The 57,252-nt window shown below is 54.4% G+C and carries 52 protein-coding genes and 1 tRNA gene (2 of these 53 cut by a window edge); 28 read left to right on the forward strand and 25 right to left on the reverse strand.

The window, feature by feature from the left end:
- From WNY38_RS00315 to cysE, 3 genes are all read left to right on the forward strand, one after another.
- Nucleotides 1-1,082, forward strand: partial view of a glycoside hydrolase TIM-barrel-like domain-containing protein gene (locus WNY38_RS00315; protein ID WP_342855324.1) — the 3' portion only. 2,824 nt of this gene lie to the left of the window's left edge; 1,082 of the gene's 3,906 nt are visible here — the last part of the coding sequence; its start codon lies off the left edge, out of view; the stop codon is at nt 1,080-1,082.
- Nucleotides 1,075-1,785 (forward strand): DUF2793 domain-containing protein, encoded by a 711-nt coding sequence (locus WNY38_RS00320; RefSeq protein ID WP_342855325.1) that lies wholly within the window; start codon nt 1,075-1,077, stop codon nt 1,783-1,785. The genes WNY38_RS00315 and WNY38_RS00320 overlap by 8 nt, the downstream gene beginning before the upstream one ends.
- A 168-nt stretch (nt 1,786-1,953) precedes the next feature.
- Complete coding sequence (gene cysE, locus WNY38_RS00325; protein WP_342855797.1) at nt 1,954-2,766, forward strand: serine O-acetyltransferase; 813 nt, start codon at nt 1,954-1,956, stop codon at nt 2,764-2,766.
- Between the two features lie 80 nt (nt 2,767-2,846).
- On the opposite strand, the gene WNY38_RS00330 is transcribed toward cysE, so the two are convergent.
- The 8 genes from WNY38_RS00330 to WNY38_RS00365 form a co-directional block, all read right to left on the reverse strand.
- Nucleotides 2,847-3,719 carry a hypothetical protein gene (locus tag WNY38_RS00330; RefSeq protein WP_342855326.1) on the reverse strand — a complete coding sequence of 291 codons (873 nt, stop codon included), beginning with the start codon at nt 3,717-3,719 and terminating at the stop codon, nt 2,847-2,849.
- Nucleotides 3,720-3,836: 117 nt separating this feature from the next.
- Nucleotides 3,837-5,141, reverse strand: a complete 1,305-nt coding sequence (locus WNY38_RS00335) for a pyruvate dehydrogenase complex dihydrolipoamide acetyltransferase (RefSeq protein WP_342855327.1) — start codon at nt 5,139-5,141, stop codon at nt 3,837-3,839.
- 12 nt (nt 5,142-5,153) lie between these two features.
- Complete coding sequence (locus tag WNY38_RS00340; RefSeq protein WP_342855328.1) at nt 5,154-6,521, reverse strand: pyruvate dehydrogenase complex E1 component subunit beta; 1,368 nt, start codon at nt 6,519-6,521, stop codon at nt 5,154-5,156.
- A gap of 20 nt (nt 6,522-6,541) precedes the next feature.
- A complete protein-coding gene (gene pdhA / locus WNY38_RS00345; RefSeq protein WP_342855329.1) occupies nt 6,542-7,543 on the reverse strand; it encodes a pyruvate dehydrogenase (acetyl-transferring) E1 component subunit alpha in 1,002 nt (333 codons plus the stop codon).
- Nucleotides 7,544-7,752: 209 nt separating this feature from the next.
- Nucleotides 7,753-8,085: a DUF2059 domain-containing protein gene (locus WNY38_RS00350; protein WP_342855330.1), complete on the reverse strand. Its 333-nt coding sequence runs from the start codon at nt 8,083-8,085 to the stop codon at nt 7,753-7,755.
- Between the two features lie 476 nt (nt 8,086-8,561).
- On the reverse strand, nt 8,562-8,864 hold the full coding sequence (locus WNY38_RS00355) for a septum formation initiator family protein (RefSeq protein ID WP_342855798.1): 303 nt from the start codon (nt 8,862-8,864) through the stop codon (nt 8,562-8,564).
- Nucleotides 8,865-9,107: 243 nt separating this feature from the next.
- A complete protein-coding gene (locus WNY38_RS00360; protein WP_342855331.1) occupies nt 9,108-10,001 on the reverse strand; it encodes a fructose bisphosphate aldolase in 894 nt (297 codons plus the stop codon).
- A gap of 267 nt (nt 10,002-10,268) precedes the next feature.
- Nucleotides 10,269-11,444 (reverse strand): phosphoglycerate kinase, encoded by a 1,176-nt coding sequence (locus WNY38_RS00365; protein WP_342855332.1) that lies wholly within the window; start codon nt 11,442-11,444, stop codon nt 10,269-10,271.
- Between the two features lie 184 nt (nt 11,445-11,628).
- Here WNY38_RS00365 and WNY38_RS00370 point away from each other — a divergent pair, with 184 nt between their 5' ends.
- Together WNY38_RS00370 and WNY38_RS00375 are read left to right on the forward strand one after the other, a co-directional pair.
- Entirely contained in the window at nt 11,629-12,135 is a 507-nt protein-coding gene (locus tag WNY38_RS00370) for a peptidylprolyl isomerase (RefSeq protein WP_342855333.1), read from the forward strand.
- Entirely contained in the window at nt 12,128-12,688 is a 561-nt protein-coding gene (locus tag WNY38_RS00375; protein ID WP_342855334.1) for a peptidylprolyl isomerase, read from the forward strand. The genes WNY38_RS00370 and WNY38_RS00375 overlap by 8 nt, the downstream gene beginning before the upstream one ends.
- Before the next feature lie 76 nt (nt 12,689-12,764).
- Here WNY38_RS00375 and WNY38_RS00380 read toward each other — a convergent pair whose 3' ends face one another.
- Together WNY38_RS00380 and tyrS are read right to left on the reverse strand one after the other, a co-directional pair.
- Nucleotides 12,765-13,622: a hypothetical protein gene (locus WNY38_RS00380; protein ID WP_342855335.1), complete on the reverse strand. Its 858-nt coding sequence runs from the start codon at nt 13,620-13,622 to the stop codon at nt 12,765-12,767.
- A 191-nt stretch (nt 13,623-13,813) separates the two neighbouring features.
- Complete coding sequence (tyrS, locus tag WNY38_RS00385) at nt 13,814-15,067, reverse strand: tyrosine--tRNA ligase (protein ID WP_342855336.1); 1,254 nt, start codon at nt 15,065-15,067, stop codon at nt 13,814-13,816.
- 117 nt (nt 15,068-15,184) lie between these two features.
- Here tyrS and WNY38_RS00390 point away from each other — a divergent pair, with 117 nt between their 5' ends.
- The 3 genes from WNY38_RS00390 to WNY38_RS00400 all read left to right on the forward strand — a co-directional run bounded on the left by WNY38_RS00390 (nt 15,185) and on the right by WNY38_RS00400 (nt 18,455).
- Nucleotides 15,185-16,240, forward strand: coding sequence for an anhydro-N-acetylmuramic acid kinase (locus WNY38_RS00390; RefSeq protein ID WP_342855800.1), 1,056 nt, complete (start codon nt 15,185-15,187; stop codon nt 16,238-16,240).
- A gap of 207 nt (nt 16,241-16,447) precedes the next feature.
- On the forward strand, nt 16,448-17,008 hold the full coding sequence (locus WNY38_RS00395) for a YbhB/YbcL family Raf kinase inhibitor-like protein (protein WP_342855337.1): 561 nt from the start codon (nt 16,448-16,450) through the stop codon (nt 17,006-17,008).
- 241 nt (nt 17,009-17,249) lie between these two features.
- Entirely contained in the window at nt 17,250-18,455 is a 1,206-nt protein-coding gene (locus WNY38_RS00400; protein WP_342855338.1) for a multidrug effflux MFS transporter, read from the forward strand.
- A 115-nt stretch (nt 18,456-18,570) separates the two neighbouring features.
- On the opposite strand, the gene eno is transcribed toward WNY38_RS00400, so the two are convergent.
- A complete protein-coding gene (gene eno / locus WNY38_RS00405; protein WP_342855339.1) occupies nt 18,571-19,848 on the reverse strand; it encodes a phosphopyruvate hydratase in 1,278 nt (425 codons plus the stop codon).
- A gap of 206 nt (nt 19,849-20,054) precedes the next feature.
- Here eno and WNY38_RS00410 point away from each other — a divergent pair, with 206 nt between their 5' ends.
- Complete coding sequence (locus WNY38_RS00410) at nt 20,055-21,272, forward strand: GTP-binding protein (protein WP_342855340.1); 1,218 nt, start codon at nt 20,055-20,057, stop codon at nt 21,270-21,272.
- Nucleotides 21,273-21,389: 117 nt separating this feature from the next.
- On the opposite strand, the gene WNY38_RS00415 is transcribed toward WNY38_RS00410, so the two are convergent.
- The gene (locus WNY38_RS00415; protein WP_342855341.1) at nt 21,390-21,809 is read right to left on the reverse strand and encodes a transcriptional repressor; all 420 of its coding nucleotides are present in this window, start codon (nt 21,807-21,809) and stop codon (nt 21,390-21,392) included.
- Between the two features lie 302 nt (nt 21,810-22,111).
- On the opposite strand from WNY38_RS00415, the gene WNY38_RS00420 reads away from it, so the two are divergent.
- Nucleotides 22,112-22,738: a TetR family transcriptional regulator gene (locus tag WNY38_RS00420; RefSeq protein ID WP_342855342.1), complete on the forward strand. Its 627-nt coding sequence runs from the start codon at nt 22,112-22,114 to the stop codon at nt 22,736-22,738.
- 5 nt (nt 22,739-22,743) lie between these two features.
- On the opposite strand, the gene WNY38_RS00425 is transcribed toward WNY38_RS00420, so the two are convergent.
- The 3 genes from WNY38_RS00425 to WNY38_RS00435 form a co-directional block, all read right to left on the reverse strand.
- Nucleotides 22,744-23,616: a PhzF family phenazine biosynthesis protein gene (locus tag WNY38_RS00425; RefSeq protein ID WP_342855343.1), complete on the reverse strand. Its 873-nt coding sequence runs from the start codon at nt 23,614-23,616 to the stop codon at nt 22,744-22,746.
- A 2-nt stretch (nt 23,617-23,618) separates the two neighbouring features.
- Nucleotides 23,619-24,887 (reverse strand): sodium:proton antiporter, encoded by a 1,269-nt coding sequence (locus tag WNY38_RS00430; RefSeq protein WP_342855344.1) that lies wholly within the window; start codon nt 24,885-24,887, stop codon nt 23,619-23,621.
- 83 nt (nt 24,888-24,970) lie between these two features.
- Nucleotides 24,971-25,663 (reverse strand): endonuclease/exonuclease/phosphatase family protein, encoded by a 693-nt coding sequence (locus WNY38_RS00435; protein ID WP_342855345.1) that lies wholly within the window; start codon nt 25,661-25,663, stop codon nt 24,971-24,973.
- Nucleotides 25,664-25,795: 132 nt separating this feature from the next.
- Between WNY38_RS00435 and WNY38_RS00440 the strand changes: the two genes are divergently transcribed.
- On the forward strand, nt 25,796-26,458 hold the full coding sequence (locus WNY38_RS00440) for a hypothetical protein (RefSeq protein ID WP_342855346.1): 663 nt from the start codon (nt 25,796-25,798) through the stop codon (nt 26,456-26,458).
- 30 nt (nt 26,459-26,488) lie between these two features.
- On the opposite strand, the gene WNY38_RS00445 is transcribed toward WNY38_RS00440, so the two are convergent.
- The 3 genes from WNY38_RS00445 to WNY38_RS00455 form a co-directional block, all read right to left on the reverse strand.
- Nucleotides 26,489-27,901, reverse strand: coding sequence for a YdiU family protein (locus WNY38_RS00445; protein ID WP_342855347.1), 1,413 nt, complete (start codon nt 27,899-27,901; stop codon nt 26,489-26,491).
- A 56-nt stretch (nt 27,902-27,957) separates the two neighbouring features.
- Nucleotides 27,958-28,917 carry a nucleoside hydrolase gene (locus tag WNY38_RS00450; protein WP_342855348.1) on the reverse strand — a complete coding sequence of 320 codons (960 nt, stop codon included), beginning with the start codon at nt 28,915-28,917 and terminating at the stop codon, nt 27,958-27,960.
- 66 nt (nt 28,918-28,983) lie between these two features.
- Nucleotides 28,984-29,484 (reverse strand): hypothetical protein, encoded by a 501-nt coding sequence (locus WNY38_RS00455; protein WP_342855349.1) that lies wholly within the window; start codon nt 29,482-29,484, stop codon nt 28,984-28,986.
- 157 nt (nt 29,485-29,641) lie between these two features.
- Here WNY38_RS00455 and WNY38_RS00460 point away from each other — a divergent pair, with 157 nt between their 5' ends.
- Nucleotides 29,642-30,070, forward strand: coding sequence for a SufE family protein (locus tag WNY38_RS00460; protein WP_342855350.1), 429 nt, complete (start codon nt 29,642-29,644; stop codon nt 30,068-30,070).
- Here the strand turns inward: WNY38_RS00460 and WNY38_RS00465 are convergent.
- Both WNY38_RS00465 and WNY38_RS00470 read right to left on the reverse strand, forming a co-directional pair.
- Complete coding sequence (locus WNY38_RS00465) at nt 30,067-30,711, reverse strand: DUF1638 domain-containing protein (protein WP_342855351.1); 645 nt, start codon at nt 30,709-30,711, stop codon at nt 30,067-30,069. The genes WNY38_RS00460 and WNY38_RS00465 overlap by 4 nt on opposite strands.
- A gap of 9 nt (nt 30,712-30,720) precedes the next feature.
- Nucleotides 30,721-31,416 (reverse strand): B12-binding domain-containing protein, encoded by a 696-nt coding sequence (locus WNY38_RS00470; RefSeq protein ID WP_342855352.1) that lies wholly within the window; start codon nt 31,414-31,416, stop codon nt 30,721-30,723.
- Between the two features lie 109 nt (nt 31,417-31,525).
- Between WNY38_RS00470 and WNY38_RS00475 the strand changes: the two genes are divergently transcribed.
- On the forward strand, nt 31,526-32,629 hold the full coding sequence (locus WNY38_RS00475) for a PA0069 family radical SAM protein (protein ID WP_342855801.1): 1,104 nt from the start codon (nt 31,526-31,528) through the stop codon (nt 32,627-32,629).
- Nucleotides 32,630-32,665: 36 nt separating this feature from the next.
- On the opposite strand, the gene bmt is transcribed toward WNY38_RS00475, so the two are convergent.
- From bmt to WNY38_RS00490, 3 genes are all read right to left on the reverse strand, one after another.
- Nucleotides 32,666-33,682, reverse strand: coding sequence for a betaine--homocysteine S-methyltransferase (gene bmt, locus WNY38_RS00480; RefSeq protein WP_342855353.1), 1,017 nt, complete (start codon nt 33,680-33,682; stop codon nt 32,666-32,668).
- A 183-nt stretch (nt 33,683-33,865) separates the two neighbouring features.
- On the reverse strand, nt 33,866-35,971 hold the full coding sequence (locus WNY38_RS00485) for a phosphatidylglycerol lysyltransferase domain-containing protein (protein ID WP_342855354.1): 2,106 nt from the start codon (nt 35,969-35,971) through the stop codon (nt 33,866-33,868).
- Nucleotides 35,972-36,245: 274 nt separating this feature from the next.
- Nucleotides 36,246-36,551: a DUF1476 domain-containing protein gene (locus tag WNY38_RS00490; protein ID WP_342855355.1), complete on the reverse strand. Its 306-nt coding sequence runs from the start codon at nt 36,549-36,551 to the stop codon at nt 36,246-36,248.
- Nucleotides 36,552-36,835: 284 nt separating this feature from the next.
- Here WNY38_RS00490 and purC point away from each other — a divergent pair, with 284 nt between their 5' ends.
- The 6 genes from purC (at nt 36,836) to WNY38_RS00520 (ending at nt 42,712) form a co-directional block, all read left to right on the forward strand.
- Complete coding sequence (gene purC, locus WNY38_RS00495; protein ID WP_342855356.1) at nt 36,836-37,594, forward strand: phosphoribosylaminoimidazolesuccinocarboxamide synthase; 759 nt, start codon at nt 36,836-36,838, stop codon at nt 37,592-37,594.
- 93 nt (nt 37,595-37,687) lie between these two features.
- Nucleotides 37,688-37,918: a phosphoribosylformylglycinamidine synthase subunit PurS gene (purS, locus tag WNY38_RS00500; RefSeq protein ID WP_342855357.1), complete on the forward strand. Its 231-nt coding sequence runs from the start codon at nt 37,688-37,690 to the stop codon at nt 37,916-37,918.
- Nucleotides 37,919-37,950: 32 nt separating this feature from the next.
- Nucleotides 37,951-38,619, forward strand: a complete 669-nt coding sequence (gene purQ / locus WNY38_RS00505) for a phosphoribosylformylglycinamidine synthase subunit PurQ (protein ID WP_342855358.1) — start codon at nt 37,951-37,953, stop codon at nt 38,617-38,619.
- Nucleotides 38,620-38,803: 184 nt separating this feature from the next.
- Nucleotides 38,804-40,573 (forward strand): ATP-binding protein, encoded by a 1,770-nt coding sequence (locus WNY38_RS00510; RefSeq protein ID WP_342855359.1) that lies wholly within the window; start codon nt 38,804-38,806, stop codon nt 40,571-40,573.
- A gap of 86 nt (nt 40,574-40,659) precedes the next feature.
- Nucleotides 40,660-41,997 (forward strand): sigma-54 dependent transcriptional regulator, encoded by a 1,338-nt coding sequence (locus WNY38_RS00515; protein ID WP_342855360.1) that lies wholly within the window; start codon nt 40,660-40,662, stop codon nt 41,995-41,997.
- Nucleotides 41,990-42,712: an HAD family phosphatase gene (locus tag WNY38_RS00520; protein ID WP_342855361.1), complete on the forward strand. Its 723-nt coding sequence runs from the start codon at nt 41,990-41,992 to the stop codon at nt 42,710-42,712. The genes WNY38_RS00515 and WNY38_RS00520 overlap by 8 nt, the downstream gene beginning before the upstream one ends.
- A 97-nt stretch (nt 42,713-42,809) precedes the next feature.
- On the opposite strand, the gene WNY38_RS00525 is transcribed toward WNY38_RS00520, so the two are convergent.
- Complete coding sequence (locus tag WNY38_RS00525) at nt 42,810-44,027, reverse strand: glycerophosphodiester phosphodiesterase family protein (RefSeq protein WP_342855362.1); 1,218 nt, start codon at nt 44,025-44,027, stop codon at nt 42,810-42,812.
- A 709-nt stretch (nt 44,028-44,736) separates the two neighbouring features.
- On the opposite strand from WNY38_RS00525, the gene WNY38_RS00530 reads away from it, so the two are divergent.
- The 9 genes from WNY38_RS00530 to WNY38_RS00570 all read left to right on the forward strand — a co-directional run bounded on the left by WNY38_RS00530 (nt 44,737) and on the right by WNY38_RS00570 (nt 56,964).
- On the forward strand, nt 44,737-47,880 hold the full coding sequence (locus tag WNY38_RS00530) for an Rne/Rng family ribonuclease (RefSeq protein ID WP_342855363.1): 3,144 nt from the start codon (nt 44,737-44,739) through the stop codon (nt 47,878-47,880).
- Nucleotides 47,881-48,039: 159 nt separating this feature from the next.
- Nucleotides 48,040-48,789, forward strand: a complete 750-nt coding sequence (locus WNY38_RS00535) for a cytochrome c biogenesis protein CcdA (RefSeq protein WP_342855364.1) — start codon at nt 48,040-48,042, stop codon at nt 48,787-48,789.
- Nucleotides 48,790-48,923: 134 nt separating this feature from the next.
- On the forward strand, nt 48,924-50,168 hold the full coding sequence (locus WNY38_RS00540; RefSeq protein ID WP_342855365.1) for a hypothetical protein: 1,245 nt from the start codon (nt 48,924-48,926) through the stop codon (nt 50,166-50,168).
- Nucleotides 50,165-51,526, forward strand: coding sequence for a cytochrome P450 (locus WNY38_RS00545; protein WP_342855366.1), 1,362 nt, complete (start codon nt 50,165-50,167; stop codon nt 51,524-51,526). The genes WNY38_RS00540 and WNY38_RS00545 overlap by 4 nt, the downstream gene beginning before the upstream one ends.
- A 139-nt stretch (nt 51,527-51,665) precedes the next feature.
- Entirely contained in the window at nt 51,666-52,697 is a 1,032-nt protein-coding gene (locus tag WNY38_RS00550) for a cysteine synthase A (RefSeq protein ID WP_342855367.1), read from the forward strand.
- Nucleotides 52,697-55,141 carry a DUF3772 domain-containing protein gene (locus WNY38_RS00555; protein ID WP_342855368.1) on the forward strand — a complete coding sequence of 815 codons (2,445 nt, stop codon included), beginning with the start codon at nt 52,697-52,699 and terminating at the stop codon, nt 55,139-55,141. Before WNY38_RS00550 ends, WNY38_RS00555 begins: the two co-directional genes overlap by 1 nt.
- Nucleotides 55,138-55,854: an alanyl-tRNA editing protein gene (locus WNY38_RS00560; protein ID WP_342855369.1), complete on the forward strand. Its 717-nt coding sequence runs from the start codon at nt 55,138-55,140 to the stop codon at nt 55,852-55,854. Before WNY38_RS00555 ends, WNY38_RS00560 begins: the two co-directional genes overlap by 4 nt.
- Before the next feature lie 112 nt (nt 55,855-55,966).
- Nucleotides 55,967-56,056, forward strand: a tRNA-Ser gene (locus tag WNY38_RS00565).
- Nucleotides 56,057-56,514: 458 nt separating this feature from the next.
- Nucleotides 56,515-56,964: a hypothetical protein gene (locus WNY38_RS00570; protein ID WP_342855370.1), complete on the forward strand. Its 450-nt coding sequence runs from the start codon at nt 56,515-56,517 to the stop codon at nt 56,962-56,964.
- 31 nt (nt 56,965-56,995) lie between these two features.
- Here WNY38_RS00570 and WNY38_RS00575 read toward each other — a convergent pair whose 3' ends face one another.
- On the reverse strand, nt 56,996-57,252 hold the 3' portion of the coding sequence (locus tag WNY38_RS00575) for a recombinase family protein (RefSeq protein ID WP_342855371.1). 190 nt of this gene lie beyond the right edge of the window; only the last 257 of its 447 coding nucleotides appear in the window; the start codon falls outside the window, past its right edge — the gene reads right to left on this strand; its stop codon occupies nt 56,996-56,998.

The raw sequence follows: 57,252 nt of genomic DNA on the forward strand, positions 1-57,252 counted from the left end.
ACAGCGATATTGGTAAGGCGCGCTACCGCATTGATCACGCCACGCTTGGATCATCACGCGAAGTCGAAGCCGTTCGCGTGGAAGAGGAGATCTATGAACCCTCTGACATGGTTGAGGAAATTGTAACGGCACAACCGTTTTCTGCGCCGGTTCCCGTGCTGTCTCAGTTCATGGATTTACCGCTGCTGACTGGGGATGAGATGCCTTATGCGCCGCATATCGCGGCCACTGCGCGCCCTTGGCCGGGTTCGGCGGCCGTTTATTCTTCTAGCTCCGACAGTGGATATGGACTCAATACATTGCTACCGGCTTGGGCCACAATCGGGACAACGCAAACCAGTCTGAGCGCTGCTGATCCTGCGATTTGGGATCGTGGACCTGTACTTCGGGTAAAGCTTGTGCGCGGTGAGTTAAGTTCAGCCGCCGAGATTGATGTACTCAATGGGGCAAATGTGGCCGCCATTGGTGATGGATCTGCGTCAAATTGGGAAGTGTTCCAATTTGCCAATGCAACACTTGTTGGGCCCTACACTTATGAAATTTCTCTGCGCTTGCGAGGGCAGGCGGGGACGGATGGACTCGCGGCATCGTGGCCGATCGGATCACGCTTTGTGTTGATCAATGACGCGTTGCGCCAAATTGACATTGCGCAATCTGCGCGGGGGTTGGCGCGTCACTACCGCATTGGTCCGTCGCAACGATCTTATGATGATCCAAGCTACACTTATGTTGTAGAAGCCTTTGATGGCATTGGGCTTCGGCCCTATGCGCCAGCCCATTTGCGTGCCTCCAATTCGGCTCCTGGTGACACATCTGTTACTTGGGTTCGGCGTACACGCACCGACGGCGATAGCTGGCAATCAACCGAAGTGCCTTTGGGGGAAACATCTGAAAGCTACCTTGTACAAGTTGTGCAAGGGGGCAGTGTTCTACGCGAAACCTATGTGACGATCCCGTCTTGGACGTATTCAGCGTCGCAAAAATCCGCAGATGGCCTGTCTGGCCTCTACACCATTCAAATTGCCCAGATGTCCGACAGTTTCGGAGCGGGCCTCTTCAAAAGGATTGAGATCAATGAGTGATACAACCCGCTTTTCACTGCCCCTTTTGCAGGCCGCTCAGGCGCAAAAACATGTCACCGTCAACGAAGCGTTGACGCGTCTTGACGGGTTGATGCAGCTACGGTTGCAGTCTGTGACGCTAAACACGCCTCCTTTGACGCCACAAGAGGGCGACGCCTATGCTGTCTCCAATTCTGCTGTCAATGAGTGGGCGGGCCAAGAGGGCGACATCGCACTGTATGTGAGTGGCGGTTGGGTCTTTGTCCCTGTCACGCTTGGGATGCGCGCCTACATTGCGGATCAAAACGGGTGGGCCGGTTTTGACGGTACATCATGGCAAATGGGTTTGCAGTCTTTATCTGTCAATGGTGCGGGTATGCAAATCTTGGTCAAAGAAATCGATCATACAATTGTCGCTGGAACGACATCTGCTGCGACGCTAGCCTTCCCCGGACAAGCCGTTGTTTATGGTGTGACAGGGCGCGTCTTGAGCGACATAACGGGCACGCTGACTGGATATTCCGTTGGGGTATCTGGATCTAGTAACCGCTATGGCGCAGGGCTTTCTTTGTCGTCTGGCAGTTGGATGCGTGGTCTTACAGGCACGCCATTGACCTACTATAGTGACGAAGATCTTATCTTGACCGCAGAAGGTGGAGATTTTGCCGCTGGTGATATCCGCTTGGCGATCCATTATGCGCAATTCTCGTTGCCCACAGCTTAGCGCTGAATTCTTGGGCCAAGGCGACAATAAAAACAAAGCCCTTGTGCTATTTGGCATGAGGGCTTTTCACTTTTCTAACGCCCTTATGTGATTTTTAAACGGCAAGTTTACTTGCGTTTTGGATATCTAGCCTATCTATAGTATCCTTAAGAAAAGAGGATCAGCATGATGGCCAAAACCCGCACTAAACTTTCAGAACTGGACCCCGTTTGGACGCAAATCGTAAGCGAGGCGCGCCAAGCCGTTGATGCTGAACCGCTTCTGGGTGGTCTGGTCCATGCCTGCATTTTGCATCACAGCACGTTGGAAGATGCTTTGGCCTACCGTCTGGCGCAAAAAATGGCCTCGGCAGATATGTCAGAACAGCTGTTGCGTGAACTGATTGATGAGGCTTACGCCGATGATCCCGCGCTCGGTCAATTCGCTCGGGCAGATATCGTGGCTGTGTTCGATCGTGATCCTGCTTGCCATCGTTACATCCAGCCTTTGTTGTATTTCAAAGGCTTCCAGGCCATCCAAGCTTACCGCATTGCCAATTGGCTGTGGCGGAGTGGACGCCAAGATCTGGCTTATTTCATCCAGATGCGCGTGTCGGAACAGTTCTCGATCGACATTCATCCCGCATGTAAAATTGGCCAAGGCCTGTTTTTGGATCACGCCCATTCGCTTGTATTCGGTGAAACGGCTGTGATCGGCAACAACGTCTCTATTTTGCATTCCGTGACCCTTGGCGGCACCGGCAAAGAGGACGAAGACCGTCACCCAAAAATTGGGGATGGTGTTTTGATCGGCGCAGGGGCGAGCGTTCTTGGCAATATTAAAATCGGTTCATGTTCGCGTATTGCCGCCGGATCGGTTGTGCTGAGCGAAGTGCCGGACTGCAAAACGGTTGCAGGTGTTCCGGCCAAGATCGTTGGCGAGGCAGGGTGCTCGCAGCCTTCTGTGTCGATGAACCAACTGATCGGCGCGCGCGAAAAATAGAACGCAAATTGTAGATTTATGAATAGCAAAGCCCCTGCCAGGTCACTCTGATAGGGGCTTTTTGTTCGATTTGCGCAAGTCTAATCTTCTGAACCGCTTTGGAAGAGCTTATGGAAATCACCACCACTGAGCGTTGTGTCAAAAACGCCTGTGCCAAATTCCCGATGTGAAAGCGCGCGCAGATGTGCGGTGAATTGATCAAAGGGGACCCATCTCTTTTCGCCTGACGCGGATATCAAGTAAACGCGTGAGGCTTGTTCTGGTTTGGTCAGCAGCGGCGTCAGAGTGCGTGTGTTCTCAACCACCCCAAAGTGCTCAAGGCTGTTTGGTCGACGCAGCCCTTTGGCACGCAGCAATCGCATAAGTTTTCTAAAGACACTTAAAGCGTGGAGCTTTATTTCGAACAACTCAGCATGATGAATGTCGTCTTGTTCTGCGAGGCTTTGAAGCTCGACCCCTTCTGCTTGAATTGCTGAAATCTCGGCTTTAGAGATTTCTTTAGCGTTTCGAAAGTCCTTGCGCGAGATGCCAAAGGGCACTTGATATCCGTCAATACATGCGGTGCTTTTGTCATTTTTCAGCATTAAGGCCACGGCCTTGGCCTCATGCCAACGGGCTTTCACCCATGCGTCGCCACCATAGTTGGTGACACTCTCAGGTGACAAAACAGTGTCGTCGTCTTGGGCCTTGATTGTCGCCTGTGTGAGTGATCCGATTGCCGCAACTACGTTGCGACACAACTTTATATCCTCACGCGTTGAAAATGCATTCAAACCAATGTCGTAGCCACGTTTCGTCTCATAGACCATGACGCCTCTGAGCGATTTGCCTGATATGAAATAGACGGCGCCGTAGGGGTTATTTTTGACGCCAACATCTTGATCATCAAGCGCGTCTAGAACGGCCTGTTCAGAGACTCTATTTTCTGTTTTCAGGTTAAAATAAAAGCTCACGATAGCGATCCTAGTTCTCTTCAGTTCGTTTCTTTTTGCACACAAAAGGCCACCGAAATCTAGTTTCAGCGGCCTTTTTCTTACTTATGAAATCTAAACAAATCTTGTTCAGAGTGCTTATGCAAGCATCGCAACTGGGTTCTCAAGGTTCTCAACGATGGCATTTAGCAGGTTCGCACCCACAGCACCGTCAATCACGCGGTGATCAACAGACATTGTGACAGACATCACTGTCGCCACTGTCAATTCGCCGTCTTCACCAACCACAGGCTGTTTTTTGCCTGCACCAACAGCCAAGATACCGGCATGTGGTGGGTTCACGATGGCGTCGAAATTGTCGATGCCGAACATGCCCAAGTTAGAGATCGCAAACGACCCGCCTTGGTACTCTTGAGGCGCCAATTTGCGCTCGCGTGCGCGTTTGGCCATGTCTTTCATCTGGGTGGACAAAGCGGACAAGGATTTCATATCTGCGTCTTCCAAAACAGGCGTGAATAGCCCGCCTTCGATGGCCACAGCCACCGCCACGTCAGATGATTTCATCTGCAAGACACGGTCGCCAGCCCAAACAGCATTGGCCTCAGGCACCTGCTGCAATGCGTTGGCAACGGCTTTGATGATAAAGTCATTGACCGACAATTTCACACCGCGTGCTTCCAGCTGTTTGTTGAGCTGGGAGCGGAACTTGAGCAGCGCATCAAGCTTGATGTCACGGCGCAGGTAAAAATGCGGAATGGTTTGTTTGGCCTCGGACAAGCGCGCAGCGATAACTTTGCGCATGCCGTCGAGTTTGACTTCCTCGTACACGCGACCTTCGTACATTTTTGCAACCATATCTGCAGAAGCGCCTTGTGGGGCGGCAGGTGCAGAAGCCGCAACAGATGCTGCCGCTTTTGGTGCTTCAACAGCCGGTGCGGCTGTTGCATTTTCTACGTCGGCTTTGACAATGCGACCTTTGGGGCCAGAGCCTGCAATGGTTGTCAGATCCAAGCCCTTTTGTGCCGCAATACGACGCGCCAAAGGTGAGGCAAACACGCGCTCGCCAGTGGATGCAACGGGTGCCGATGGGGCAGGGGCTGCAACTTCTGTCGCTGCGGCTTCTGGTGCAGGGGCTTCGGCTGGTGCCGCCGCCGCTGCAGGTGCCGAAGCACCTACATTTGCCATGGCAGAGGCGTCTTCGCCCTCTTCCAGCAAAATAGCGATCTGCGCGTTGACTTTAACGCCTTCGGTGCCCTCGGCGACGGTGATCTTACCGATCACACCTTCGTCGACTGCCTCGAATTCCATCGTTGCTTTGTCGGTTTCGATCTCGGCGATCACATCGCCAGAGGTCACTGTATCACCCTCTTTCACCAGCCATTTGGCCAATGTGCCTTCTTCCATTGTCGGAGAAAGCGCGGGCATGAGAAGTTCGATAGCCATGTGTCAGTCTCCTTAACGGTAGGTCACAGATTTGACCGCAGCGACGACTTCGTCGACTGTGAGCAAAGCATGTTTTTCTAGGTTTGCAGCGTAAGGCATTGGCACGTCTTTGCCTGTGCAATTGATCACTGGCGCGTCCAAGTAATCGAACGCTTCTTGCATGATCACGTTGCTGATGTAGCCGCCGACTGAGCCTTGTGGCCAGCCTTCTTCTACAGTGACGCAGCGGTTGGTTTTGCGCACAGATGCCAAAATCGTTTCGGTGTCCATAGGGCGCAAGGTCCGCAGGTTGATCACCTCTGCCGCGATGCCGTCTGCTGCCAATTTCTCAGCCGCTTCCAAAGCATAACCGACACCGATGCCAAAGGACACGATGGTGACATCGTCGCCTGCGCGCTCAATCTTGGCTTTGCCGAACGGAATGGTGAAATCATCCATGACAGGCACGTCAAAGGCTTTACCGTACATGATTTCGTTTTCGAGGAAGATCACAGGATTGTTGTCGCGGATCGCTGTTTTCATCAGGCCTTTGGCGTCAGCAGCCGAGTAAGGCATGACCACTTTCAGACCAGGCACTTGCATGTACCAAGCGGCGTAACACTGTGAGTGCTGTGCGCCAACGCGGGCAGCGGCACCATTGGCACCACGGAACACCATAGGCGCGCCCATTTGACCACCAGACATATAAAGTGTCTTGGCGGCAGAGTTGATCAGGTGATCGATCGCTTGCATGGCAAAGTTGAAGGTCATGAATTCAACGATGGGACGCAGACCGCCGAACGACGCACCAGTTGCGATGCCAGCAAAGCCGTGCTCGGTGATTGGCGTGTCGATGACGCGTTTTTCGCCAAACTCGTCCAACATCCCTTGCGAAATTTTGTAAGCGCCTTGGTATTCGGCCACTTCTTCGCCCATCAAGAACACGTCGCCGTCGCGGCGCATCTCTTCGGACATCGCATCACGGAGCGCTTCGCGAACTGTGGTGGATTTCAGCTCTGTGCCCTCAGGGTAATCTGGCTCGATAACCTGTGGGGCTGCAACAGGAGCCGCTGCAACCGCAGGGGTCGCCGCAACTGGTGCCGCTTCAACAGGCGCTGCTGCCGCAGGGGCAGAGGCGCTCAAGTTGGATGCGTCTTCGCCTTCTTCGACCATGATCGCGATGGCCTCGTTGACTTTGACGCCTTCTGTGCCTTCAGCCACGAGGATTTTCCCCATGATGCCTTCGTCCACAGCTTCGAATTCCATCGTTGCTTTGTCAGTTTCAATCTCAGCGATGATATCGCCGGATGAAATGGTGTCGCCCTCTTTGACGAGCCATTTCGCAAGTGTGCCTTCTTCCATCGTCGGAGAGAGGGCGGGCATAAGTAGTTCAATAGCCATGAGTGAATTCCTCCCTCGAATTAGGCGTAAATGTCTGTCCAAAGTTCTTCCAAAGCGGGCTCGCGGCTCTCTTTGGCAAACTCAGCTGAGGCGTTGACCACGGTTTTGATCTCTTTGTCGATGGCTTTGAGATCGTCTTCGGTGGCGTGATTGCCTGTCAGCAGCAAGGACCGGATCGCTTCAATAGGATCACGTTCTTCACGCATCTTTTGCACTTCTTCGCGTGAGCGGTACTTGGCCGGATCAGACATGGAGTGACCGCGGTAACGGTATGTTTTCACTTCCAAAATGTATGGACCTTTGCCTGCACGACAATGCGCTACAGCTTTCTCAGAGGCTTCTTTCACCGCCAGCACATCCATGCCGTCGACTTCTTCGCCTTGGATGCCGTAAGCCGCGCCACGTTCCCACAAGGATGGGGATTTGGTTGAGCGTTGAACCGATGTGCCCATAGCGTATTGGTTGTTCTCGATGACGAAAATGACCGGCAAGTCCCAAAGCTGCGCCATGTTATAGGTCTCGTAGACCTGACCTTGGTTGGCCGCGCCATCGCCGAAGTAGGCGAAGGTCACATTGTCATTGCCTTTGTATTTGTCAGAAAACGCCAGACCCGCACCAAGTGGCACTTGCGCGCCAACGATGCCGTGACCGCCATAGAAATGTTTCTCTTTCGAGAACATGTGCATGGAGCCGCCTTTGCCTTTCGAATAGCCACCTTCGCGGCCCGTCAATTCAGCCATAACGCCGTTTGGATCCATGCCACACGCGAGCATATGCCCGTGGTCGCGATATGATGTGATGCGTTTGTCGCCTTCTTTGGTCGCGGCCTCAAGCCCGACAACAACGGCTTCTTGACCGATGTAGAGGTGACAAAAGCCGCCGATAAGGCCCATGCCATACAACTGGCCAGCCTTTTCTTCAAAACGGCGGATAAGGAGCATGTCCTTGTAATACGCGAGCAATTCGTCTTTTGAAACGTTTGCTTTGCTCGTTGTACTTGCGGTGGTCTTCTTGGGCGCCATACGGCTTCCTCCTCCAAAGTCGCGGATATAGTTTAGCGTTAAACTATATTATATAGAACTCTGCCTGCAATTGCACCAAGAATTTACTATGCGCTGCGCGCAGCAGCTATGCGTCTGGCGCAAGGGTTATCTAGTGCCCTCGCGAAGCTTGGTGATTGCGGTTTTGCGCGCTGCTGGGATTTCAAATTGCACAATGTCCTCGCGTTCCATTATGGTCGCAATTTGCGCCACGTTAAAGGCTTTCCATATGACTGATTGCTCGGGGTAAGGCTTTCTATCCACTCGTCGACCACTTGACTTGCGTTGCCATCTTTATAGGTATCTGGGGAGCGTATGAGCGCATTGTGATCTCTTCCAGTGCTGGTTTTGTAAAAGGCTACGACTTCAGCAAGGTCACTCTCAGCAAGTGAGTGCGCGTATAATTGAATCGCATGGTTGTGAATGTCTTCGGCCAAGGTTTTTGGAGCGTCTCCTTGGAGTGCATAGAAAAAGGCTTCTTGATCAATCACTTTCCCGCCAAGCGGGATGAGCCCTTCACTCACCTTTGTTAGGGTCTTTTGGGAGTTAGGGTCTTTTGGGAGTTAGGGTCTTTTGGGATTTCTGGGTAAGTTCTAGTTCTATCTGCGCGGTTGGCGCGTTCAAATTGACAAGAAATGTTGCGTCTTCAATGGCTTGTTTGCTGATGTCTTTTTTCATGGGGGTCATAAAAGAATTGCGGCTGTGGCGGCAACAATAAGGCCGGTCGTGATGTAAATAACTTTGCGGGAAATGGAGGGCATCTGTGGCTCGATCAATAAAGGGCTTTAATGCCTCAAAGCTAGTCCGAGGTGGGGGCCTTTATTTGGTGCAGGTTTGTTTAAGGGCAGGGGTGATTGGGTTCGCTAAGGGTGCTCTAAAGTGTTTCGAAACAAAGCCGTGTCACAACTTGATTTCGAAGTGCGTGCAACCTCGTTTGGTTGCTTGCGCTTCAAGTTCAGCCTGTGACACAAGCCCAACTTGCAACGCTTTAGAAGCACTCTTAGCGAATGACCAACTCATCGGCGCGCACATAACCCAGAACATCTCGCGCTTGCTCGTCGAGAAGATCCAGATCCAGATACCCGTCAGACATACGCAACGTTTTGTTGCGCATAACTTCGAGATCTGCCGCAAGTATCGCACTCTTCGCTTGTAGGTCTTCAAGCTCCGCCTCAATTTGAATGCGGCGGAACAGCCCGTACTCGCCTTGCACGGATGCAAAGGTGAAGTAACCGCCAAGTGTGACGATTATGGCTGTATATATCAGAACAGCGATAGAAGGACGTTTGCGGATGGACGCCATGATAGGGGGGTTACCTGTAGTTACTGCCACGGCCACCTCTTGTGGGTGATCCGTGAGGAAGACTATGGCATAGGCGAATCGCTTTGTGAATCCCTTTTCGAATCGCGGGCATCATTTTTTTCGCCCTTAGGCGTGTGCGATTAAGTTAAGATATTCAGAGTGTTAACAAACCACCTCAGGAATTTAAAAAAGGGGCGCAGCATATCGTGCTGCCCCCCTTTGTCTCAACTATATATAGCGGATTTATCCTGCGACTGAGGCCGCGTGAATTTCTGTTGTGGCTGTGCCAAGGATGGCATCAAAGTCACTATCGGCTTGCTTGGCGTTCAGCCCTTGGATCAAGGCACGCGAGAAAGACGCGATCATGCCGGTGTTTTGCGCCAATTTGGCGTTGGCTTCTTCGCGTGAATATCCGCCTGACAAAGACACAACTTTCAAAACCCGAGGGTGATCGATCAGGGGTTTGTAGAAATTCACCTCGGTCGGCAAAGACAGTTTCAACATCACCTGTTTGCTTTCATCAAGTGCGTCCAACTCGGCCAAAATCTCAGAACGCAAAATCGCTTCGGCTTCGGCTTTGTCTGCGATGGTGATGGTCACTTCAGGCTCAAGCATTGGCATCATGCCCGCTTTGATCACCTGTTCGCCGATCTCAAACTGTTGCTTTACAACAGCTTTGATGCCCGCAGGATTGGCCGCATTTACGACAGAGCGTTCTTTGGTGCCAAATACCCCCAAAGCCGCGGCGCGTGCCAAAAGATCGTCTAGGCCAGGATTCGGTTTCATCAATTGAACACCATCAACTTCAGCTTCCAAGCCTTTGTCGATTTTCAAAAATGGTACGACGCCTTTGTCTTCGAACAGGTATTGAGGTGTTGGTTTGCCAGCGACTTGGCGATCCATTGTCATCTCAAACAAGATCGCGCCGATGACTTTGTCAGACGTGAAGGCAGGGGACTGCATGATACGCGACCGCATGGCGTGGATCATGTCGAACATTTCGTCGTCACCGTTGTATTCGTTAGGTTCGATCCCGTATTGCGCCAGTGCTTTTGGGGTAGAGCCGCCGGATTGGTCAAGGGCTGCGATAAAACCTTGGCCGTCGCGGATTTTGGCTGTCATTTCTTGGATCGACATGGATATTCCTCATTACATCGGAGTCCCATAAGCGGGACGGGTCATGGGTCTGAGGCGTGATTAACGTGGCTTTGATTTTCGTGCAATTGTGGTCGCGCTAACATTGAAAATGGTTGCGCTAACACTTGGCGCGTTGGCGCTAACATTTCGATCTTCAGGCAGTTCTCTACAAGGCCACCGTCGGTAAATTGTTAGGGAGGCGATCATGAAAAACGCCTGCACTCAACTGAGGCAGGCGTTTCTAGATCTATTGGACACAAGGGAATTCTAGCCGAGCGCGGTCACACCTGGCAGCTCTTTGCCTTCCATCCATTCAAGGAACGCGCCGCCTGCGGTCGAAATGTAAGTAAAGCTATCCGCAACACCTGCCGCATTTACTGCCGCCACAGTGTCACCACCACCAGCCACGGAAATCAGCGCGCCTGCATCTGTTTGCTTGGCAATTTCAGCCAGCATCACAAAGGTGCCAGTGCCGAAGGGCTCAAGTTCAAACACACCCAAAGGCCCGTTCATGATCAGAGTTTTGGAGGCCGCGATCACCGCATTGATCCGTTCAACCGATTGAGGACCTGCATCGAAAATCATTGCATCATCAGGGCAAGCCGTCACATCAACAGTTTCATGTTTGGTGTTCGCCGCAAATTCCCATGCAATGGTCACATCCACAGGCAGGATAATTTCACAGCCCGCTTCGTCCGCTTTCTTCAAGATGTCGCGCGCAGTATCAGCCAAGTCGTGCTCGCACAGGGACTTGCCGACATTCACACCTTGAGCAGCCAAAAACGTATTGGCCATGCCGCCGCCAATCACCAAGTGATCGACCTTGCGCACGAGGTTGCTCAGCAAATCTAACTTGGTCGACACTTTCGCACCACCAACAACCGCCACAACAGGGCGTTCTGGTTTAGACAGAGCGGTTTCCAAGGCGGACAGCTCTTGCTGCATCAAGCGGCCAGCACAAGATGGCAGGAGATGCGCGACGCCAGTGGTCGATGCATGTGCACGGTGCGCGGCAGAAAACGCGTCATTGCAAAAGATGTCACCGAGCGAGGCCAAAAACTGCGCCATGCGCGGATCGTTGTCTGTTTCCATGTTGCTAAAACGCGTGTTCTCGATCAGCACGACAGACCCTGCGGGCAAAGCGTCCAGCGCCTCGCGCGACGGTTTCTCGATGAACGTCACATCGCGGCCCAGCGTTTCAGTCACTGCAGGCAAAACATGTGACAAAGACAACTCGGCCACATATTCGCCTTTCGGGCGACCATAGTGCGCCAGCATCACAGGCACACCGCCTTTAGCAATGATTTCGTCAATCGTCGGTTTGATGCGCTCAATGCGTGACGCGTCGGTCACCCGCCCGTCTTTCATAGGCACATTGATGTCCACACGGGTGAGCACAATCTTGCCGTTTAAATCCATGTCGTCGAGCGTTTTCCAAGCCATGAGGGTATCCTTGCGCGGGGGCGTTTGATGAATTTGCCCTTGTTTGCCCGCCCATGCGTTCAAGGTCAATGGTTGCATATCGGGCAAGCTGGTGCCGTTCACACAAACTTGCCCTTTCCCTTGGCGTCTTTGCGCCTTAAGTTGCGCGCCAAACAGACCTATTTTTCAGATAAGGAACCACACCATGGCCGATATCAAAGATCCAGAAAACACAATCCTCGTTGAACTTGAGCACGGCCAAGTCGTGATCGAACTTTTGCCAGACGTTGCCCCATTGCACACAGCACGCATGAAAGAGCTTGCGCGTTCAGGTGCTTACGACGGTGTTGTCTTTCACCGCGTGATTGACGGCTTTATGGCGCAAACTGGCGATGTTCAGTTTGGCAACCAAAATAAAGATTTTGAAATCCGTCGCGCAGGCACAGGCAGCTCTGATTTGCCTGACGTTCCTGCCGAGTTTTCAAGCCTGCCACATGACCGCGGCACACTCGGTGCGGCACGCAGCCAGAACCCAGATTCTGCCAACTCACAGTTTTTCATCAACTTTTCTGACAACCACTTCCTCAACAACCAGTACACTGTCTACGGCCGTGTGATCTCTGGCATGGAAGCTGTCGACAAAGTGACACGCGGCGAGCCTGCGCAATACCCTGATTGCATGATCTCTGTGAAAGTGGCCGCTGATGTTTAAATCCGCGCTCACAGCTCTGGCTTTGCTCGCATCGGCCCCTGCCTTTGCGACAGGTCTTGAGATCACAGTCGCGGGCGAAAGCAATGGCGTGATCAAAATCGATTTGCTCGAAGACGTAGCTCCAGGTCACGTCGCGCAGATCACCAAATTGGCCAATGAGGGCGCATATGATGGCGTGGTGTTTCACCGCGTGATCGATGGCTTCATGGCGCAAACAGGTGACGTGCAATACGGTAAAACTGGCGGCGCAGACTTCAACATGTCCAGCGCGGGCATGGGCGGGTCTGAGTATCCTGATTTAAAAGCTGAATTTTCCGACGAGAACTTCGACACGGGCGTCGTTGGTATGGCACGCAGCCAGAACCCAGATTCCGCCAACTCTCAGTTCTTCATTATGTTCGCACCAGCACCACACCTCAACGGTCAATACACCGTTGTTGGCCGTGTGACTGAGGGCATGGATGTTGTGAACGCGATCAAACGCGGCACAGGTCCGAACGGGGCCGTGATTGGCGCACCGGATGTGATGTCGTCGGTCAAAGTGACGGATTGAGCCGGGCTTTGATACGAAAATGACAAAGGGCGCTTTCGAGCGCCCTTTTTTATCCGTGTTCTTTGCTGTGTCGTGCTTAAAACGCGATCCGGACCCCGGCCATAAACGCGCTGTCGTCGTCTGCGTATGACGCCGCCGTATTCAACGACCATGCTCCGCCAAGATCCACCTGTGCGCCAAGGGCCACGAGCGTATCATCGCTGTCAGACAGCGGCACGGAGATGATTTCACTCAATGTCACGCGGCCACCGACCGGATGGCGATAGGCCAGCTCCATCTCAGTGCCCGTGTCATTGGCTCCGCCATAAAACAGGCTGGCCGTTGCAATTCCCGGACCCAGATCGCGGTTCAGTTGCAGTTTCGCATTGGCCTCGGTTGTATCGCCATCCACCAGTTCAAGCGCTGCATCGAGTGACATCTCAGACAGGTCCAAGCGCTCGGCAACACCCAAAATATAGGTGTTATACTCATCCACATAATGCAGCGACAGTGCCGCCCCATCGCGCATGTAAGATCCGCCAATGGGGAGGAATTCCGTCTCGGTGAGGGCGCCATCTGTCGCGCGGCTCAGGCCCACATCACTGCGTTCTAGGGTTGCCGAGAGAAACACATCGGCCAACACAGGCTGCGCGAATAGATCATAGGCCGGGCGAGGGTTGCCCACCGCATACCGCGCGTCTTGTGCGGAGGTCCAAGTGGCCGCAGCATAGGTTTCATGCAGCCGCCCAATCGTGCCAAACGCGCCAAAGCTAAGTCCCAATCCATCACCGGACGTTGACCAAGTCCCATTGCCACCAAAGAAGAATCCTTCGGACTTTGAACTTTGATCAAGCCCATCCGTCACTCCCAAGCTGACCCAGCCCTCGCTTTCGATCCACGTCTCCGCTTGGGCCTCGCCACCAAAAGATGCGCCAAATCCCAGGCAAAGGGTCAAGCAAAGGGACGCCTGCGCGATCTGCTCTTTATGAAGATATGAGTCACACATGGTTTAAATATGCCTCTTTGATGCCGCAAAGTAAAAGGCCAAAGTATCTGACTGCGTGCACATTTCAGTGAGCATAAAAATACCGCGCCCTCATGCATAAGGGCGCGGCAGGCTGTTCGTTTTTGGACAAACGCAGTGGATTAAGCTTTAAGTGTCACCAAAGCGTGGCGTTTTTTACCGGCCGATAGTTTCAGCGGCGTGCTAATATCCGCTGCGGTGATCAAAAGCCCTGCGTCTTTGTGGTCTGCATCATTCACCTTGGCACCGTTGTCTGCAAACAGGCGTTTGGCTTCTTTGCCTGTGCCAACAAGACCTGCGCGCACGAACAATTGCACGATAGAAATGCCGTCGCCGATCTCGTCAGCGGTCAGTTCAAGTGTCGGCAAGTCATCGCCCGTGCCACCTTTTTCAAACACTTCGCGTGCCGTGGCTTCCGCTGCTTCAGCGGCGGCACGTCCATGCAACAGGGCAGTCACTTCATTGGCCAAAATGATCTTGGCCTCATTGATGTCAGAGCCTTGCAGCGCGCCAAGGCGATCACATTCTTCCACAGGAAGCTCTGTGTAGAGTTTCAAGAACCGGCCTGTGTCGGCATCAGTGGTGTTGCGCCAGAATTGCCAGAATTCATAAGAGCTGAGCATTTCATCGTTCAGCCAGATCGCGCCACCTTGGGATTTGCCCATCTTCTTGCCATCAGATGTGGTCAACAAAGGCGAGGTCAGTCCATATATTTCGTGGTCCAAAACGCGGCGTGTCAGGTCGATACCATTGATGATATTGCCCCATTGATCCGACCCGCCCATTTGCAACAGACAGCCGTAACGACGGTTGAGTTCCAAAAAGTCATAAGCCTGCAAAATCATGTAGTTAAATTCGAGGAACGACAAAGATTGTTCGCGATCAAGCCGCGATTTCACACTTTCAAACGACAGCATCCGGTTGACCGAAAAATGCTTACCGATGTCGCGCAGAAATTCAAGGTAGTTTAACCCATCCAGCCATTCCGCGTTGTTCAACATCTTCGCGCCTGTGGGCGTGTCATCATATGACAGGTATTTCGCAAAGACCTTTTGCATCCCGTTGATGTTTTCATTGATCTTTGCGTCCGTCAAAAGCGGGCGCTCGTCGGCGCGAAAGCTTGGGTCGCCCACTTTCGTGGTGCCGCCCCCCATCAAAGTGATCGGCTGGTGACCCGTTTTTTGCAACCAACGCAGCATCATGATGTTTAGCAAATGCCCTATATGTAGCGACGCCGCGGTGGCGTCATAGCCGATATAGGTTGAAACAACACCCTTGCTCAGGGCTTCATCAAGGCCTTGATAGTCTGTGCAATCGGCGAGAAAGCCGCGCTCGATCATCACTGCCATAAAGTCTGATTTGGGGTGGTATGTCATTGCTCTCATTATCCATTTGTAGGGCGTGCAATGACTGATATATCTGGCCAAACGCCAAAGGGAAAGAGTGTCATGGCCGTGAAAAACAAAGCTGCACCGATTTGGGTCGCGGGCTGCATGTCTGGAACCTCGCTTGATGGGGTCGATGTGGCGCTTGTCTTGACCGATGGCGAGACGATTTTCGAATTCGGCGACAGCTTTTTTCGTCCCTATACAAATGATGAACAAGGCCTTTTGCGTGCCAATTTAAGCCTTTGGAAAGCCTCCGATGAGGCGATTGAACTGATCGAAGCCGCCCATGTACAAGCTTTAAGTGAGTTGCAAGGCTTTGATTTTATTGGATTTCATGGGCAAACCTTTGCGCATGATCCGCGTGGGCTTGGCACATATCAAGCGGGGGATGGATCCGTTCTGGCGCAAATTTTGAATGTGGCAGTTGTTTGGGATTTTCGCTCGAATGACGTGGCAATGGGCGGGCAAGGTGCGCCGCTTGCGCCGTTTTTCCACCATGCCTGTGCGCGCCACATCAGTGCGCGCGAACCACTGGTTTTTTTAAACCTTGGCGGCGTGGGCAATCTGACTTGGGTTAATCCGGCGATCGAAAACCCCGCTGAGACGGGCGCGGTTTTGGCTTTTGATACAGGGCCTGCGAATGCGCCGATCAACGATTTGATGCAAGCGCGGTTCGGGAAATCGCATGATGAAAACGGCGATCTGGCCGCGCAAGGCGTGGTGGATATCAACTTGTTAGAAGCGTTTTCGCGCCATGCCTATTTCGCAAAAATGCCGCCTAAGTCATTAGATCGAAATGACTTTCATGACGTTTTGTCACAAGTTCAAAACTTAAGTGACCCCGATGCCGCAGCCACTTTGACCGCTATGGCCGCAGCCGCCGTGGTTCAAGGGATGGAGCATTGCCCAAGCCCGCCCATGCGGGTTTTGGTGTCCGGTGGCGGGCGCAAAAACGCGGTGATGATGGCGATGATGTCTGCCGCACTTGATTGCCCTGTCGAGCCGATTGAGGTGGTGGAATTGGATGGCGACATGTTGGAGGCGCAGGCCTTTGCCTATCTGGCCATGCGGGTCAAACGCGGTTTGCCGACAAGCTGTCCGAGCACCACAGGCGTCGCGGCCGCTGTCGGGGGCGGGCAGGTGTCGACACCTGATCTTTAACGACTTTTGGGCGTAAAGTTTAAACAGTTTAAACATTAGCACTGGTATCGTTTTACATGTTTTAAAGGCCTTGGGCCTCAAGGGGGGCGCGCCTTGTCGCTTTTTGGAGCTTGAGACGAATATCTGCGACGGAAAATCTTGACGCGCGCGTATCAGTCTTGAGTTGGCTCTTTCGCTTTGATGCGTTTTGAAAAGGATAACCTCCAGATGATCCCACCCCGAATTGAGTGTCGCTTCGCTGCGATGCTGCTCTGCATTGCCGCCACTGGTCCGGTGCTGGCCCAAGACACATTCACCCTGACAAGCCCCGCGATTGCAGATGGCGGTGATCTGCCCGCCGACATGAAATGTTCGCGCGATGGGGGCGATGGGTTGACGCCGCCGCTGGAGTGGACAAGCGTGCCCGAGGGCACCGAAAGCTTGGCTGTGATCATGCAGCATTATCCACGGGGCAGGGTCGAGGGCGTTGATGCGCCGAGCCAATATTGGCTGCTGTGGAACATCCCGCCCGAAACCACGGGCTTGCCTCATGGTAATCCTGAATCGTTAGGCGATGAAGGCGCGGATAAAGACGAGCGTTTCACCGGCTACACGCCGCCTTGTTCGCCCCCCGGTGGGCGTCACGAATATAAAATCACCGTCTATGCCCTCAGCGCATCACCCGAAACTTTGCCCGCACATGACAGTATGTCCGTGGACTGGACGGTGATGACGCAAGCGATCCAAGACGATGTGATTGCCTCTTCGTCATTTTCCTTTTGGAATTGACTTGAATTGAGCGGGGTGTGGTTGCGGGGAAATTCTTGAGTTTTTCCCCGTGGCGCTCTCATTTGTTAAGGTAAAGCCCCACCAATCTGGCGGGGCATTTGTCGTTTGGTCCATCGCTTTCAGCGCGGCAGAAAATATACCCGCCGCGGCGCGCGGCTTGGCTGGACGGGGAAACTTGCACCCTTTAGAACTCAGCGTGCATTGATCTGAGAATCGAGATCAGCGAAGTGGGATATTTTAGATGAATGTTGAGCAGCCGAAATTAGGCCGACGCGGAACGCTGTTTTTGTTGATCATTGTGGGGGCCTTTCCGCCGCTGACCATGGACCTGTATCTGCCTGCCTTGCCGCAGATGGCGGATGCCTTTGCGACCAGCCATGCCATGATCAACACCACCCTTGGGGCTTATATGGTCGCCTTTGCGGTGGGCATGTTGTTTTGGGGGCCGCTGAGCGAGAAAACGGGGCGCAAGCCGATTTTATTTGCAGCCCTTGCCATTTACATCATCGCGAGCCTTCTGTGCGCCATGGTGTCGAATATCGAAAGCCTGATTGCCTTTCGGATCATGCAGGGGCTTTCAGGGGGCGGGGTGACGGTGGTTGGCACGGCCATCGTCAAGGATCTGTTTGACGGGCGAGAGCGCGAAAAGGTTATGGCGACGGTCATGTCGTTGGTGATCATTGCACCGATGGTGGCGCCCGTGTTGGGGGCCTTCTTGCTGCAAGTGACCACGTGGCGCGCGATGTTTGTGGCGTTGGCGCTTTTTGGCTGTCTCACAGCAGGCCTTGTCGCGCTGTACAGCGAAACAATTGAGGAAAAATCTTCCGCTCCAATTTCGAAATCATGGGGCCGCTTGACCGTTGTCCTGAGAAACCCGCGATTCACGTATTTGTTGGTGTTGTTCTCGCTTGTGCCGATGTGCTTGATGGCGTTTTTGGGCACGGCGGCTTACGTTTATATCGACGATTTTGGCATGTCAGAGCAGGCGTTTAGCTATATTTTCGCGTTCAATGCGGCCTGCGCGGGCCTTGGGCCGATGCTCTATATGCGGCTGTCGGCTCATATTCGGGTGCAAACGTTCGTCTTTGGGTGCTTTGGCGTGATCATCGTGAGCGGTGTGTGCCTTGTGGTGTTTGCGGCTCAATCCCAATGGATATTTGCCGCCTGCGCCGCCATGGCGACGATGTCGGTCATCGCGCTACGTGTTCCTGGGGCAAATTTGCTTTTGGAGCAACAAACAAAAGACACAGGCTCGGCGGCGGCGCTCATTCAATGCGGCGGCACTTTGATGGGGGCCATCGGCGTGCAGCTTGTGTCTGCCAATTCGCATGATCTCATTCGCAACTACGGTCTTTTGGTGATTGCTGTTGGCATCATCTGCGCGATCATGTGGCTGGCCGTGCAGCATCGGTCGTTTGTGGCGGATAAGGTGTCTAAGCCTTTGTGATATGAATCGTCGCCAGTCAAGCAAAGTAAAAGCCCCACCAAACTGGCGGGGCTTTTGTTATTCTATCAACAAGTCCTCAGCATGGCACCAATAATGCCTGCCGCGGCTCGCGGCCTCAGGCCTTGAGGATGGATGTGCCGGCGTATTCTGCTGTGGCGCCGAGTTCTTCTTCGATGCGGATCAGCTGGTTGTATTTGGCCATACGGTCTGAGCGCGAGAGCGACCCTGTTTTGATCTGACCACAGTTTGTGGCGACAGCCAAATCGGCGATGGTCGCGTCTTCGGTTTCGCCGGAGCGGTGCGACATCACGTTGGTATAGCGGGCGCGGTGGGCCATATCGACCGCCTTGAGTGTCTCAGACAGTGTGCCTATTTGGTTAACTTTGACGAGCATGGAATTGGCCACGCCTTGTTTGATGCCATCTGCGAGGCGCACTGGGTTTGTCACGAAAAGATCATCGCCAACGAGTTGGATTTTGTCGCCGATTTTGTCTGTGAGAAGCTTCCAGCCGTCCCAATCGTCTTCGTCCATGCCGTCTTCAATCGAGATGATCGGGTAGTCGTCACACAAAGCCGCCAAGTAGTCAGCGTTTTCAGCAGAGGACAAAGATTTGCCTTCGCCTTTGAGCTCGTATTTGCCGTCAACGTAGTATTCAGAAGACGCACAATCGAGCGCAAGGTAGATGTCTTTTCCTGGAGTGTAGCCTGCTTTTTCGATGGACTTCATAATGAAATCAAGCGCTTCGCGTGCAGAGTTGATCGCAGGAGCAAAGCCGCCTTCATCACCAATACCTGTGTTGTAACCGGCTGCGGTCAGTTCTTTTTTCAGCGTGTGGAACACTTCAGCGCCCATACGGATCGCCTCTTTGATGTTCACAGCTGACACAGGCATGATCATGAATTCTTGGATGTCGATCGGGTTGTCAGCGTGTTCGCCGCCGTTGATGATGTTCATCATAGGCACGGGCAAAACGCGCGCAGAGGACCCACCGATGTAGCGGTAAAGCGGCAGCGCAGAATAGTCAGCCGCAGCTTTGGCAGTGGCCAAAGACACGCCCAAGATCGCGTTGGCGCCCAAGCGGGCTTTGTTTGGCGTGCCGTCAAGTTCACACATCACAGCATCGATGGCTTCTTGTTCGGTGGCGTCCATGCCCACGAGCGCTTCAGCGATCTCGCCGTTCACGGCAGCAACCGCTTCCAAAACGCCTTTGCCCAAGTAGCGGGCTTTGTCGCCATCGCGCTTTTCAACAGCTTCATGCGCGCCAGTAGAGGCACCAGAAGGCACAGCAGCGCGGCCAATTGTGCCGTCTTCAAGAATAACGTCGACTTCGACAGTTGGATTGCCGCGGCTGTCAAGAATTTCGCGACCGAGGATATCGATGATGGTGCTCATTTGGGCGTCCCTTTTGAAAGAGGTTGGTTACAGGCCAATCACAGGCTTGATAGCACCCCTGAACGGGGCGTCAACATTTGAGCGCTAACATAAGGTCACTTTGGGTGTTAGCGGTAACGGTTTTCGTCTTTTCGGATGTGTATTTGGCATTGCCACTTTGGTTTTGATTGATATGTTATAACATACCGTTAAATTGAGGAATGAAGATGCCAGAAGAAGATAAACGCCTGCCAGTGACCGTGTTGTCCGGATTTTTGGGGGCAGGGAAAACAACGCTGCTCAATTCGGTCCTAAACAATCGCGAAGGTCGCCGCGTGGCCGTGATCGTCAACGATATGTCAGAGGTGAACATCGACGCAGATCTCGTGCGCGATGGCGGGGCCAACCTTAGTCAGACCGAAGAAAAACTTGTCGAGATGTCGAACGGGTGCATTTGTTGTACCTTGCGCGATGATCTGTTGATGGAAGTGCGCGCTTTGGCCAAAGAAGATCGGTTTGATTATCTGCTGATCGAGTCCTCCGGCATTTCAGAGCCCTTGCCTGTTGCGGCGACTTTTGATTTTCGCGATGAGGTCGGCAACAGCCTGTCTGACGTGGCGCGCCTCGACACCATGGTGACTGTGGTCGATACGGTGAATTTGCTTAAAGACTACGCCAGCCATGATTTTCTGCGCGATCGGGGCGAGTCCTTGGGCGAAGAGGACGCGCGCACGCTGGTGGATTTGCTGGTGGATCAAATCGAATTTTCAGACGTGGTCGTGCTCAACAAGGTCAGTGCCGCGGGGCCTGAGCGCCTGAAAGCAGCGCGCACGATTATCACCGCCTTGAACCCAGATGCGCAGATCATCGAGGCCGATTACAGCGAGGTGCCCGCAGATCGCATTTTTGACACAGGGTTGTTTGATTTCGAAACAGCCTATGATCATCCGCTTTGGGCCAAAGAACTGTACGGATTTGAAGACCACATCCCAGAGACAGAAGAATACGGCGTGTCATCTTTTGTCTACCGTGCGCGTCGTCCCTTTGAGCCGCAAAAAATCTATGATGTGCTTCAGGGCGAGTTGCCGGGGGTGATCCGCGCCAAAGGGCACTTTTGGATCGCAACGCGTCCCGATTGGTTGTTGGAATATTCATTGGCTGGGACCCTGTGCACGGTGAAACCGTTGGGGCAATGGTGGGCGACTATTCCCAAAGAGCGCAGGCCAACACATGAGCAGGGCGTCGCGTATCTTGAACAACATTGGCAAGATCCGTACGGGGATCGGCGGCAAGAACTGGTGTTGATCGGTGCGCAGATGGACAAAGCCGCGCTGATTGCCGCTTTGGACAGTGCCTTGGTCGCGCAAGAGGGCTTTGTCACAGAGCAATGGCAAGCCTTGCCCGATCCTTTCCCAGCTTGGAAAACGTCACCTGCCCCCGCTTAAAAAATGACAATGCGCCGAGAGCCTGCGCAAATGCGTCTGTGATCTCGATGCGCGCGCACGTGACAGCATAGATGCCGTGCCATCCATAAAGCGGGTGGTTGGCACGGCATCGACATTTCAGCTTTCACTGGGTTTGATCTTTTTCCCAACAAGTTCCATGCGATGCCCCGTGAGCTCATAGCCCAGTTTCGCAGCAATCTTTTCTTGTAAGGCTTCAATATCAGGATCGTAGAATTCGATCACAGCACCACTGTCTTCATCAATCAAGTGATCATGATGGGCCCGCCCTGCAGCTTCATAGCGCGCACGGCCATCGCCAAACTCCAGCTTTTCTAAAATCCCGCGCGCTTCAAAGGTTTTGACCGTGCGATACACAGTGGCCAATGAAATATTCGGATCGTGTTTGGCCGCACGTGCGAATAGTTCTTCGGCGTCAGGGTGATCGTTTGATTGGTCCAAGACCATGGCGATCACTTTGCGTTGGCCGGTCATCCGCAGCCCGATACCTGCGCAGCGATTGAGAATGCTGTCTGCCACGGGGTCCTCCTGAGGTGTTTAAGCGGTGTAAGAATATGACTTGTAGAAAACTGCGACGTCAAGGTCCAGCCCGCAAGTGCGATGCATGGGCGCGCACCATGTGCCCAAAGCTGTTTAGGCCTTGTTCACCAAAAGCCAAAAAACTGAAGAAATTTCCGTATGGTCAGGCAGGATATGAGAGTTTGTTAAGGACTCCATGCGACAGTCTGTCGGAATATTGAATGTGAGACATACATGAATTTAACAATTGTCCCGACAAGACATGTGTCTTCTCACCTGGCAAGGAGCGCAGGATGTCACTGATGGAACGATCCAAACGAGCTTATGATGAGGCCGTCAATGCCGAGCATATCGCAAAGATTTTGCAAGCTGCGCAAGAACTCGTGGTGAAAGAGGGCTTTAGCGCCTTTTCTATGTCGGCCCTCGCCAAACAGGCCAATTTGGCCAAAGGCACGGTCTACATGTTCGTGGAGACCCCGGAAGAAGTCTTCGCGGAACTCTATTTGGTGGCATTGGAAAATTATATTTCCATGGTCTTGCCCCATGCCGCGATGGACACGGCACTCACCGCTGAAATGTTGATTGCCGCAGATGATATCCCCTTGTTTTTAAAGCTTTTGGCGCGGTTTTCGACCGTGATAGAAGCTCAGCTACCACGAGAAGGCTTGATCGAGACCAAGCGCTCGGTGGCTGTACAAATGGAACGCTTCGCGGCGCGCCTTGTCAAAACGCGCGGTCTTGAGCTTCAATCTGCCATCGAATTGGCGCAGGCGCTTTTTGTGGCCTTACAAGGGGCCTCTCACTTGGCTGCCGAAAAGCCAGAGGATTTCGACAGCCTCCCCAGTGACGTGCAAGCGCTCTACGATCTGTCAGATTTCGATGATGCCTTTGCCCGCACTGCCCGTATGATTCTGCGCGGCGCGTCTTAAACCAGTCACACCAAAAGCTGACCTTGCATCATTTTGATGGCTGCGCCAGAAATGGTGACGCCGTCACGATCTGCATGGGCTCTGATCACAGACGGGCGCCCCATGTCTTGCCCTTGATAAACAGTTAAAGAAATCGGCGCCCCGCTGTGCGCGCAAAACAGGCTGGCCAAAGTGGCCGCAGCCGATCCTGTCGCAGGGTCTTCAGGGATGCTGTCCAGCGGCGCAAACATGCGCAGATGTATCACATCATGTCCCGCCTCAAGGCTTGCGATGTCATCGCGCCAATAGGCGGCTTGAGAAAAATCCCGACTTGAAGGATAACGCGCGTTTCCCGTTTTCATGGCCGCCAAATCAATCTCGATGTTCGACAGCGTCGCGCGCGATGTCAGCGCTGTAAAGGTAAACGGCACACCCATGCTGGCCATAACGGGGGCATGGGCAATATCCGTATGCGCCAGACCCAAGGTTTTCGCCACCAATTCGGTGTCGGGCTGCGCCAAAACCTCGACGGGTTGGCTGGCATGAAACGACGCGGTGCCCAGTTCTGCCTTTGCTGGCAGTACACCGACGCCAAGCTCCAAAGTTAAATCAGGCCCATGCCCCAAATCGGATAGCGCCACGGCGGCTCCGATGGTCGGATGACCCGCAAAAGGCAATTCACGCGTTGGCGTGAAAATGCGCAACCGCATCGTGTGTGCTGCATCTTTAGGTGTTTGAAAAAACACAGTTTCCGAAAAATTGAATTCCCGCGCGATCACTTGCATCTGTGCGTCTGATAAAGCATCAGCTTCAAAAATCACCGCCAATGGATTGCCACCAAAGGGTTGATCCGTGAACACATCATAGGTGCAATAGTTTAGCGTCTGTCTTGTTGTCATGCTTAGATATCCAACTCAGGTTCACGTCCTACACGTTCTGCCAATGGTGCCACGGTCAAGCCTTGGACAATAATAGAGAAAATCACCACCATATAGGTCGCAGTCAAAATCAACGGTTTCCAGTCGCCATCAGGCAAGGATAGCGCCAAAGCGACCGAAATCCCGCCCTTTAAGCCGCCCCACGTCATGATAGGGATCACACCAGGGGAAAACCTGCGAAAGGGTTTTAGCACGCTGACAGGCACAGCGACAGCCATGAATCGCGCAAACAACGCCAAGACAATCGCAGCAAGCCCTGCGGTCACTGAAGCACTGTCAAAGGCCACGGCGAAGACCTCGAACCCGATCATCAAGAACAGCACCGCATTCAAAATTTCATCGACCATCTTCCAAAACGCGTCGACATATTTGCGGGTCTCGTCCGACATGCCGTGACGCGCCCCGACATCGCCGATCAGCAAACCTGCGCAAACGGCCATAATCGGTGCAGACACATGCAAGGCCACGGCCAAAGAATATCCGCCAAGCGCCAGCCCAAGCGTGATCAAAACCTCTAGCGAGTAATCATCAATCAAGCGCATCACGCGAAAGGTCAGCCAGCCCAAAGTGATGCCCAAAATTGCACCACCGATGGCTTCTTGACCGAACAACATCGCAGCTCCTGCAAGCGCATTATCACTCGCACCATGATCATCCCCATGGCCGGTGGCGGCAAAAGCCAGACCCGACAGCACCAAAAATACAACATAGCCAACGCCGTCATTGAACAGGCTTTCGCCTGCGATCTTGGTCTCAAGACTTTTGCGCAGGTTGGCTTGGCGCAGCACGCTGAGCACTGCCACTGGATCAGTTGGCGAAATCAGCGCGCCAAAGGTCAAAGCGATCAAAATCGGCATGCCTGTGAACCAGCTAAACCCATAGCCAACAATCACAGTTGAAAGCCCCACGCCCATAGTCGCCATCAAAAATACCACCCGCCACTGGGTGCGCAGATCCGATATTTTCACATGCATGGCGCCCGCGAACAGCAAAAGCCCCAGCATCCCTTCCAGCAAAGCGCCCGAGAAATCCACCGAAAGTACCGTGGTGCGGATGGTTTCTTCGACGCTCATCTGCGGCCAAATCGCGTCCAAACCGATCACCACGACAGAGGCGATCAAGGCGACGACCAAAATTCCGATGGCGCTGGGAAGCTTTAAAAACAGGTAATTGATGGCACCAAACGCGCCCGCAAGCACGATCATAAGCGAAGCGATTTGTAAAAGCGTCATAAGAAATACCTTTTGGCCAAAGTCGCGTTCTGTGTAACACGCCATTGCAAAAGGCAAAGCGCCAAGTGGTGCGCGTGCTTGTATTAGGACGCGTTGATTTGCGCGGGCATAGCAACATCGGCCCAGATCGGCAAATGATCCGAGGCGCGACGCGACAGGTCCGTTTCCACCACGCCCGCATCGCGCAGCTCAAGTGACGCATCCAAAGCAATGCGATCAAGCGCCGCCACGGGGCGTGACGCGTGAAATGATTTTCCGGGGGCGATGACGTCAAAGGCATCTTTAAGCGGATCCAAGCCACCCGTGCGCGACCACTCATTAAAATCGCCCAAAATCACCGTGGGTTTCAACGCCATCTGTGCCAGCGCCGCGCGAATGGCGTGCAATTGCTTTTGTCTATAACTGCGCATGAGCCCCAAATGCACTGCCACAACACGTATGTTTTCCAAATCGACAGCGACTGCGCCGCGTGGTTCTAACCCTGGTAAATCAAGGCGATGCACCGCTTCAACGACAGCGGATTTGCGGACCAAAATGGCGTTGCCATGCCAGCCCACTGACACAGGCGAGGCCGCAACTGGTACGGAGGTGAAATCCGTATGGGTATCGATCATCCGGTGCGGCAAAGCGGCGGGGCGGGCGCCAAGGCGCATGTCGGCCTCTTGCAAGGCGACCACATCTGCCTCGATCCCGTTGATCACATCCAAAATACGCCCCGGTGCGCGCTTGCCGTCGGTGCCACGGCATTTGCGCAGATTGTAGGATGCCAAGCGCATCTGGGTGCGAGTCTGTGTAGTGGTGTGTTTGATGTCCATAGGGTTAATATGGGGATGATGGCGTGCATTTGCACCCCTTGCTGGTCTGAGCTATCGTTTGCAAACGCGTCCTCGCCCTTGAAAGGTTAAAATATGCCATCTAACCGTCCAAAGCTGTCTTTGGCTTCTGCCACAGTGACCACCAAAGCCATTTGGTTGCTGCTTGGGGTCGCTTTTGTGGCAGGGCTGTTTATGGCGCGCTATGCGGCGTCGTTTTTGGCCTTAGGGACCTTTGTTTTGACGCTGGTGCCGTTTGGGGTCGCGCGTAAATTTGATGTTTATGTGCCGCGCCGGTTTATGGCGGCGATCATTCTATTCATTTTTGCCACTTTGTTTTTGGGCGAGGTGGTGGATTTCTACAATCGCTATTGGTGGTGGGACGTCGTGCTGCACGGCGGGTCTGCTTTGGGCTTTGGGCTGATCGGTTTTTTGATCGTGTTTATGATGTTCCAAGGCGACCGATTTGCAGCACCCCCCTTGGCGATTGGCCTATTCGGCTTTTGTTTTGCCCTCAGCATCGGCGCGCTGTGGGAGGTGTTCGAATACGCCATGGATCAGACTTTTAGCATGTCGATGCAAAAAAACGGTTTGCAAGATACGATGTGGGATTTGATCGTCGATGCGATTGGCGGTTTGATCGGCTCTGGGGCAGGGGTTGTCTATTTGATCCGCGACACGGACACGCCTTTTGCGACGTTTTTTCGCGAAGTGATCACCCACAACAAGCGGTTGTTTGTCAAGTACAGATCAAAATAAGCGGTATCGCGGTGGAATATCGCAGTGGGATCATGTGCCGCAAAACGTGTGCGGCACCACCTCATGCGCCTCGGGCGGGCGGGTTAGATCGATGTCATCCTCGGCCAAATCCATAGGGGTGGACAGGACTTTCACCAAACGCTGCGCAGGGGCAAAATCGCCCTCAACAGCCGCTTGGATCGCTTGTTCCAGCCGGTGCGTGCGCGGGATCACGCGGGGGTTCGCTTTGCGCATCACGGCTTTGGCGTCGGGCAGGTCTTGGATGCGCGCCATCCATTTGGCGTGCCATGTGTCAAAGGCGTCGCGATCGATAAATTCATCACGCGCGGCACCTGAACTGAGCCCTGCAAAGACATTGGTGAAATCGGCGCGCGTGGCGCCCATCAGATCAAGTAGCTCTTGCGCGAGGTCCAAATCGTCATCTTGCGGGACTGAAATGCCCAGTTTGGCAGCGAAAACCTTGGCCCATTCGGCTTGGAACAATGCGGGGAAAGCGTTCAGACTTTGGGTGAGCACTTCAACGGCAGCCTCTTGCCCGCCGAGTTCTTGACTGAGCAAAGGTACAAAACTAGACCCAAGCTGCGCGAGGTTCCAACCGGCAATATTCGATTGCTGATCAAAGGCATAGCGGCCGTTTCTATCAATCGACGAATAGACCGCATTGGCCGCATAACCATCGATAAAGGCGCAAGGCCCATAGTCAATCGTCTCGCCAGACACGGCCATATTGTCGGTGTTCATCACCCCGTGCACGAACCCAAGCCCCATCCATTTGGCGATCAATTTGGCTTGGGCGGCGATGATGGCCTCATAGACGCCAATGGTACCCGTGGCGTTTGGAAAATGGCGGTCGCGCACGTGATCGATCAGCAGCTTTACGGCCTCGGTGTCGCGTTGCGCAGTGAAATATTGAAAGGTGCCAACGCGAATATGGCTTGAGGCCACGCGGGTGATTACAGCCCCCGGAAAGGCCCGTTCGCGTTGCACGCGCGCGCCTGTGGCAGTGGCCGCCAATGCGCGCGTCGTCGGCACATTCATGGCATGCATGAATTCAGACACGATATATTCGCGCAGCACAGGGCCGACCCAATTGCGCCCGTCACCGTTGCGCGAATAGGGCGTGCGGCCAGCCCCCTTAAGCTGGATGTCAAAGCGGCCATGATCCGTGACCACTTCGCCCAGCAAAATCGCGCGCCCGTCGCCCAAACGGGGCACCCAACCGCCAAATTGATGCGCGGCATAAACTTGCGCCAAGGGCTCGGCCCCATCTGGCACAGTGTTACCCGCCAAAATGTCAGCGCGTGTGGCCCAATCCGCAACTCCAAGATCATCTGCTAAGTAATTGTTAAACAATATTATTTCTGGATTGGGGGCTTGCTCAGGTTTTATGGATGAGAAAAACCGATCCGGCAAACGGGCGTAGCTGTTGTCGAATTGGGTCATGAGAGTCACCTTTGATATGCGCGCAAATTTGGCAGGTCGTGATACCGTGATACGGTCTATGTGGTTTGAAGCGTGGCGATGCGTTCACTCAAAAGCGCGAAAAACGCATCGGCGTCCAGATCGCCCATAAACATTGCATTTGGCGCGCGGTCTGTCACGCCCCACCAATCGGCCACGGTCATGCCACGGGTCAATTCTGATTGGGTTTCGATCGCGACATTGATGAACCGCCCCGAGAACATATCGGGCTTGATCAGATAGGCGATCACGGTGGGATCATGCAAAGGCCCGCCCGCAGAACCGTATTTTTCGATGTCAAAGCGCTCAAAGAAATCCATCCAGCCGATCACAACAGCGCCCACATGGCCCATGTCTTTGAAGGGGATCAGGCGCTCTTGGGTCACCAAGGCTTTATGGGTCACGTCCAAGGGCATCACGGTCAGTTTAACACCAGATTTAAAAACAATATCAGCGGCTTCGGGGTCAACATAGATGTTGAATTCAGCGGCTGGGGTGATGTTGCCCACTTCGAAATAAGCGCCGCCCATCAGCACGATTTCTTGTACGCGTTCGATAACATCTGGGGCGCGTTCAAAGGCGGTGGCAATGTTTGTCAGCGGCCCCATCGGGCACAGGGTGACTGTGCCGCTCGGCTCGGATCGCAGGGTGTCGATGATGAAATCCACGCCATGTTTGTCTTGCACGGGCATCTCGGGCTCTGGCAGCTCAATACCGTCCAGACCGGATTTTCCATGCACATGTTCGGCTGTGATCAAAGCTTTCGCAATCGGTTTGTCGCAGCCTGCGAAAACCAAAACATCGCCACGTCCAGCCACTTCGCAGACTTTGCGCGCGTTTTTAACGGTCAGCGCCAGCGGCACATTGCCAGCCACAGCCGTGATCCCCAAAACATCCACCTCAGGCGAGGCCAAGGCCAGCAAAATGCCAACGGCGTCGTCTTGTCCGGGGTCTGTGTCGATGATGATTTTGCGTGACAGGGGGGTGGCTTGCGTCATGGCAATGAGTCCTTGATGGCGTCGAGAAAGACCCACTGTGGCGCGGCAGTTTTGGGATGTAAAGCCTTAGCGGCGTATGACGCGCGCGCCCGACGCCCCACGCACAGTTATGGTGCGAATGCCTGCCAGATTGGGGGCTGAAATAGAACGTGCGACAGTGATCCGGCGCTGTGCTGGGGTGCCAATTGCTGTGGCTGTTTTCGGGGCACGCAGGCGAAAATCCAGCACCATCTCAGTTGGGTTATCCGTCTCGATGCGCACCAATTCAGCGTCATAATAGCCAAGGCTGGGGACAAGACCCACGGCTGTTACGATGGCACCAGAGGCAGATTTGACGATTGTAACATCCGACAGCGTCGTCACCAAAGTGCGAGTGTCTTGGAAATCGGCATAGCCGCGCTTGGGGGCAAGCGTGGGCAAAACGGTGAGTCGCTGGCCTGTTTCGGTCACGGCCACCTCTTCGGAAGGACCAAACCAGTTGAGTGGATTGAAGTTTGAGGCGCCAATGCGCGCACAGCCGCCCAAAAGGGACAAAGCCAAAACCGAAATGATCACCTGACGCCGCATGTCTTTATCCTTCAACTTGCCTATTCTTTGGCTATCGCACTTCGCGGCGTTTGAAAAGGGTTCACGCGCAAGGTTGTCGCTTACATTTGGCGGCATCTGCTGGACCTTGGGCGCGCAAAGCTCTATGTCAAAGCCAAGATTAGACAGGAGCACCCCCATGGCCAATGAAACCTTTGAAGACCTCGTAGAGACCTTTGAATTTCTCGACGATTGGGAAGACCGCTACCGTCATGTCATCGATATGGGCAAAGCCTTTCCGGTGCTTGATCCTGCGTTTCAAGTGCCTGCCACTAAGGTCGAGGGTTGTGCCTCTCAGGTCTGGCTTGTGCCAAGTTTTGACGGGCAGGGGCCTGAGGCGCGGTTTGATTTCTTGGGCGGATCAGATGCGATGATCGTCCAAGGATTGATCGCTGTTTTGCATGCCCTGTATTCTGGCTTGACTGCCGCGGACGTGGCGAAAACTGATGCTGTGGCCGAACTTGGACGTTTGGGCCTGAACGATCACCTGTCTGCGCAGCGTTCAAACGGTGTGCGCGCAATGGTGGCGCGCATTCACGAGACGGCAGCGGCGCATTTGGCCGCTTAAGGTTTCGAAGTTAAAAAGCCTGCAAGGTCACCGTAGCCTGTTTGGCGGTGCTCAAATGTCAGCCCCAATCGATCGGCGCACACTTTGGCTTTGGCCAATAGATCGGCGTCATCGGTTTGGGCCAAATAGACCAAGGTCTCGTAGTTGCCAAAGTACATATCGCGCAGGTCTGGGTAGCGATCCAAGCCCAGTGGCGTCCAGACAAAGGCGTCAAACTGTCGGGCCAAAAAGTCTGTCAGGAAAAAGCTGGTGACCTCGCCGCGCGCGATGAACTGATCTGTGCCATCGAAAAACGCATAGCAATGGGGGGCGTTGATCATGGTGGCCCCGAGCCGGTCGCACGTGGTTTGCAACAGCCCGCCGGTGCCGCAATCGCCGTATGTGACTAGAAAATGATCGTAATCTGATCGGTTCTTTTCGATAGTGTCTTCAACGGCTTGCGGGATGTCTTTGGGCGTGTTGTGCAAAATCGCGGGCAAGCAGGTCAGGGTCAGATGGTCCAAGCCGTTCAAATCGATGATGGCCAAAACCTCGCGCGCTAAGGCTCCGCAGGCGATGACCAAGGTCTTGCCCGTACCAAACGGCAAAAGCCCCACATCACGCAGGGCTTCGTCCGTTATTTTGCTGTCAATCGCGGGCATCTGCCCAGATCAAGCTTGGTTGTGGCGGCGCGCGATCATGGATTTCGCGGTCTCAACCGCAATCGCCGCATCATCACAGTAAGCATCCGCACCGATGGCTTTGCCAAACTCTTCGTTCAGCGGCGCACCACCGACAAGCACGATGTAGTCTTGGCGTTTGCCCATTTCGGTCAGCTGGTCGATGACCACCTTCATGTAAGGCATCGTCGTGGTCAGCAAAGCGGACATGCCGATGATGTCACAGCCTTCCGCAATGGCAGTGTTGATGTAGTCATCAGCTGGGTTGTTGATGCCCAGATCGATGATTTCAAATCCAGCACCTTCCATCATCATCGCCACAAGATTTTTGCCGATGTCGTGGATGTCGCCTTTAACAGTCCCGATGACCATTTTGCCCATTTTCGGCGCGCCTGTTTCCACCAGAAGTGGCTTCAAAATGGACATGCCGCCCTTCATGGCTTGCGCAGAACGCAGCACTTCGGGGACGAACAAAATACCGTCACGAAAGTCATCGCCGACAATCTGCATGCCCAAGACCAAAGACTTGGTTAAGATGTCGTAAGGCACCCAACCGCGGGCCAAAAGAATGGTGACGGCTTCGGCGATCTCGTCTTTGAGGCCATCGTAAAGATCGTCCATCATTTGTTCGACCAGCTCGGAATCGTTGAGATCGGCTAGGATGAGATCGCCTTCTTGATCAGACATATGCAGTTCCTTTTGTGTCGGCACCGGTGAAAGCCTGTGCTGTTATATTTCGGCCTACCCTAAACAGAAGGGCTTGGCAAATGTTCTCATTTTGTTCTACATCTTGAGTATGGCATATGATTCCACACTCCCCCTTGGGCCGGCGTTGCCGCTGGGCCTCAAAGCAAAAGCCCGCGGTGCGGCGTCCAACGCTGTGGGCCGGTTCGAAAAGCTGGCCCGCGAAACCTATATCGACGGATGGGACGCGCCTTTCGAGGAAACGACCCTGCGCACCACGACCGTGGACGAGCGCCCGCGCAAAATCATTTCGCGCAATGACAGCCCCGATTTGCCGTTCGATCGCTCGATCAACCCGTATCGCGGCTGCGAACACGGGTGCAGTTATTGTTACGCGCGGCCCAGTCACGCTTATTTGGGCCTGTCGGCGGGCTTGGATTTCGAGACGCGATTGACGCGCAAAAAGGACGCGGCAGAGGTTCTGGCGCGCGAATTGTCGGCCAAATCCTATGACGTGGCCCCGATTGGCATTGGCACCAATACGGATCCGTACCAACCCATCGAGGCGCGTGACCGCGTGATGCGCGATATTTTGACGGTGCTGAGCGAGCACAATCATCCGGTGATGATCACCACCAAAGGCACGTTGATTGAACGCGATATCGATATTTTGCGCGGTATGGCAGCCAAGGGCTTGGTGCATGTGGGGATTTCTGTCACCACGTTGGGGTCCACGCTGTCGCGCCAATTGGAACCCCGTGCGCCCGCACCTGCGCGGCGTCTCAAAACCATTCGTATGCTCAGTGATGCGGGCATTCCCGTGCGCGCTATGGTGGCGCCGGTTATTCCAGCGCTCACTGACCATGAACTTGAAGCGATCATGGGCGCTTGCGCCAAAAACGGTGCGCAGGCCGCCAGCTATATTATGCTGCGTCTGCCGCGTGAGGTCGCACCCTTGTTCGAGGACTGGCTGAATGAGCATGTGCCCGACCGCGCCGCCCGCGTGATGAACCGCGTGCGAGAACTGCACGGGGGCAAGGACTACGACAGCAGCTTTACCAAGCGGATGAAGGGGCAGGGCGAATGGGCGGATTTGATGGCGCAGCGGTTCGACATCGCGCTCAACCGCACAGGTCTGCGGCTGAAACTGCCACGCTTGACGCGCGACCTGTTTCGCGTGCCGCCCAAAATGGGCGACCAACTGTCGTTGTTTTGACCGCTGAATGGTCATCTGCGGATCACCCTGCTTGGTTTAGGTGCGACGACGGCGCGAAGATGAACGATCACGTGTCGGGCCCAAGTCGTCGGTGCCGTCAGAGGGGGAAGAGAACCCACCAAGTTTTTCCGCGATAAACTCAAGCGTTGGGCGTTCGCCGCGTGGACGGGTTTCAAGCGCTTCGCGCATCGCACGCAAATGCACCGGCGTCGTGCCACAGCAACCGCCAATGATCGTCGCGCCCGCATCGCGCGCCATGCAAGCGTAATCGGCCATCAATTCAGGCGTGCCATCATAGTGGATGTGGCCGTCGTGGTATTTGGGGATGCCTGCGTTGCCTTTGGCAATGATAGGCCGGCCCGTGCCTTGGGCAGAAAACCCCAGAACAGTACGCAACAGATCAGAGGATCCAACGCCACAATTGGCGCCATAAGCCACGGGCGGGTTGTCGATTTTTTCCACCAAGCTGGCCATTTGTGTTGAGGTCACACCCATCATCGTGCGGCCAGCCGTGTCAAAGGACATTGTGCCAGCCCAAGCCATTCCGGCCAAACGCGCGCCTTCGGCGGCGGCGCGGTATTCTTCGGGGGCCGATATAGTCTCGATCCACAAAACATCAACGCCGCCAGCTTTCAGGCCCTCGGCTTGCTCATGGAACATTTCAACAGCGTCGGAAAAACTCAAGGTGCCGGTGGGTTCCATGATGTCACCAGTGGGTCCAACAGAGCCCGCAACAATCACAGTGCGTCCCGCTTTGTCTGCCACTTCACGGCCGATTTCGGCGGCGGCTTTGTTCAATTCATGCACGCGCGATTGAGCGTCATGCAGTTTGAGACGCGAGGCATTGCCGCCAAAGGTGTTGGTCAAGAAAATGTCGGAGCCCGCATCGACCGCGCCCTTATAGAGTTTGGTGATGTTTTCAGGTTTGTCGACATTCCAAAGCTCAGGCGCATCGCCAGATTGCAGGCCCATATTGAACAATGCTGTGCCAGTCGCACCATCGGTCAAAAGCCAATCGCGTTCGCTGAGCAGGCGGGTGAGGGCATCAGTCATGGTAAAATCCGGTCTATTTGGGCCGCGCTATGACAGCGGGCAGTGTTTGGGTATGCGTGTGGCTCGGGGAACCTCCCGCAATGGCTTTGGGAGCGGTGTGCCAGACTTGGGCAGATGAATCAAATTCATTCAAATCATAACGATTATGAAATTCATGCGATACACTGTGGTTAATCGGTGGGGTTAGGCCCCTTTAGGGGATGACTTTCGAAACAATCGCAAGGTGGCATGGGTGGCAAACCGGCTGGCGCGCATGGGATTGTCGCGCACGGGGCGCGGCGGCGCTGTGACGCGGCGCACGATATCCATGCTGGCCACGGCCAAAGACAGGCCGGAGGGCGCGGCAAGATAGAGCGTTTCCCAGTTCGGGTCGAAAGCAGCTTTAAAGCGTCTTAGACCCGCATGGCCGGATTTTTGCAAAAACCGCTTACGCAACCAGCGCAGCAAAGGCGTCGCATCTTCGCCTGCCCAAGGCACCGCCGCCAAAGACACCCGCGGACAGCCGTAGGCGGCCGCGGCATGAAGGGCGGCGATGATCAGCATCTGGACGGTGCCATCAGGGGCATCGGTTGAGGTGCGCATCAAGTCGAGCGTCATTTCATTGCGCGTCTCGTGCAGGGTGATGAACGCCACAAGGTTGTCGCCTTTGTAGGCCAAAAACACGCGCTGGCAGGTGATATAGGCGCGACAATAGGTGCCCATGGAAAAACCGCGTTCGCCGCCGTGCTGGGTTTTCCAATCGCTTGCGACGCGGTCCATATTGGCAAGCGGCAAGGCACGGCCACCTTCTTTGACGGTGATACCAGCCTCTTTGGCTTTGCGCAGAACGCGGCGCAATTGGCGCTTGTCAGAGCCTTCAACGCTAAAGTTTGATGGGGTGAGCCATGCTTCTTCGGCCGTGGGGATGACTTTCCAACCGGCTTTGCGCGCATTCACGGCCATGCGCGCACCGCATTTATAAATAGCGGGCATGCGAAAGCGTGCCTGTGCGGTTTGTGTCAGCGCCAGTCGGGCCTCTGTGGCGCTGGTGTTTGCGTTCAATGGATCCGACAGCATCACCAAAGATTGCCCAATGGGGGCCGCCAGAGCAACATGTTTGCCTGCGCGATCTGCGAGCAGCGAGAAATCACGGGTGCGCAACAGATTGGTTTCGGCGCGTGGCGCCGCGAACAGCTGCATCTCAATCTGCGGCGTGAGATAGGGCGATGACGAGGTTTTGACCAGTTGCGCGCTTTTGGACAGGTTGCATCGGCGTGGCCCGATCAAAATAATGATGGCCGACAGTGTGGCTGGAATCCCATAGTATGCGATCCGGTAGGCCAGCACGGCCCCAAGCAGGGGTTCAAGGGGCACCGCAGGCAAAAGGGACGAGAGCAGCGCCTCAAACGGGCCGATGCCGCCGGGGGTGGCCCCAACGAGGCCCGCACCAAGCGCAAAAAGATAGGCAGAAATGAGTTGCCCAAGACCGACAATGACTTCGGGGGGCAACAAAATGTATAGGGTCAGACCCGCCAGAATCGTGTCAATGGCGGCCAGCATGATCACTGTGCCCATGGTGCGCAATGAGGGCCAAGGCCATCTGACAAGGGCTGCAGGTGGATAGATTGACAGGGCTGCCATGCTGCCCGCCAATGTGATCGCCAAGATGGCCAGCGTTTTCATCCAAGGGATATTGGGTTGCAAAACCAGAACAGCAAAGGCGGCGACAACGGCCCAGCCCGCCAAAAACGACATCGCAACAGCTGCCGACAGACGCGCGGCCTGCCACAGCGTCATTTCGGGCAGCATGCGCCAACGAATAAGAGCGCCGGTGAGCGCGCCAAAGCCCAAGAATTGCGACAGGCCGATGGCGGCGATGCCCGACCTGCGGGCCGCAGGTTTGGAAATGCCGGTGCCAAGTTGGGCATGCAGCACGCTGTCATATTGTCCCACGGCCCAAAAACTGCCAGCAGTGGTCATTAGAGCCAGCCCCCATTGGACCGGACTGACGCGGGACACGGTGTCTAGGATGGCGTGACCGTTCAAATGCGAGACCTTGCCCCAGACCAGCCAGCCGATGAACAGCGTCATCACCAAGGGTATCGCCTGTTTGGCCAACAGACCGCGCAGCCCAGTTTGTTTGTTCGGCACAGTCTGCGATGCAGCACTGTCAGGCGCAGTCAATTGTGGGGGCGCGCTGGCCGCCATGTTTGTGTCGGCAGTGTTTATATCAAACGAGGCGTGACGCATGAGGACGATAGGGACCTTTTGAGCGCACACAAGCGGCGCGCGAGAATGTTTCGAGGTCATAGATTTACGGTCCGTAGTGCCAAGATAGTGTTAATTCGCAGCAAAATTTGCAAAAGATTTGAAGGTTTCGAACAAGGTTTGCGATCTGTATTTGCGATCCATGTTGGCTGCATTGGCTTTGCTGGATTGGCGGTTGGCCAATCTGTTGAATTTTAATTGCAAAAAAACGGCCCAGATGCCTGAGCCGTTTGTCGTATTTGACGTGCACGTCTGATGCAATAGATCGCCGAGGCTAGCCTATCGCGAGCAAGGCTTAGCCCACTGCAAACGAGGCTTAGTCCGCTGCAAGCTGGCCTTTTGCTTCGATCAAGCACTCCGCGCGTTTTGCACGCACCGCTGCTTCAGTCGATTTATCGCCAAGATCTGCGACAACTTTGCGGATCACGTCGTCGTGGCCAGCCTCTTCAAAGTCTGCTTTGATCACTTCCAAAGCATAGGCCCCTGCATCGTCTTTGCCCAAAATCTCAGCCGCCCAAAGGCCCAAAAGCTTGTTGGCGCGGGCTTCGGCTTTGAATGTCATTTCTTCGTCATGGGCAAATTTGTTCTCAAAAGCAGATTCGCGTTCGTCAAATGCTGACATGGTCAGTCCTCCATTCGGTGTTTGATTAAGATATGACGCCCCTAGGCCTTGGCTTCAAGAGGCAATGGGCGTGTGTGTGCGAAAGTCGCAGGGGTGATTGGGGCAAAAATTTTAAAAGTGCGCGCGGCATTACGCCACTTTGGGGCCGTTTATGACCCTTTGGTAACAAATTTGCGCCCCCAAGGACGCCCCATGATCTTGCTTGGCTGCGCTGCTTGCCCTAAAGAGCCACTTAGAGCGGCTGGATGAATGATTCCCGGCCCCCCATATCTATTGGAGACCCCATGGCGCGTGGTAAAAAAATCTACGAAGGCAAAGCAAAGACACTCTATGAGGGTCCAGAGCCAGGGACTTTGATTCAGTATTTCAAAGACGACGCCACAGCATTCAACGCCGAGAAAAAGGCTGTTGTGGAGGGCAAAGGTGTTTTGAACAACCGTCTGTCCGAGTTCTTCATGGAAGGTCTCAACAGCATCGGCGTGCCGAACCACTTTATCAAACGTTTGAACATGCGTGAGCAGTTGATCCGCCAATGCGAGATCGTGCCTTTGGAAGTGATCGTGCGCAACTTTGCGGCTGGATCTATGTCCAAACGTCTTGGCATTGAAGAGGGCACACGTTTGCCCCGTCCGATCATCGAATTTTCTTACAAAGACGATGATCTTGGCGATCCTTTGGTGCCGGAAGAATACATCATCGCCTTTGGCTGGGCCTCTCAGCAAGACATGGATGACATCGTGGCGCTGGCGCTGCGGGTCAACGATTTCATGTCTGGCGTCATGTACGGCGTTGGCATCAAATTGATCGATTTCAAAATCGAGATCGGCCGCGTTTGGGAAGGCGATTTCATGCGCTTGATCGTGGCAGATGAAATCTCACCTGACAGCTGTCGTCTGTGGGACATCGAGTCTGGCCAAAAGCTTGATAAAGATGTGTTCCGCCGCGATTTGGGCAATTTGACGGATGCCTACACGGAAGTGGCGCGTCGTTTGGGCGTTTTGCCAACAAATGGCCCCGCTGCCAATTCGACTGTGATCAACTGATCTATAAATCATCTGGGCAGCGGTGATGCTGCTGCTCGATTGAATTGATTAAGACTGACAAGACTTAGACCTCGAAAGAAAGGGTCCCTGACTATGAAAGCCCGCGTGAATGTCATGCTGAAAAACGGTGTTCTGGACCCCCAAGGTGCCGCTGTGCGCCACGCGCTTGGCGCGATGGGGTTCGACGGTGTCAACGATGTGCGCCAAGGCAAAGTGATCGAACTTGATCTGGCCGATGGCACCTCTGAGGATACCATCAAAGACATGTGCGATAAGCTTTTGGCCAATACGGTCATCGAGAGCTACGCGATCGAACTGGCGTAAGCCCAATCCACGCGATCTAAGGAGAAAGCGCTATGAAAGCTGCTGTTCTTGTCTTCCCCGGCTCTAACTGTGACCGCGACTTGGCTGTGGCCCTGCGCAACTCTGGGGCGGATGTCACCATGGTGTGGCACAAAGAAACCACTTTGCCGGATGGCTTGGATGTCATCGCTGTGCCCGGTGGGTTTTCTTACGGCGATTATCTGCGCTGTGGCGCGATTGCGGCCAATTCGCCGATCACTCAAGCGCTGAAAGTGCATGTTGAACGCGGCGGATATGCCTTTGGCATTTGTAACGGTTTTCAGGTTTTGACCGAAGCGGGGCTTTTGCCCGGTGCTTTGCTGCGCAACGCAGGCCTGAAATACATCTGTAAAACCACACCTTTGCAAGTTGCCACCACGGACAGCGCCTACACGTCATTTTACACCAAAGACCAAGTGATCGGCGTGCCGATTGCGCATCACGACGGCAACTTTACCGCAGATCAAAGCACATTGGACATGTTGGACGCGGAAGACCGCGTGGCGTTTCGGTATGCAAGCAATCCAAATGGGTCTTCGCACGATATCGCGGGCATTTTGTCGGCCAACCGCCGCGTGCTTGGCATGATGCCGCACCCTGAACGTGCGTTTGAAGCGGCCCATGGCAATGAAGACGGCAAAGGGTTTTTCGCATCGCTCGTCTCGGCTGTGGTCCCTGCCTAATCGCCGATCTTGGGCGATTGCCACAGCTTGAGCGACTGCCACTGGTTGATAAGAACCAAAAGCGCTCCCGTTTGGGGGCGTTTTGTCGTTGGGCTAACATTTTGTTAAGCTTAATTCCGCGTAAGCATACGGAGGTGTGGCATCTGGGCTTGAGAGCGCACTGTGTCGCGCGTAAACTCAACCTATGAATGATCGCAAGCTGCCTACCACGCCTCAAACCCCAGCCCGCCCCCGCACCCTGACTTGGGGCGGTCGTTTGGCATTAGTAGCTTTTGTTGTTGCCGCGATTTCAGTGGTTTGGGTGACAAACCTTTTGTTAACCGAACGCTATACGATTTTGACGCGCAATCGCGCCGAAGTCCGACAGGCGCTTTATTCGGGCAACCTTTTGTCTGAATTGCAGCGCACATCCATCGTGCCGATTTTGTTGTCGCGCGACCCTGTTTTGGTGAACGCGCTGAACACCGATGATTACACGCAAACTTCGCAGCATTTGATTTCCTATATCGAAGAAATTGGTGCTGCCGCGATTTTGCTATTGGATGAAAGCGGACGTGTTGTGGCTGCGACTGACCGAGGTCTTTTGGGCACCAACAGACGCCAAGCTCCAAGTTTCATTGACGCTTTGCGCTCAAACGAGACGATTTTCAACACCACGCAACGCGAAAGTGGCGATTATCAGTTTACTTACAGTCGTAAGATCGACGTCGGTGGCGCGCTGGTTGGGGTGATCGTCGTGCAGGTGGATTTGGCCAAGTTTGAACAAAGCTGGTCGGGCATCTCGGACGCGGTGATCGTGATCAATTCGGACAATCAAATCATTTTGTCGACAGAGCCGCGCTGGCGTTCCAAGACCGAAGCTGAGGCCCTGTCCGTGACAGACGCGCCGACGGCGATTGAGCGCGCGTTTCGGTTGACCACGGATTGGAATGCCATTCCCGCCGAGGCCTATTTGGGCGGTGAGGCGGTGATGCGGTTGGAAAATCGTATACCGTTCAGAGGCTGGCGCATGGCGTCTTTCACCACATACAGTTCGGTGCGCGAAAAGGTGAACGGGGTTTTGGCGCTGGAAATTATGGGTTTTGCCATTCTTTTGGCCGGCGTTTTCTATCTGACATCGCGACGTGCGATGTCGCGGGCAGGGCTTTTTCAACAAGAGTCGGCGGGGCTTCGCCAGCTGAATGCGGCGCTCCAGCGGGAAATTGCCGAACGCAAACGGGCAGAACGCAGCCTTGAAGTGGCCGAACAGACCCTGCTGCAATCGTCGAAATTGGCGGTGCTTGGCGAGATGTCAGCGGCGGTGTCGCACGAGTTGAACCAGCCACTCGCTGCGATGAAAACCTATCTGGCGGGGGCCAAGCTTTTGCTGCAAAGGAAGCGCCCCGATGAGGCGCTGGCGTCTTTCGGGCGCATCGATGATTTGATTGACCGCATGGGGGCCATCACGCGGCAGTTGAAATCCTATGCGCGCAAGGGCTCGGATCACTTAGAACCCATAGATATAAGGGATTGTGTGGCCTCTGCGCTGTCGATGATGGAACCGCAGATGCGCCAAAGATCGGTGGAAATCACGCGCACTTTGCCGCCGGAACCCGTCATAGTTCAGGGTGATCGGGTGCGTTTGGAACAGGTCTTGGTGAACCTGCTGCGCAACGCTTTTGACGCCTCGAAAAACGTGGCAGAGCCGCAGATCGGCATCTTGGTTGCAGGTGGCGCACAGGCATCAGTATTAGTACGCGACAACGGGGCAGGGATCGAGGACTTGGACACTCTGTTTGAGCCGTTCTACACCACCAAAGCCCCCGGAGATGGTATCGGGCTGGGGCTTGCCATTTCCTCTGGCATCGTCAACGAGTTGGGGGGACGGCTCACCGCGCGCAATTGGGGCGATGGGGGGGCTGAATTTGAAATGATCCTTCCTATGTCTGAAGAGAGCCTCGAGGCTGCGCAGTAGGCGAACAACAGCAACGGGCAAACAGACATAAGAGCAAGAATTCCTTTGAGGCATCTCAAAGGGGAAAGACTAGGAGAACAGGTTTCATGGCAACCGCAATGAAGATCGCTATCGTCGATGACGAACAAGATATGCGCCAATCGATCAGCCAATGGTTGGCCTTGTCTGGATTTGACACGGAAACCTTTGCCAGCGCTGAGGACGCGCTGAAATCGCTCGGACCCGATTATCCGGGTGCGATTATTTCGGACATCAAAATGCCGGGCATGGACGGGATGCAGTTTTTGAGAAAACTGATGTCTGTGGATTCAGGTCTGCCGGTGATCATGATCACGGGGCACGGCGATGTGCCGATGGCGGTCGAGGCGATGCGTGTTGGTGCGTTCGATTTCTTGGAAAAACCGTTCAACCCTGATCGCATGACGGAACTGGCGAAAAAGGCCACGAATGCGCGGCGCTTGACGCTTGATAACCGCGCGCTGCGTCGCGAATTGTCGGATGGCACGGGCTTGATGAAAAAACTGATCGGTGCCTCGCCGGTGATGGAACGTCTGCGCGAAGATATCTTGGATCTTGGCCAAGCCGACGGCCATGTGTTGATCGACGGCGAAACCGGTACAGGCAAAACGCTTGTGGCGCACGCTTTGCATGCCGTTGGCGCGCGGGCCAACAAAAAATTCGTGACGTTTTCTTGTGCGGGCCGTGAAGAGCACGAATTGGCCAAGCGCCTGTTCGGGCCCGATCCTGACGGGATAATCATTCCGCTGATCGAAGAAGCCCGCGGCGGCACGCTGGTCTTGGAAGACATCGAAGCGCTGCCCGCTGATTTGCAAGCGCGGTTGCTGTCATGGATGAACGATCAAGGCACACCACCTGAAACCCGTGTGATTGCGATTTGTAACCTGCAAGAGCAGGGCAAAACCTGCGAAAGCGCGCTGCGCGCCGATTTGTATTTCCGTTTGGCGGCGATGAAAATCACGCTGCCACCGCTGCGTGCACGGGGCGAAGATATTTTACTGCTGTTCACGCAGTTGTCGCAACAGTTCTCGGAAGAATACGGCTGCGAGACCCGCGAAGTCGCCGCGCAAGAAGCGGCGCAATTGTTGCAAGCGCCTTGGCCTGGCAATATTCGTCAGCTGATCAATGTGGCCGAACGCGCAGTGCTGCAAAACCGTCGTGGATCTGGTTCTATCGCCTCGTTGTTGTTGTCTGAGGGCGATGATGTCGAGCAGCAAACTATGACGACCGAAGGCAAGCCGCTGAAAGAATATGTGGAAGCTTTCGAGCGGATGTTGATCGACAACACCATGCGCCGCCACAAGGGCTCTATCGTGTCGGTGATGGATGAGCTGTGCTTGCCGCGCCGCACTTTGAATGAGAAAATGGCCAAATATAGTCTGCAAAGGTCTGATTACCTTGGATGATTTGACATACCAATGGGGCGCGCCCCAAATGCCGCAAGGCTGGAGACCCAAAGGCTATCTGTTCGATATGGACGGGCTGCTGCTGGACACCGAACGCGTGGGGCAGCAGGCCTTTGTCATGGTCTGCGCCGATTTGGGCATCGGTGAAAGCGAGGCTGGGCGGTTTTTCCTGTCTTTGATCGGTGGATCGCTGCCGGGCAATACCGCCAAGACGAAACTGTGGCTGGATGGGCGTATGGATGCGGCGGATTTTGTCGCGGCGTTTAACGGCCACAAAGCGGACTTGATGCGAGACAACGTGCCTTTGCGCCCTTTTGTGCGCGAGGTGTTTGAGGCCTTGTCAAACGCTGGGGCTAAAATGGCGGTGGTCACTTCGACCATCGGCGTGGCGGCACGTCACGAGCTGGCGCAGGCGGATTTGCTGAAATATCTTGTGACAGTGGTCGCGGGCGATGAGGTCACGGCCAACAAACCTGACCCTGCGCCATATCTGCAAGGGGCGGCGGCTTTGGGGCTTGATCCAACAGACTGCGCGGCCTTTGAAGACAGCGACACAGGCATTCGCGCCGCTATGGGCGCTGGTTGTCGGGCTGTGCAGATACCGGATATGCGGCCTGAAAATACACCTCTGCCGGAATTGGGCCAAGGGGTTGCATCCGATTTGAAGGCGGCTTTGACGCTGGTCTCGCCCATTTTTCAGACTGTCAGCGCTTAAGATAAAAGCTGCGGCGTGAATTGGTTTATGTGACATGAAAACGGGGCCCCAGATGGAGGCCCCGTTTTTTAATGTATATATGCGTCTGTCGCTTGGTTTATTTCAAGCCCATGCAAGAGGCATAGTAAGTCACTGTCGCAGGCCAGTCAGAGAAGACCCCAACAACGCCCGCGTCCATCGCCAAAGCGTCGAGGATTTCAAAGTAATCGCCGTCTGTGTTGATCGCGTCAGTCACAGATTTAAAGTACCAGCCGCCGCCATTTGCCAAGGGACCAGAGCGATCCAAGGACCATGTGATCAACTCAAGACCAGCTTCTTTGGCTGCTTTTGCATAAGCAGATGCAACGATCTTTTGGCCTTCATTCACAACAAGCATGTTCATGCTTGGGGCAAGATAGTTCACGCCTTGCGCTTCAAGTGCTGCGAAATCTTCAGCCCATGTGTTGGCATCTTGTGGGTTGAAGGTGTCGTTTGGTTCCACAAGGAACACAGCGTTTTCGCCAAATGCGGGCTCGGCTTTGATCCAGTAGAGAATGTCGTCGAGGTTGAAAGACTGCGCGAACACGTCAGAGGCTGGAACGCCTGCGTCTTTGTACTCGTTGATCATTTTTTGCGCGTAGTCTTCTTGAGTGAAGCCATCAAATGGCATGTCAACGGATGGGGATTTCAACTCAGGTGTAAACTTCGCGCCATGGGCTTTGAACAAGGCGATGGAGTCAGCATGGGTCATCACAGTGCCTGTTGTGGCGTAAAGATCCGTGCGGTAGTTCGGCGTGCCGTCGAGGTATTCAGCGACAGTGGTCGCAGCAGAATTCGCCGCGTCCATTTTGCCGTTCAAAGTGCGGTACTCTGCCAATGTGATGTCAGACGTGCGGCACTCGGCAGAGGCTTTTGTGTCACCAGACGCTGGCGTGAACGGCGTTGTGCAGTTCTCGGCCAAATCTGTGGCAAGGATATTTGTGGTTGTGTGCAGATCGTTTTGCGCGTGGCGGCAAACCAATTCTTTGTCGGCGGTGAATGTCACGTCACATTCCATGATGCCCGCGCCCATAAGCAAGCCAGCGGAGTAGGCTTGTTTTGTGTGCTCAGGGAACATCAACGGCGCGCCGCGGTGTGCGATTGAAAAGTCTGTTGTCACAGGCTCGACAGAGGCACAGGCTTCCAACGCATCTTTCAATGGGCTCTCGTCCATCATGGAAATCAAATAGGCGGGGCGGGGGCCAAGCTCGATGCGGCCGTGGCTCATATCTTGTGCTGTGGCAGGCAGGGCGCAGGTCAGCGCAAGGAAAGAAATCCCGAGGTATAAACGTGTCATGTGATTGTCCTGTTTGAAGTCAAAAGCGGAAAATGATGTGCTTTGGGCATAAAAGGATGCCCGTTGGGCATGATTGGATGCTCAATAGCTGATTGATTTCCATGACAGTCCCGCGACGGTTGAGTGACGGCGCGGTCACGGTTCGGTGACAGTTTTGAGGGCCTTACTTTGGGGCTTAGGAATGTGTCGGGGGGTAAACCCGTTGTAACTTTTTGAAACTACTCAAGACTAAATACCGACGCCTGCACGGCCAAACGACCTGCTTCACAAAATTGCATGTTGTATTTGTCCACAGGGACCACTACTGATTAGGGATGCATATATGCCAAACGCGTCTCGCGTGCGGCACAGTGCTTTGACAAATTCGCTGCAAGCAAGCGTTGGAGATGGCACCAAACGACAGTGTGCCGCCCGCTTGCACCGCAGACCGATAGCGCCCCGAGGTATGACAAAGCCCCGCGGCACAGCAACGCCCAAACGCTCCTGAAATAGGGCGCTTGGGTTTCATGAATGGGCGTCTCAACCACTTGTTTGATGTGCGCCGGAGAAGAAACGCGATGCAACGCGCAGAGGCAATTATCGAGCTGTATGAGGGCGCTAGCGCCCCCGCTCCCTTGCCCGCGCCTGCCATCGCCCCCAACAATCACCTCCAATTTCGCCTAGCCCTCTTTTTACAGGACGGGCCGATTGCGGGTGCCGAAAGAATAAAATGGCTAAAAAGATGCTTATCGATGCCACCCACGCGGAAGAAACCCGCGTTGTGGTGGTCGACGGAAACAAGGTCGAGGAATTCGACTTTGAGTCTGAAAACAAACGCCAAATCGCTGGCAACATTTATCTCGCAAAAGTAACACGGGTCGAACCGTCCTTACAGGCGGCTTTCGTTGACTACGGCGGAAACCGTCACGGGTTCTTGGCGTTTTCCGAGATTCACCCTGATTACTATCAAATTCCAGTGGCTGATCGCGAAGCGCTTATGGCCGAAGAATTGGCCCACGCGAAAGCCCAAGACGAAGAAGACGAAAAACCCACACGCACCCGTCGCCGGTCACGTTCGCGTACGCGCAGCAAAGCTGAAGAGACTGTATCTGATGATGCAGTTGCGACTGCTGAGGTCGAAACAGTTGCAACAGCTGAGGTCGAAGCCTCGTCTGCATCTGGCATGGATGTTGTCGAGCCTGACTTGAGTGCCGCAGATGTATTGATCGCAGACAGCAATCTTGACGCAGTGGAAGAAGGCACTTCGCCTGCCTTTACTGTGAAAGAGACGCCTGTCGAAGAGCCTGTTGATGAAACAGATGCCGTTGAAGCCACAACAGCAGACGATGCCGCGGACCAAGACGATGCAGCGGAAACAGACAGTGCAGACGACAGTTCTGATGATGAAGCTGACGACGCCGATGATGAAGCTGATGGCGACGATGAAGACGAGGCTGAGACCGCCTCTGACAAAGACCCAAGCATTGAAAACGTCGCAGACGATGACACGCACGAAGACATTCGTCCGCGCCGCAAGGCCCGCGCGCGCCGTTACAAAATTCAAGAAGTTATCAAAGTGCGTCAAATTCTGTTGATCCAAGTGGTCAAAGAAGAACGCGGCAACAAAGGCGCTGCCTTGACCACATACCTGTCTTTGGCGGGTCGCTACTGTGTCTTGATGCCAAACACGGCCCGTGGTGGTGGTATTTCCCGCAAGATCACCAACGCCGCTGACCGCAAAAAACTTAAAGAAATCGCCACAGAGATGGACGTGCCACAAGGCGCAGGCCTGATCGTGCGCACGGCTGGTGCGCAACGCACCAAAACCGAAATCAAACGCGATTACGATTACCTCAAACGCATGTGGGAACAGATCCGCGAGCTGACCCTGAAATCAGTGGCGCCTGCGCAAATCTATGAAGAAGGCGATCTGATCAAACGCTCGATCCGTGATCTGTATTCCAAAGAGATCGACGAAGTGATTGTCGAAGGCGATGCGGGTTTCCGGACGGCCAAAGACTTCATGCGTATGATCATGCCGACACATGCGAAAAACGTCACCAACTACCGCGAAAACATGCCGCTGTTCGCCCGCTACCAAGTGGAAAGTTACCTCGGCTCTATGTTTAACCCAACGGTTCAGTTGAAATCTGGCGGCTATATCGTGATCGAAGTGACCGAGGCTTTGGTCTCTGTCGATGTGAACTCTGGGCGTTCCACCAAAGAGGGCTCCATCGAGGATACTGCGCTGAAAACCAACCTTGAGGCGGCCGAAGAACTGGCCCGTCAAGCGCGTTTGCGTGACCTTGCTGGCCTGATCGTCATCGACTTCATCGACATGGAAGAGCGCCGCAACAATGCGTCTGTTGAGAAACGTCTGAAAGACAATCTCAAAACCGATCGCGCCCGCATCCAAGTGGGTCGCATTTCTGGCTTTGGCCTGCTCGAAATGTCGCGTCAGCGTTTGCGTCCAGGTATGCTTGAGGCGACCACACAGCCTTGTCCGCATTGTCATGGCACCGGCCTCATCCGCTCTGATGACAACATGGCTTTGACTATTTTGCGCCAGCTCGAAGAAGAGGGCACGCGTCGTCGGTCTAAAGAAGTTCTGCTCAAAGCACCAATCGCCATCATTAATTATTTGATCAACTTCAAACGCGAGAAAATCGCTCAGATTGAAGCGCGTTACGGCATGGCTGTGCGTCTTGAAGCTGACCTGCATATGATTTCGCCAGACTTCACCATCGAAAAATTCAAAACCGCCACGCGTGTGGTGCATGAGGTCACAAGCACTGCGATTTCTGCCTCTGCTGCTTTGATGGACGACCTTGACGAAGATATTGTCGAAGCCGAAGAGATCGAAGACGCCGAAGTCGAAGAAGAGGCTGTTGCAGCGCCAACAGCTGAGGGCGAAGAAGATCAACCGAAAAAACGCCGTCGTCGCCGTCGTCGTCGCCGCAAACCGGGCGATCACGTTGAGGGTCAAACCGAGGGTGAAGAGGGCGCTGAGTCTGGTGTCACCTCAACTGAGGCTGTGTCTAACGATGCTGCACCCGTTGAAGGTGAAGCGGATGCTGAAGAGGGTACGGAAGACAGGCCCAAACGCACACGCTCACGTCGTTCACGTGGTGGTCGCAACAGGAATTCGGCAAACGCGGGAACCTCTGATGTGACTGAAGCTGTAGAAGGCGAAGCGCAAGCAGCCGAGCCCGCACCTACAGAGACCAGCAGTGATGCTACTGTTGAAGAGGCCCCGCTCGAGAAGCCAAAACGCACACGGACCCGCCGTAAGAAAGCTGATCCTGTGGCTGAAGACGCTTCTGCTGAGACGCCATCAGAGCCAGTGGCTGAAGTTTCTGCCGAGACAACTGAAGAAGTCTCTGCTGAAAAACCAAAGCGCACGCGCCGTAAAAAAGCTGAGCCAGCAGCAGAAGCTGCAAGCACTGAAGCGGTTGTCACCACGGAAGAAGCGCCTGCGAAACCTAAGCGCAAGCGTCGCACCAGGGCTGAAATCGAGGCGGATAAAGCTGCGAAAGCGGCTGCTGCACAAGAACAAGAGGTTGAGGCTCCTGCTGTAGATCCTGCGCCCGCACCTGCGTCGGTTGTTGAGGTGTCGCCAGAGCCTGTGGTGGCCCCAGAGCCTGTCTTAGTCACGCCTGAGCCAGTAGTGGTGCAAGAGCCAGTGGTCCAAGAGCCAGTGGTACAAGAGACTGTAGCGGTCCAAGAGCCTGTAGTGGCAGAAGCCGCAGCCGTCGTCGTGGATCAACCTGCGTCCGCACCCATCGCGCAAGCGCCTGATGTGGTCGCAGATCCGGTTGAGACGCCTGAGGAACCCGCCAAGCCAAAACGTAAAGGCTGGTGGAGTATCGGTTGATACGGCACTGATATAATTTAGAAAAAGGCGGCCAATTGATTTGGTCGCCTTTTTTATGCGAGCTGTTTTAGACGATTGTTACGGTGGACCACATGAAAGTGACCTTGCAGCGATCACGCGCGGCTTTTCTTCGACTTGCCGCTGTGGCATCAGTAAATCATGTTTGGAATCGACCTCTTTGACGCGGGCCTTTTACCTGCGATGTTCGTGGCCTTGGCCGCAGGTATTGCATCTTTTGTAAGCCCTTGCGTCTTGCCGATTGTGCCGCCCTATCTGGCCTATATGTCGGGTATTTCCATGGGGGAGCTGACGGACGAACATGCGCCGCGCAAAGCCATCGTGCCTGCATTGATGTTCGTTTTGGGCCTGTCGACGGTGTTCTTGTTTCTGGGGTTCACGGCGTCCTTTCTGGGCAGCTTTTTCTTGCAAAATCAGGTGCTTTTAAGTCGCATTTCAGGTGGTGTGATTATCATCTTGGGGCTGCATTTCCTGTCTGTGTTTCGCATTTCCATTTTGGACCGCGAAGCACGGCTAGATGCGGGCGACCAAGGGGGATCGTCCTTTGGCGCATATGTTTTGGGGCTGGCCTTTGCTTTTGGCTGGACGCCCTGTATTGGGCCGCAGCTTGGCGCGATCTTGTCGATTGCTGCGACCGAAGGGTCTGTGACGCGCGGCACTGCTTTATTGGGTGTTTATGCCATCGGGCTTGGGGTGCCGTTCTTGCTGTCCGCTATTTTCATCACCCGTGCGATGTCAGTGATGAACCGCTTGAAGCGCCACATGGGTCTGATCGAAAAGATCATGGGCGGATTGTTGGTCTTTGTCGGCGTGATGCTTTTGACCGGCGCGTTTTCACGGTTAAGCTATTGGTTGTTGGAAACATTCCCAGCTTTGAGCGCTTTGGGCTAAAACGCCGCTGATCCAAAGCCTTAGACGACATAGATCGTGTCATTCTGGCGCGCGCTGGGGGTGCGGTGAAAATGGTAATTCAGGTTTAACGCGAAACGCTTTAATATGCTGGCAAGGCATGACTATAGTGGCGCATGACGCAGATGAATTCAGCAGACAATGATCCGGTAAAACGGCGGCGGGTGTTTTATATACCCGGTTATGATCCTATTCCACCACGGCGCTACCGCGAATTGTATCGCAAAGAGGGCGCCAAACAGTCCGAGATTTCAGATTATGATTTGACGCTGAAGCCCAAATCAGGCGCGCGCTTTGGCTGGTCTGTGGATGCGCAGATTGATGGGGTCGAGACCCATAGCGAAATCGATGTGCTGGTCTGGTCCGACATTGTGCAATCGAGCATGGATGCAGGGATTTTTCAGACCTACTGGATTTTGATCCGCACCGCTTGGATTTACATTTCAACGGGCGCTTTGGGCGCGTTGATGAAGTTGCGACGCGGGCCTGTTTTGGCGGCCTTGTACCCCGTTTTGATTTTGCTGGTGCAGCTGTTGATCGCGCTCGGGCTGGGGTGGGGGCTGTTTGCACTGCTGTCAGGCTTGAGCGATGGGATTTTGATCCAAGCGGGGGCGACGATTGCCTCTGCCGCTTTGATCTACGGGGTCTTGCGGTGGTTTAAACGCAAAGACGGCAAGTTTTTCGCCTATTATCTCATGCATGACTACGGCTATTCCGCGCGCTGGCGCGGGGCCGAGCCACCTGAATTGATCGCGCGCTTGAAAGAATTCCAAGATGATATTGCCGAGGCTTTAACCCAAGACTGGGACGAGGTTTTGATCGTCGGGCATTCGTCCGGCGCGCATTTGGGTGTGAGCGTTTTGGCCGACCTGATCCGCGCGGGCCAAGTGCCTGAACGCGACACAGGTTACGCACCGAAACTGTCGTTTTTGACATTGGGTCAGGTGGTGCCCATGGTCAGCTTTCTGCCAGAGGCAAAAATTTTGCGCCGCGATTTGGCCTATTTATGTGCCCGTGACGAGCTGTTTTGGCTTGATGTGACGGCCCCTGGTGATCCGTGCTCATTCGCGTTGTGCGATCCGATCAAAGTCACGGGTGTCGCTCCCGATGATCAAAAATGGCCCTTGGTGATCTCAGCCGTCTTTACCCAAGCGCTATCGCCAGAGCTTTGGGGCACACTTAAACGCAGGTTCTTTCGACTGCATTTTCAGTATCTGTGCGCTTTTGACCGCCCGCTGAGCTATGATTATTTTAAAATCACCGCTGGCCCGCAAACCTTGGCCGAGCGGTTCCAAGATCACGTGCCGACGCCAAGTCGGATTGATACGCCAGCCAATACATACACCGAGATGGCGCTATGATCCCGCCAAAGCCCACCGCGCGGCCCGACAAAACAACTTTGCGCAACTATGTGAAATTGTTTCGCAAAGATATTTTGTCAGCGCAGCCTGCCAAACTGTACCGCGCGTGGATGGCTGAATTTCGCACGCCGTTTTTTCGGTCCTATTTGGTCAATCAACCGAGCTTGATCAAACGGGTTCTGAATGAACGGCCAATGGATTTTCCGAAATCTGCACGGATTGCCGAAGGGTTGAAGCCGCTTTTGGGCGAAGGATCGGTATTTTTAACCAATGGCGCGGCGTGGAAACGGCAAAGGCGTATCATTGATCCCGCGTTTGAAGGTGGGCGATTGCGCGATACCTTTGACGCGATGGTGGCCTCGGCGCAGTCTGCGGTTGCGCGACTTGAGACCGAGCAAGGCCCGATTGATATTGAACCACACACATCGCATGCCGCAGCGGATGTGATTTTTCGCACTCTGTTCTCAATCCCGATTGAACATGAGATCGCGCGCGATGTTTTTTCCCAGTTCCAAGATCACCAACGCGAACAACCGATTTTGAACATCGCGGCCTTTATCCCATTGCCGCGCTGGATGCCGCGCTTTCACCGCAAACGCACCAAAGACACCGCCAAAACCATTCGGGCATTGATCCGGACCTTGACGGAAAACCGCATGGCGGAAATCAAATCGGGCACAGCACCAAACGATTTGGCGACCAAGATTATGACCACGGCTGACCCTGAAACGGGGCAGACTTTTACGGCTGAGGAAATGGTCGATCAGGTGGCGATTTTCTTTTTGGCGGGGCATGAGACATCGGCGTCTGCATTGGCTTGGGCGCTGTGGTTGATCGCGGCCAATCCTGAGGTGCAAGACAAAGTCGCCGCAGAAGGGCTGGCCTTTGGCACAGATCCCGCGTTTTCTGACCTGTCAAAGCTGCGCTATACCAAGGATGTGTTTCGCGAGACCCTGCGGCTGTATCCGCCTGTGCCGATGATGGTGCGCGAGACCACGTGTCCTGAGCGGTTTCGCGAACGCGATGTGCCTGTGGGCAGCCAAATCGTGTTGTCGCCTTGGCATGTGCAGCGTCACGAGCGGTTTTGGGATGATCCCGATGCTTTTGATCCCGACAGGTTTAAAACCGACAATGGCAAACAGTGTTTGCGCGATGCCTTTATCCCGTTTTCGTCTGGGCCGCGTGTGTGCACAGGGGCGGGTTTTGCCATGGTCGAGGGGCCACTGTTGTTGGCGATGATTGTCGGCGCTTATAAGATCAAGATCGTCGCAGATAAAACGCCCGTGCCTGTGGCGCATTTGACGGTGCGCTCTAGCGAAGGGATTTGGCTGGACCTTGAAAAACGCGACAAAGCATAAAACCGACTGCGAGGCGGTTCTGTTCTTGCTGGTGTTGAATTGGCAAAACAGTTTCCTTGAATGACTGCGAATGACTTGAGTGTAGCGAACCTTCGTTCTACATATTCCAAGACGACTTATTATAAAGGAGCGCCCTGATATGCGCGTGAACCAAGATCTCATCGACACAATCGGCAACACGCCATTGATCCGTCTCAAAGGCCCATCCGAGGCTACGGGATGTGAGATTTTGGGCAAGGCTGAGTTCATGAACCCTGGCCAATCCGTGAAAGATCGCGCGGCGCTTTACATCATCAAAGACGCTGTCGCCAAAGGGCTGTTGAAACCTGGTGGCACGATTGTCGAGGGCACGGCTGGCAACACAGGCATCGGTCTGGCGCTTGTGGGCTCTGCATTGGGCTTTCGCACGGTGATCGTGATCCCCGAGACCCAAAGCCAAGAGAAAAAAGACATGCTGCGTTTGGCGGGTGCTGAACTGGTGCAGGTTGCGGCCGCGCCTTATAAAAACCCGAACAACTATGTGCGCTACTCTGGGCGTCTGGCGGAACAACTGGCGCGGGAAACCAACGAGGGCGTGATCTGGGCCAACCAATTCGACAATATCGCCAACCGCCAAGCCCATATTGAAACAACTGGCCCTGAGATTTGGGACCAAACAGACGGCAAAGTCGACGGCTTTATCTGTGCTGTTGGCTCTGGAGGCACCATGGCGGGCGTTGGCATGGCCTTGCAGCCCAAGGGCGTGAAAATCGGTTTGGCCGATCCAATGGGTGCTGCTTTGCACAGCTATTACACCACCGGTGAGCTGAAATCGGAAGGCGGTTCGATAACGGAAGGCATCGGGCAGGGGCGTATCACCGCCAACTTGGAAGGCTTTACACCTGATTTTTCTTATCAGGTGCCTGATGAGGAAGCCTTGCCTGTTGTCTTTGATCTATTGGAACACGAGGGCCTGTGCCTAGGCGGATCATCTGGCGTCAATGTCGCCGGTGCAATGAAAATGGCCCGCGAAATGGGCCCCGGCCACACAATCGTAACCATTTTGTGTGACTACGGTACGCGTTACCAATCTAAGTTATTCAACCCAGAATTCTTGAAAGAAAAAGGTTTGCCTGTGCCCAAATGGCTTGATCGTGGTCCGCGCGCTTTGCCTGACGTTTACGAGGGCTAATGCGCACTCTGGTTTGCCGGTTTTTAATCGTTGTAACGCTGTGCCTGCCGCTCGCGCTGTGGGCACAAGACACAAGCACGCCAAATTATTCTGACTGGGATAGCTTCGCAAGCAACGTTGAAAGCGTGTTGCGAGATGGCGCGCCAGATGACGCTGACCTTGAGGACACACGTGCCACACTGGTGGCTTGGCGCGGAGCGTTTTTAGATGCTCAATCCGCCAATGCTGCGCGCATAGAAACCCTGCAAGCTCAGACCAAATCGCTGGGCGCAGCCCCCGAAGAAGGGGGATCTGAACCCAATGATGTCACTGTGCGGCGTGCCGAATTGGCCAAACAACTTGAGACCGCGACGGCCCCTGTGCGCCAAGCCGAAGAATCTTTTACCCGTGCCGATGGGCTGATTGGCGAAATTGACAGCATCATTATTTCGCGTCAAACTGATGCATTGATGGAGCTTGGCCCCACGCCGCTCAACCCCGTCATTTGGCCGCAAGCGATTAAAGATATTTCTGACACGGCGCTCAATGCTTGGAGCGTCGCGTATGACAATTTGCGCAAACCTTCGCTGCAAGCCACATTGAAAGCCAATGGGGCGGGTATTGTGTTCTTGGCAGTCTTGGCCGTGTTTTTATTGCTGCGCGGGCGCAAATATACTGAGCTGGTGTCTCAAAAAGTCCAAGGCTTTGTGAGCGGGCAAGCGGGGCGGGGCGTGTCCGGTTTTGTCGGATCTTTGGGACAAGTGATTGTGCCCGTGGTTGGGCTGCTCGCCTTGGCGCAAGCCGCTAAAATCACAGGCATTTTGGGCGAACGCGGTCAAGCGGTTTCCCAAGCCTTACCCGCAATCGGTTTTGCCTATTTCGCGGCCAGATGGCTGTCCTCGCGCGTGCTTTATGAAACTGAAACCGCCCAAGACGCCTTTGATCTAAGTGCTGCGCAACAGCGAGAAGCCTCGGGGCATTTCACGCTGATGGCGTTAATGTTAGCACTCAATGCCTTGCTGGCCGATTTGGCACAAATTGACAGCTACAGTTCCGAGACTTTGAATGTTTTGCGCTTTCCCTTAGTGGTTTTGACCGCACTGTCGTTGTTCCGCTTGGCGCAGATTTTGGTGTCAGCAGATCGCATCCAAGAAGCCATGATGGGCCCTATGGAAGCGGGCAATTCTTCGGGTGGCTTTGTCGCGTTGATGACGCGGTCTGTCGCGAAAATTCTGCGCCCTGCAGCGTTGATTGCCATTCTTCTGGGGGCGATTGGCTATATGCCGGCGGCCATTGGGATCGTCTACCCTTCGGTGTTGTCGCTGGCGCTGCTGAGTGGCCTTTTGGTCGGCTCGCGGTTTGTGTCTGACCTCTATTGCACCATCGTGCGGCGCGACCCTGAAGATGCGGATGGCTTGGTGCCGGTACTGATCTCTATTGGGTTGTTTGCAGGTGCCGTGCCTTTGTTTGCCTTGATTTGGGGGATGCGGCCCGATCAGCTTTGGGAAATTTGGTCCCTGATGCAGCAGGGAATTCCCTTGGGTGACGCAAAGCTGTCGATCCCTGATGTGCTTACTGTTTTGATTGTTTTCGCCATCGGGTTTGGTCTCACAAAGCTTCTTAAGGCGGCCTTGGGATCGACGATCCTGCCCAAAACCAGACTGGATCGCGGCGGGCAGCAGGCGGTTGTCTCTGGCACCGGTTATGTTGGGGTGTTCTTGTCGGCCGTTGTGGCGATCATGGCGGCTGGGATTGATTTGTCTGCGCTGGCGCTTGTGGCAGGGGCGCTGTCGGTTGGTATCGGTTTTGGTTTGCAAAATATCGTGCAAAACTTTGTGTCCGGCATCATCTTGTTGATTGAGCGCCCTGTGTCCAAAGGCGATTGGATCGAAGTTGGCGGCCAAATGGGCTTTGTGCGCGATATCTCTGTGCGCTCGACGCGGATCGAGACCTTCGATCGTACTGATGTGATCGTGCCAAATGCCGATCTGATTTCCAACGCAGTCACAAACTACACACGTGGCAATTCTTTAGGACGTGTGACCCTTAAAATTGGCGTCGCCTACGGCACTGATACGCGCCGTGTTGAAACCATTCTGCACGAGATCATCGAGGCGCAATCTGGCATCGCCTCGGGCCTGTCGCCACAAGTTTTGTTTATGGGGTTTGGTGCAGATTCACTGGATTTCGAAGTGCGCGCGATTTTGTCGGATGTGACGACAATTTTGAAAGTCACCAGCGACGTCAATCACGAGATCGCCAGCCGTTTCATTGCAGAAAACATCGAAATCCCGTTTGCGCAACGCGATATCTGGCTGCGCAATCCGGAAGCCTTGCACGGTCGTCCGCCTGACAGCGCCACAACACTTCATACTAATACCAATATCAATACTGAGTTCGAGCCCGTCGCGCAGGATCAGGATACTGACATCGAAGGTTCTCTGTCCGAGGGAGATACTGCGTGACCATAGCCTTGTTTCGCGATGATGCTTACGTGCAAGATGGTCAAGCGACCGTTAGCGCACTTACGCCCGAAGGCGGCATCGTTTTAGACGCCACAGTGTTTTATCCCACTGGTGGTGGACAGCCGGGCGATAGTGGACGGCTTGAATGGACCGGCGGGGCGTTGAACATTGCCACGACCATCAAAGGCAGCGACCAAGACATCATTTTGGTGCCTGCCGAGCCAGCGCCTTTGCCCCCTGTTGGTGTACAGGTCACGCAGAGACTTGATTGGGTGCGGCGTCATCGGCATATGCGGGTTCATACAGCTTTGCATCTCTTATCCGTCGTGATCCCTCTGCCCGTGACTGGCGGGTCTATCAGTGCTGAAAAAGGCCGACTTGATTTCGCGATGGATGAGCCGCCCGCGGACAAGGACGCGCTTGAAGAGGCCCTGAACGCTTTGATCGAACAAGATCTGCAGGTCACCGATATGTGGATCACCGACGCCGAGCTTTTGGCAGATCCCTCCATAGTGAAAACCATGTCTGTGATGCCGCCAACGGGGCAGGGGCATGTGCGACTGGTGCGTATCGGGGATGCACTCAAACAGGTTGATTTGCAGCCTTGCGGCGGCACCCATGTGGCGCGCACCTCGGAAATCGGACGCATTCGCATTGGCAAGATCGAGAAAAAAGGCCGCATGAACCGACGTGTCGCCATTCACCTTGATTGACCTGTGAAATTACAAGCGTTTACAATAGCTTAAATCATTTTTACAAAAAGCATCATTTAATAGGGAAAGGGGCTTGCCCCCCCCCGCGTGGTCGGTTAGAAATCGCGCCAACGGACAGGTGGCCGAGTGGTCGAAGGCGCACGCCTGGAAAGTGTGTAGGCGGGAGACCGTCTCCAGGGTTCGAATCCCTGTCTGTCCGCCATTTTACTATTTTGGCCCGAAATCCCCGCTAACACCTTGAACAGCAAGGTGGTTTTGGGGTTCGAAGTCCGGTATTCCGAGCATAGGAAATGCGGTCTGCAAAAGCCAGTCTCAGCACTGTTTGTTGCAAGAACACATTCGCGCTCCATCTTTTCCACTCGTTTTTCATAGGCTGAGATGATCGTTAGGCTGTCAGAGGCAACGATGCGGTCCAGCAGGCCTTCGATTTTCTTATCCAATTGATTGCGTTCAGCGCAGAGCACGCGTTTGTCGGCCTCGATTTGTGTGGCCCGCTGCCCCCAAGCGTCTTTGAACATAGCCTTCGCCATGCCAAACGTCACCTCCGACGGCGTAAGCGCGTGCAGGAGCGTGTTGAAATCGCCCTCAAGCACATCACGGCGGATGGATTTGCGGTAGCTTGTGCAGCCCTTTGAGTGGCACAGGTAGTAAGGGTGTTTTTTGCCCGATTTGCTTGTAGACCAGCAAGCCGTCAAAGGCGCGTTGCAATCGTCGCAGCAGACAAACCCGCGCAAGGGGAAGTCGGCGCTGATGTCTTTGCGGGCTGGGGCGCGTGCGCCGTCTTTTATGCGTTTTCGGATCAGCTCGAAGGTTCCCAAGGAAATCAGGCCCTCGTGGTGGCCTTTGCGCAGCGACACGTCCCATTCGGGGATTTCGATGGAGCCTGCAAAATGCATGCGCGTCAGCAAGCGGATCACCCGTTCAAAACGGATTGTGCCGTCGGCAAAATCTTTCGGGAAAATGGGCTTGGATTCCAAGAACCGTTTCACCTCGGCTTGGGTCTCAAACTGCCCCGTGGCGAAGCCTTCCAAGGCCTCTTGGATGATGGACGCCATCGGTTCGTCACGCACCAGCATGTTGCCATGCCCCGCAAACCGTTCGTATTTATAGCCAATCGGCGCGCGAAACACCCAATAGCCATTCAGCGCACGGCCTCGCATAAGATTTTTGGTTTGCTCGCCGTTTTTCTGGCGCTGGTGTTGAGAGACAGAAGCCAGCAGGTTCTCGACCAAAATGCTGTCACTGTCTTCACCAAACTCAATCGACGGGCTTTCCAGCTTGCCCCTGCTTCGGCCAGCAAAGCTCGCAATTGCCAATGCCCGACAACATCTCGCGCAAAGCGGTTTATGTCGTCGATGATAACAACGCAGGTTTCCTTTTGGGCTTTCAGATAGGCCA

Source organism: Pacificibacter sp. AS14 (assembly GCF_038899935.1).
Lineage (GTDB): Bacteria > Pseudomonadota > Alphaproteobacteria > Rhodobacterales > Rhodobacteraceae > Celeribacter.

What these genes read in the sequence shown, in the direction of transcription:
- WNY38_RS00320 (WP_342855325.1), top strand. Translation starts at nt 1,075, where the DNA reads ATGAGTGATACAACCCGCTTTTCACTGCCCCTTTTGCAGGCCGCTCAG.
- cysE (WP_342855797.1), top strand. Translation starts at nt 1,954, where the DNA reads ATGGCCAAAACCCGCACTAAACTTTCAGAACTGGACCCCGTTTGGACG.
- WNY38_RS00335 (WP_342855327.1), bottom strand. Translation starts at nt 5,141, where the DNA reads ATGGCTATCGAACTTCTCATGCCCGCGCTTTCTCCGACAATGGAAGAA.
- WNY38_RS00340 (WP_342855328.1), bottom strand. Translation starts at nt 6,521, where the DNA reads ATGGCTATTGAACTACTTATGCCCGCCCTCTCTCCGACGATGGAAGAA.
- pdhA (WP_342855329.1), bottom strand. Translation starts at nt 7,543, where the DNA reads ATGGCGCCCAAGAAGACCACCGCAAGTACAACGAGCAAAGCAAACGTT.
- WNY38_RS00355 (WP_342855798.1), bottom strand. Translation starts at nt 8,864, where the DNA reads ATGGCGTCCATCCGCAAACGTCCTTCTATCGCTGTTCTGATATATACA.
- WNY38_RS00360 (WP_342855331.1), bottom strand. Translation starts at nt 10,001, where the DNA reads ATGTCGATCCAAGAAATGACAGCCAAAATCCGCGACGGCCAAGGTTTT.
- WNY38_RS00365 (WP_342855332.1), bottom strand. Translation starts at nt 11,444, where the DNA reads ATGGCTTGGAAAACGCTCGACGACATGGATTTAAACGGCAAGATTGTG.
- WNY38_RS00370 (WP_342855333.1), top strand. Translation starts at nt 11,629, where the DNA reads ATGGCCGATATCAAAGATCCAGAAAACACAATCCTCGTTGAACTTGAG.
- WNY38_RS00375 (WP_342855334.1), top strand. Translation starts at nt 12,128, where the DNA reads ATGTTTAAATCCGCGCTCACAGCTCTGGCTTTGCTCGCATCGGCCCCT.
- tyrS (WP_342855336.1), bottom strand. Translation starts at nt 15,067, where the DNA reads ATGACATACCACCCCAAATCAGACTTTATGGCAGTGATGATCGAGCGC.
- WNY38_RS00390 (WP_342855800.1), top strand. Translation starts at nt 15,185, where the DNA reads ATGTCTGGAACCTCGCTTGATGGGGTCGATGTGGCGCTTGTCTTGACC.
- WNY38_RS00395 (WP_342855337.1), top strand. Translation starts at nt 16,448, where the DNA reads ATGATCCCACCCCGAATTGAGTGTCGCTTCGCTGCGATGCTGCTCTGC.
- WNY38_RS00400 (WP_342855338.1), top strand. Translation starts at nt 17,250, where the DNA reads ATGAATGTTGAGCAGCCGAAATTAGGCCGACGCGGAACGCTGTTTTTG.
- eno (WP_342855339.1), bottom strand. Translation starts at nt 19,848, where the DNA reads ATGAGCACCATCATCGATATCCTCGGTCGCGAAATTCTTGACAGCCGC.
- WNY38_RS00410 (WP_342855340.1), top strand. Translation starts at nt 20,055, where the DNA reads ATGCCAGAAGAAGATAAACGCCTGCCAGTGACCGTGTTGTCCGGATTT.
- WNY38_RS00420 (WP_342855342.1), top strand. Translation starts at nt 22,112, where the DNA reads ATGGAACGATCCAAACGAGCTTATGATGAGGCCGTCAATGCCGAGCAT.
- WNY38_RS00425 (WP_342855343.1), bottom strand. Translation starts at nt 23,616, where the DNA reads ATGACAACAAGACAGACGCTAAACTATTGCACCTATGATGTGTTCACG.
- WNY38_RS00430 (WP_342855344.1), bottom strand. Translation starts at nt 24,887, where the DNA reads ATGACGCTTTTACAAATCGCTTCGCTTATGATCGTGCTTGCGGGCGCG.
- WNY38_RS00435 (WP_342855345.1), bottom strand. Translation starts at nt 25,663, where the DNA reads ATGCGCTTGGCATCCTACAATCTGCGCAAATGCCGTGGCACCGACGGC.
- WNY38_RS00440 (WP_342855346.1), top strand. Translation starts at nt 25,796, where the DNA reads ATGCCATCTAACCGTCCAAAGCTGTCTTTGGCTTCTGCCACAGTGACC.
- WNY38_RS00445 (WP_342855347.1), bottom strand. Translation starts at nt 27,901, where the DNA reads ATGACCCAATTCGACAACAGCTACGCCCGTTTGCCGGATCGGTTTTTC.
- WNY38_RS00450 (WP_342855348.1), bottom strand. Translation starts at nt 28,917, where the DNA reads ATGACGCAAGCCACCCCCCTGTCACGCAAAATCATCATCGACACAGAC.
- WNY38_RS00455 (WP_342855349.1), bottom strand. Translation starts at nt 29,484, where the DNA reads ATGCGGCGTCAGGTGATCATTTCGGTTTTGGCTTTGTCCCTTTTGGGC.
- WNY38_RS00460 (WP_342855350.1), top strand. Translation starts at nt 29,642, where the DNA reads ATGGCCAATGAAACCTTTGAAGACCTCGTAGAGACCTTTGAATTTCTC.
- WNY38_RS00465 (WP_342855351.1), bottom strand. Translation starts at nt 30,711, where the DNA reads ATGCCCGCGATTGACAGCAAAATAACGGACGAAGCCCTGCGTGATGTG.
- WNY38_RS00470 (WP_342855352.1), bottom strand. Translation starts at nt 31,416, where the DNA reads ATGTCTGATCAAGAAGGCGATCTCATCCTAGCCGATCTCAACGATTCC.
- WNY38_RS00475 (WP_342855801.1), top strand. Translation starts at nt 31,526, where the DNA reads ATGGCATATGATTCCACACTCCCCCTTGGGCCGGCGTTGCCGCTGGGC.
- bmt (WP_342855353.1), bottom strand. Translation starts at nt 33,682, where the DNA reads ATGACTGATGCCCTCACCCGCCTGCTCAGCGAACGCGATTGGCTTTTG.
- WNY38_RS00485 (WP_342855354.1), bottom strand. Translation starts at nt 35,971, where the DNA reads ATGACCTCGAAACATTCTCGCGCGCCGCTTGTGTGCGCTCAAAAGGTC.
- WNY38_RS00490 (WP_342855355.1), bottom strand. Translation starts at nt 36,551, where the DNA reads ATGTCAGCATTTGACGAACGCGAATCTGCTTTTGAGAACAAATTTGCC.
- purC (WP_342855356.1), top strand. Translation starts at nt 36,836, where the DNA reads ATGGCGCGTGGTAAAAAAATCTACGAAGGCAAAGCAAAGACACTCTAT.
- purS (WP_342855357.1), top strand. Translation starts at nt 37,688, where the DNA reads ATGAAAGCCCGCGTGAATGTCATGCTGAAAAACGGTGTTCTGGACCCC.
- purQ (WP_342855358.1), top strand. Translation starts at nt 37,951, where the DNA reads ATGAAAGCTGCTGTTCTTGTCTTCCCCGGCTCTAACTGTGACCGCGAC.
- WNY38_RS00510 (WP_342855359.1), top strand. Translation starts at nt 38,804, where the DNA reads ATGAATGATCGCAAGCTGCCTACCACGCCTCAAACCCCAGCCCGCCCC.
- WNY38_RS00515 (WP_342855360.1), top strand. Translation starts at nt 40,660, where the DNA reads ATGGCAACCGCAATGAAGATCGCTATCGTCGATGACGAACAAGATATG.
- WNY38_RS00525 (WP_342855362.1), bottom strand. Translation starts at nt 44,027, where the DNA reads ATGACACGTTTATACCTCGGGATTTCTTTCCTTGCGCTGACCTGCGCC.
- WNY38_RS00530 (WP_342855363.1), top strand. Translation starts at nt 44,737, where the DNA reads ATGGCTAAAAAGATGCTTATCGATGCCACCCACGCGGAAGAAACCCGC.
- WNY38_RS00535 (WP_342855364.1), top strand. Translation starts at nt 48,040, where the DNA reads ATGTTTGGAATCGACCTCTTTGACGCGGGCCTTTTACCTGCGATGTTC.
- WNY38_RS00540 (WP_342855365.1), top strand. Translation starts at nt 48,924, where the DNA reads ATGACGCAGATGAATTCAGCAGACAATGATCCGGTAAAACGGCGGCGG.
- WNY38_RS00545 (WP_342855366.1), top strand. Translation starts at nt 50,165, where the DNA reads ATGATCCCGCCAAAGCCCACCGCGCGGCCCGACAAAACAACTTTGCGC.
- WNY38_RS00550 (WP_342855367.1), top strand. Translation starts at nt 51,666, where the DNA reads ATGCGCGTGAACCAAGATCTCATCGACACAATCGGCAACACGCCATTG.
- WNY38_RS00555 (WP_342855368.1), top strand. Translation starts at nt 52,697, where the DNA reads ATGCGCACTCTGGTTTGCCGGTTTTTAATCGTTGTAACGCTGTGCCTG.